The sequence below is a fragment of the Klebsiella sp. genome (assembly GCF_027492335.1).
Taxonomy (GTDB): domain Bacteria; phylum Pseudomonadota; class Gammaproteobacteria; order Enterobacterales; family Enterobacteriaceae; genus Klebsiella; species Klebsiella huaxiensis.
In genome coordinates this window covers 113,405-169,932 of record NZ_JAPUEW010000047.1, presented here as the reverse complement: position 1 = coordinate 169,932, position 56,528 = coordinate 113,405, and the positions used below count along the sequence as shown (strand labels likewise).

Sequence of the window (56,528 nt, the reverse complement as noted above, 5' to 3'; positions counted from 1 at the left end):
ATCGCGTACAGCGAGCGGTTCTGATAGCGTACTTCGCCCTGCTGCGGTGTCAGGCGGGCGGAAATCGCCTGCAGCAGGGTTGTTTTCCCGGAGCCGGACTCGCCGACGATACCCAGCACTTCGCCCGGCCATAGCTCAAACGATACATCGCTGAAGCCTTTGCCCGGCGCGTAAAGGTGGGTCAGGTTATTGACCGCCAGTAACGGATGACTCATTTTTTCTGCGCCTCGCTCTGTTGGCGGCAATAGTCGGTATCGGAGCAGACAAACATTCGTTTGCCGCTGTCGTCGAGCACCACTTCATCAAGATAGCTATGGCGCGACCCGCAGATGGCGCATGGTTCGTCCCATTCCTGGACGGTAAACGGATGATCGTCGAAATCGAGGCTTTCCACCGGGGTATAGGGTGGCACCGCGTAGATGCGTTTTTCGCGCCCGGCACCAAACAGCTGTAGCGCGGGCATCATATGCATCTTCGGATTATCGAATTTAGGAATCGGCGATGGATCCATCACGTAACGTCCATTCACCTTTACGGGATAGGCGTAGGTGGTGGCGATATGGCCGAAACGGGCGATATCCTCGTACAGCTTTACCTGCATCACGCCGTACTCCTCCAGCGCGTGCATGGTGCGGGTTTCGGTTTCGCGTGGTTCGATAAAGCGCAGCGGTTCCGGGATCGGCACCTGGAAGATCAGGATCTGATCTTCGACCAGCGGCGTTTCCGGGATCCGGTGACGAGTCTGGATCAGCGTGGCGTCTTCGGTGCATTCGGTGGTGGCGACGCCGGTGACGCGCTGGAAAAACTGGCGAATCGACACCGCGTTGGTGGTGTCGTCGGCACCCTGATCGATGACCTTCAGCACGTCGTTTTCACCAATCACGCTGGCGGTAAGCTGAATGCCGCCAGTTCCCCAACCGTAGGGCATCGGCATCTCGCGACCGCCGAAGGGCACCTGGTAGCCGGGGATCGCCACCGCTTTCAGGATGGCGCGGCGGATCATGCGTTTGGTTTGCTCGTCGAGGTAGGCAAAGTTGTAGCCGGTCAATGCATTAGCCACGTTGATTCTCCCGTTGCAGGCGTTTAAGCAGCGCCAGTTCGGCCTGGAAATCGACATAGTGGGGAAGTTTTAAGTGCGAAACGAAACCGGCCGCTTCGACGTTATCGGCATGAGCCAGCACAAACTCTTCGTCCTGGGCCGGGCCGGCCACCTCTTCACCGTACTCCGGTGCCTGGAGCGCGCGGTCCACCAGCGCCATCGCCATCGCTTTGCGCTCGCTCATGCCAAACGTCAGGCCGTAGCCGCGGGTAAAGTGCGGCGGCTCATCCTGCGGGTCAACAAAGCCGTTAACCATTTCGCATTCGGTCATCAGCAGTTCGCCGATATTGACAGTGAATCCCAGCTCTTCGGGGGTGATTTCTACCGCGACGTAGCCGCTGCGAATTTCACCGGCAAACGGGTGATTGCGCCCGTAGCCGCGCTGGGTGGAGTAGGCCAGCGCCAGCAGATAACCCTCGTCGCCGCGCACCAGCTGCTGTAAACGTGAAGAGCGGGAGCAGGGATAAACTGGCGGATTACGGGTGATGTCATCGGGCTGCGCGTTGCTATCTTGCTCGGCCTTTGTCAGTTCTTGCTGGACCAGAAGATTAAAGACGTGCGGCGTCGGTTCCTGTGGCGTGCTGTTGGTTGCCAGTGGCGGCGTTTCACCGTTGGCCAACAGGGTAAAATCGAGCAGGCGATGGGTGTAATCGTAGGTCGGGCCGAGCATCTGGCCGCCGGGGATATCTTTATAGACCGCCGAGATACGACGCTCAAGGCGCATGCTGGCGGTATTGACAGGCTCGCTGACCGCCAGCCTTTGCAGCGTGGTACGGTAAGCGCGCAGCAGAAAAATCGCTTCAACGTTATCGCCGCTGGCCTGCTTTAGCGCCAGCGCCGCCAGCTCCCGGTCGGCGATGCCACCTTCGGTCATCACCCGGTCCACCGCCAGGTTGAGCTGCTGGCTAATTTGCTCAACGCTGATTTCAGGAAGCCGTCCATCGCCTCGACGTTTATGTTCCTGCAGGGCGTGAGCGGCGACGATCGCCTTCTCACCGCCTTTGACGGCTACGTACATTAGCAGACCTCGACATGGGTGGTGCGCGGGATAGCCAACAGGCGTTCGCCGCAGGTCAGGATCAGGTCGATGCCCAGCGGGAACGGGTGCGGGCGCTCGGTCAACTCTTCAATAATGCATTCCGGCAGCTGCGGGGCGATCATCCGCTCTTCGGCGATGCCCGCGCCGGTCAGACGCAGCATACGACCGCCGCTAAGGCTGGCAAGCTGGACAATCAGCGTCACGCCAGTTTCCGGAGCGACGACGGTCCCGGCTGAGAGCACGTTCAACTGTTCGGCGCTGATGCTGTCATTGGCGACGGCGAAGGTCGCCTGCTGGGGCTGTTCAACCAGCGGCGCGCCGGTATGAAATCGCAGATTCTGCCCGACAAGGTCGTTATGCAGCGCGGGAGCCAGCCAGACCGGCGTGTCGTGATCGACCAGCGTCAGCAGCAGGCTGGTGGAGGCGATATTCAGCGGCTGCCAGCCGTGCTGGAGCTGTTGCAGGGAGACGATCATTCCCGGCTCGCTCATTGCTTTCAGCAGACGGCGGAAACTGTGTTGGGCGTCCTGCACCGGTAGGGTAAAGGCGGTTTGTAATGTCATGCGTTATCTCCGCGAACCAGAGTAAAGAAGTCGACCCGGCTGGCGTTGACTTCGGCGCGTCGGGCTTCAATGCGCGCGCTACGTTGTTCTTCCAGCGGGGTTATCAGGGTTTCCATCAGGGTGTGAAAATGGTGTGGCGACTGCATCAGGGCATCGATAGCCGCACAGCGTTCGGCGTGCGGACGGTCGCGGCCAAGGATCCAGCTATAGCCGAGCGTTCCGTCGGCCAGGCGAATCGCGGCGCGAGTTAATGTGGTATCACCAGCAAAGAAACGATCGCCGATGCCGCCCATGCGCGCCTGTAGCTGCACCAGGCCGGTTTCCGGGGTACGAATCAGCTCATACTGCGGCGCGAGGTTTAGCGTTTGCATCCGCGCGGCAAGCTCTTGTGGTTCACTGTGGGCCAGCACGGACATCCAGTGCTGGCGGGTAGCGGTATCAAAGTGCATTCAGTGCTCCATCGTGAATTCAATCATGTCGGCGCGGGTCAGGCTGACGGAGTATTCCGTTGCGCTCTGCTCGGCCTGGCGATGATTTAGCGTGCGCACGCACAGCAGCGGCGCCATATTGGGAATGCCGAGGATGTTGCTCTCTTTCGCCTGCGCGCGTCGGGCGCTGATTTTGGTGCGTACGCGGGTCAGTTCGATATCAAGCTGTTCGCGCAGCAGGTCATGGAGAGAGCCGTGGGTAAAGGTTTGCAGCACCGGCCACAGGCGCAGGTCGGTAAAGTAGTGGTCTATCAGACACAGGGCGACGCCGTTAACGCGGCGCAAGGTGCGCAGGTGAATAATGTTATCGCCTTCGTTAATGGCAAAGGCTTCGGCCACGTGACTGCTGGCCGGGCGCAGGACCGACAGCAGCTTCTCGCTGGTCGGATGGCTGCCCTGTTCGAGAAGGTTCTGGCTAAAGCGCGCCTGGGCATTGAGCGGGTAATCTATCGGGCGCATCAGCACCAGTACGCCGACGCCCTGACGGCGCTGGACCCAGCCGCGTTCCACTAGCTGATCGATAGCCCGGCGCAGGGTATGGCGGTTGACTTCGAAGCGGGTCGCCAGCTGCTGCTCTGCGGGAAGATAGTCGCCGCAGCGGTAGTGGTGGCGAAGCTCTTGCTCAAGTTTGGCGGCAATTTCCTGATATCGTGTCGGGTAACTGGTCGGATGTCTGGATAAGTACATGTCAATCGAGCCTCACTAAGGACAAGAAGGTTTTTCCCTCTGAGCGTGGGCCGATCCTGACGGATTATTGTTACATCTCGGTTAAAACATGATGACCGGAGGATGAAGAGTGGGTGCCAGTGGGATGACAAGACGAGGGGATATCTGCGCGCTGACCCTCACTCCGGCCCTCTCCCAGAGGGAGAAAAGCAGGCCCGGAGTCGGCTGTTTGTAGAACGGCTGAGTAATAAAAAAACAGCGCCAGACGGTCCCCTCTCCCTTTTGGGGAGAGGGTTAGGGTGAGGGGGTACGTAAGCTTTAAGGCTCTTTCACCACGTTGACCATCCACGGGACGCCGAAGCGGTCGGTCACTTTACCGAAACCGTGAGCCCAGAAGGTTTCCTGCCAGACCATCTCTATCTGTCCGCCATCGGCGAGGCCGTCAAACCAGCGTTTACCTTCCTCAATATCTTTTGGATCCAGCACGAGGGTAAACCCGGCGTAGCGCTCCGTTTTGCTGGAGGGACTGTCGCTGAGCATCAGGACACTATCCGCAATGCGAAGGCTGGCGTGCGCGATACCGTCGGCAGCCAGGTGCTGGCCGGAAGAGCAACCGTCCTCGGCATTTTGTATATCCTGCGGCATTTCGCCGTAAGTGATTTGGTGGATGAGCTCAGCACCCAATGCCTGCTGGTAGAACGCGATGGCTGCAGCGCAGTTGCCGCTAAAAGCGATATAGGGACTTAAGGGCATAACCATTACCTCAGGTAACGAATATCCCATTAAGCGTAGAAGGGGATTGCAAAATTAAGCCAGGCGGCAACGACGATCGTGGGAGACTGTAGCCCTGGTAAGCGCAGCGTGACCGGGGAATAAGGGCCACTTTTCAGATTTTTTTACCGGGAAATATATTTCCCCCCGACGATGTACGCCGGGGGAATTAAATCAGTTCTTTTTAACAAATTCGGATTTTAGCTTCATCGGACCAAAACCATCAATTTTGCAGTCAATATTATGATCGCCTTCAACCAGGCGGATATTCTTCACTTTAGTACCGATTTTTAGCATCGAAGAGCTGCCTTTAACCTTCAGATCTTTGACTACGGTAACGCTGTCGCCGTCGGCCAGTAAATTACCGTTGGCATCTTTGACAATCAGCGCGTCGTTATCGTCAGCAGGCTCGGCATTGTTCCATTCGTGGGCGCATTCCGGGCAGATAAACATGCCGCTGTCTTCATAAGTGTATTCAGAATGGCATTTTGGGCAGTGTGGCAGTGACATGACGTTCCTCGCGATTACTGGATAAAACAGGACGTTGGTCCATTAAATGGCGGCTGATAGCCGAAAGTGACGCTGATTATAGCGCAATCACGTACTTTTGTCGGGCCTTTTTTATGATGAATAGCAACGGAGAAAGAGAATATATATCACGAGAGTTCGCTGGGGTATTTCCATAAAATCCGCCAGATATTTCCGGAAGTATATCGCTAAGTTCCAATATTCATTGAACTTATTGGTTGTGGGCGACTCTGTTTAAGGGTGGGTAAATTTTTGTGAAGTTGATCCCATAATTAAACGCTGTTAGGGTAAAAAGGCGAGATCGCAAATTCACCATACTTATAGCGACTCCGTTTATTCATTTATGGCCAGAGCAGGCGTCAACAGGTTCGGTTGTACAGACTGTCAGCAGACAGTGCAGGCAAACCTGCTACGCTTGAAAGGTGGAGCACAGCAATGAATTGCTCCCAACGCATGACGCGAATGACCTTGTCATTCGGCGGAGATTCGTGCGCTCAAGGCGAGAGCAAAAGAGGAAAATTATGCTTAAAAGGAAAAAAGTAAAGCCAATCACTCTTCGGGATGTGACCATCATTGATGACAGCAAACTGAAGAAAGCGATTACCGCAGCGTCGCTGGGTAACGCGATGGAATGGTTCGATTTTGGGGTATATGGTTTTGTTGCGTATGCCTTAGGTAAAGTCTTTTTCCCCGGTGCAGACCCCAGCGTGCAGATGATTGCCGCACTCGGTACATTCTCGGTTCCATTCTTAATTCGTCCGCTAGGCGGCCTGTTCTTCGGGATGCTGGGCGATAAATATGGTCGACAAAAGATACTGGCGATAACCATCGTCATTATGTCGATAAGTACATTCTGTATCGGTCTTATTCCGTCGTATGCCACGATTGGTATTTGGGCGCCGATCCTGCTGCTGCTGTGTAAAATGGCACAGGGTTTCTCGGTTGGCGGGGAATATACCGGTGCATCTATCTTTGTTGCGGAATATTCGCCTGACCGTAAACGTGGCTTTATGGGCAGCTGGCTGGACTTCGGTTCGATCGCCGGTTTTGTGATGGGCGCGGGCGTGGTGGTGCTGATTTCCAGCGTGGTGGGCGAAGAGAACTTCCTCGACTGGGGCTGGCGTATTCCGTTCTTCCTGGCGCTGCCGCTAGGGATTATTGGTCTTTATCTGCGTCATGCGCTGGAAGAGACCCCGGCGTTCCAGCAACATGTTGATAAGATGGAGCAGGGCGATCGCGAAGGATTACAGGAAGGGCCGAAAGTCTCCTTTAAAGAGATTGCGACTAAACACTGGCGCAGCCTGCTGACCTGTATCGGTCTGGTGATTTCCACCAACGTGACCTACTACATGCTGCTGACCTACATGCCGAGCTACCTGTCGCATAACCTGCACTATTCAGAAGACCACGGGGTGCTGATTATTATCGCGATTATGGTCGGGATGCTGTTTGTGCAGCCGGTTATCGGGATGCTCAGCGACCGCTTTGGCCGTCGTCCGTTTATTCTGATTGGTAGCGTTGCGCTGTTCGCGCTGTCGATTCCGGCCTTTATCATGATCAACAGTAACGTTCTCGGCCTGATTTTCGCCGGTCTGCTACTGCTGGCGGTGATCCTGAACTGCTTTATTGGCGTCATGGCCTCGTCGCTGCCGGCGATGTTCCCGACCCATATTCGCTTTAGCGCCCTTGCCAGCGCCTTTAACATCTCGGTGCTGATTGCCGGTCTGACGCCAACTCTGGCGGCGTGGCTGGTGGAAAGTACGCAGAACCTGATGATGCCAGCCTACTATCTGATGGTGATTGCGGTTATCGGTCTGATTACCGGCCTGTCGATGAAAGAGACCGCGAATCGCCCGCTGAAAGGGGCAACGCCTGCGGCGTCCGATATCCAGGAAGCGAAGGAAATCCTCGGCGAGCACTACGATAACATCGAGCATAAAATCGAAGATATCGATCAGGAGATCGCCGACCTGCAGGAAAAACGTTCTCGTCTGGTGGATCAGCATCCGCGCATCAACGACTAATCCGTTTTGCTGTTAATCAATGCCGCCGTGGGCTTCCCCCGGCGGCATTTTTTATACCTCTGCGGGCGGCAGGCTGTGGCGACGCTGCTGGCTCAGCTTACGGTACTGCTGCGGCGGCATGCCGACATACTTGTTAAAGGTGCTGTAGAAGCGGCTGCTGGAGCGGAAACCGGCGGTAAGGGCGATATCCAGGATAGTTTTATCGGTGTCGCTGAGCAGGGCGCGGACGTGATTAATGCGCATCGCGGTAATGTACTGCTTCATGGTCTGCTGCATCACCCGCTGAAAAATCCCCATGGCGTAGTTGGCATTCAGCTTCACGTGCTCGGCAACGTCGTCGACGGTGAGCGCCTGATCGTAATGGGCGGCGATATATTCCAGCATCTGGCTGACGTAAAATTGAGCGTGGCGCGACACGCTGTTCTTGTGGGTACGCGAGGTTTTGTTTACCAGAATTGGCTGCCAGCCGGAGAGGCTCAGGCGTTTGAGCATCAGGGCAATTTCATCGATCGCTAGCTGGCGGATCTGTTCATTGTCGCTGTTCAGCTCCTGCTGCCAGCGCTGGATTTCAAACACACTCAACTGCTGGGCGGCCAGCGATTTCACCACCATCCCGTGAGTGACGTGGTTGATAAGCTCCCGGTCCAGCGGCCAGGACAAAAACAGATGCATCGGCAGGTTAAAGATAGCCATCTGCTTGCAGTCGCCGGGGCGCGTCAGACGATGAGGCGTACAGGCCCAAAATAGCGTGATATAGCCCTGCTTAATGCGTACCACTTCATCGTTGATCAGATATTCCACATCGCCATCGAAGGGAACGTTCACCTCCACCTGACCGTGCCAGTGGCTGGCGGTCATCGCATAAGGCGTGCGCAGTTCGATATCCATTCGCTGGTATTCCGAGTAGAGCGCCAGCGGGCTGCGGGGTTGATGCTCATCGCTACTGCTCATATAGGAGTCGGCAGGCTGCGCCGCGTGGGATTTATCGATCATGATGTGGATTCCTGAATCATCATACTTGCCGATTTTTGCGCCAGTGAGCCCTCATCTTAGTCGAAATAACGGCCCGTTTTCTCTTCTTTTCCGCCCATTTATTCCCAAAAACTCATATTTTATGCTTGCAGATAGTCGATCTGAGTTTCCGGGAATGCTCCGGCGGGAAGAGGGCAGCGCGGCAAAGGCCCGGCATGCCACTCTGTCACCGTTCAATGACCTTATGGAGAGAGCCCTATGTCTGCCCCAAAAATTACCTTTATCGGTGCCGGTTCGACGGTGTTTGTCAAAAATATTCTCGGTGATGTTTTTCAGCGCCCGGCGCTGAAATCCGCGCATATCGCCCTGATGGATCTGGATGCGACTCGCCTGGAAGAGTCACATATTGTGGTACGTAAGCTGATGGATTCACTCGGGGCTGATGGGGAAATTAGCTGCCACCGCGACCAGAAAGCGGCGCTACAGGATGCGGATTTCGTGGTGGTAGCCTTCCAGATTGGCGGCTATCAGCCCTGTACGGTGACCGATTTTGAAGTCTGTAAGCTGCATGGTCTGGAACAAACCATTGCTGATACCCTTGGCCCGGGCGGGATCATGCGCGCGCTGCGCACGATTCCACACTTGTGGCGCATCTGCGACGATATGACCGAAGTCTGCCCGAACGCCACGATGCTTAACTACGTCAACCCGATGGCGATGAACACCTGGGCGATGTATGCCCGCTATCCACATATTAAGCAGGTTGGACTGTGCCATTCGGTGCAGGGGACGGCGGAGGAGCTGGCTCACGATCTGGACCTTGACCCAGCGGATTTACGCTACCGCTGCGCGGGCATTAACCATATGGCTTTTTACCTGTCGCTGGAGAAAAAGCTTAGTGACGGCAGCTACGTCAGTATTTATCCGGAGATGTTACAGGCATTTGCCGAAGGCCGCGCGCCGAAGCATCGTGAGGATTCGCGCTGCCAGAACATCGTCCGCTATGAGATGTTCAAAAAGCTGGGCTACTTTGTCACCGAATCCTCCGAGCACTTCGCGGAATACACCCCGTGGTTTATCAAACCAGGGCGTGAGGACCTTATCGAGCGTTATCAGATACCGCTGGACGAGTATCCGAAACGCTGTGTAGAGCAGGTGGCAAACTGGCACAAAGAGCTGGAGCTGTATAAAACCAGCGAGCGTATTGAGGTTAAACCCTCACGCGAATACGCCAGCACCATTATGAATGCCATCTGGACCGGCGAGCCGAGCGTGATTTACGGCAACGTGCGTAACGATGGCCTGATAGATAACCTGCCGCAGGGATGCTGCGTGGAAGTGGCTTGTCTGGTGGACTCTAACGGCATTCAGCCGACCAAAGCGGGCAAGCTGCCTGCCCATCTGGCGGCCATGATGCAAACCAACATCAACGTACAGACTCTGCTGACCGAGGCGATCCTCACGGAGAACCGCGATTACGTCTATTATGCGACCATGATGGACCCGCATACGGCGGCGGTGCTGGGTATTGAAGAGATCTATGCGCTGGTGGATGATCTGATCGACAGCCATGGCGACTGGCTGCCGAAGTGGGTGCAGGGTTAATAAGATATTGCGCGGTATTTGTGCCGGATGGCGGCTTTGCGTTTTCCTCCCAGTTTGCGCTGCGCAACAGGTTCACCGTCGTTTTGCGGACCGGTAGCCCGGACAGATGCGCAGCATCGCCTCCGGGAAAGTATGCCATCCTGCGCTATGCTCCCGGGGGCGGCGCCAGGCGCCTGCCCGGGCTACGGGTTTACCGCCGTCTGCGGACAGGCTTAACTATGCGTCAGAAAGCGCGCCAGTCGATGCTGAAGAATTTGATTCTCGCGGCTCAGGCGCGCGTTTTCATCCAGCAGCGTCAGCGCCACGGCGATACCCGGCCAATCCAGCTCCAGCTCTTGGCGCAGGCGCACGGCGCGGTGAACGAGCGTCACCGCGCTATCATCAAACAGCCAGTTTTCCCGCTGTGGCTGGCGCGGTTCAATCATGCCAAGACCGACAATTTCGTTTAGCTCCTCTTCGGAAACGCCGGTGTGGAGACAAAACTCGGTAATCGTGAACGTCACTGTTATCTTAGCCATCAGGCTTTCCCCCATGTCTTGCGCGGCTCGAAGCTGGATTGCGCATCGGCCAGCTGCTGCCAGAGTTCGCGGCTCTTCTCATCTGGTTTTGGCGGCATAACGATTTTAATCACCGCATACAGATCGCCGGTGGTGGTTTTGCTGACCAGCCCTTTGCCTTTCACGCGCAGGCGCTGCCCGGCCTGACTGCCCGGTGGAATGGTTAGCAGAATGCTCTCTTTCAGCGTTGGAATGGTGACTTTGGTACCTAATGCGGCTTCCCACGGCGCCAGCGGCAGGACGATTTCAAGGTTGTGGCCGACGATATCAAACAGCGGGTGCGGGGCGATATGAATCACCAGCCACAGGTCGCCGTTTGGGCCACCATTTTCGCCGGGGGTGCCCTGGCCTTTCAGGCGGATGCGCTGGCCATCAACGACGCCCGAAGGAATTTTCACATTCAGCGTTTTCGGCGTTTCGCTCTCGACCATGCCAAAGATGTTATAAACCGGCAGTTTATAGCTGATGGTGCGCGTCTGCTCGGCCAACGTCTCTTCAAGGAATACCGCAACTTCTATCTCTAAATCGTGGCCGCGGACACCGTGCTGGCGGCGGCTTTGGTGTGCCTGCTGGCCAAACATCGAAGAGAAAATATCGTCAAAGTCCTGCTGACTGTAGCTTTGTTCATGGGACTGCTGATGTTGACGACCAAACTGCGGATCGTTGCGGTGCTGCCAGAGCTGGTCATACTCGGCGCGACGCTGGTCATCTTTGAGGACTTCCCAGGCTTCGGCGAGATCTTTGAATTTAGCTTCGGCCTCGGTTTCTTTGCTGACATCGGGGTGATATTTGCGTGCCAGACGGCGATAGGCGGTCTTGATGGTTTTCAGATCGTCCGTTGGCTGAACCCCTAAAATGGCATAATAATCCTTTAATTCCATGATGTTATCTCATTTATGCGCAATAGTACGGTTACAGATCCCTGGATCAGGTGTCTTTAATAAGCGTAGGGCAAATGAGCGCGGATGGGAGGGAAAAGTGGCGCAAACTTGACGCCGTCGGGATTGACGGCGTCGGAGCGGACGCTATTCGGCGGAGGGCCTGCGGTTTCTGCGTAGTCCTTCCAGCAGTACCAGAGCTGCGCCGATGGCACCGCCAATCAAAGGGAGAGCCGCGGGTGCGTTGGGGAACAGATGCACGATAGTCACGTCGGTCACCATCATCGAACCGGCAATCCAGCCAATCAGCGCGCCGCCCAGCATCACCACGGACGGGAAGCGGTTAAGGATCGCCAGGACCAGTTTACTGCCTGCGACGATAATCGGGATGCTGATCAGCACGCCCAATGCGACCAGCACCAGGTGGCCTTTCCCGGCGGCGGCAACCGCCAGTACGTTATCCAGCGACATAATCACATCGGCGACGGTAATGGTGACCGCGGTGCGCCACAGGCTGCTGGAGCTGCTGACTTCGCTCTCTTCTTCCTGATTCGTGACCAGCTTGATGCCAATCCACAGCAGCATCAGCGCACCGACTACTTTTAACCACGGTAACGAGAGCAAATAGATAGCCACTGCCAGCAGCAGCACGCGCGCCACTATCGCGCCGAAGGTGCCGATAATAATGGCTTTGGTTCGCTGATGTGGCGGCAGCTTACGGCAGGCCATCGCGATCACTACCGCGTTGTCGCCGCCCAATAACAGATCGATAGCAATAATTTGCAGCAGAATGACCGCCACGTCCCACTGACTGAAAAACTCGTTCATACCCAACTCATCTAACTAAAAAAGGATCCCACAGGGAAAAGCAGGGGGCGAAGCGTACTCCCGTTCGGTCGCGTTGACCACCGGGCGGAAAGCCGGCACGTATATGGTTATTGAAAAATATAGTTACCAATCATTGCCCTGTCTGGTGATGATTCGCCGGCAAAGGATGATATTTTGTGGGTAAAGACACACCTGCCGTTTACCTATCGCAAGGACTACCCACATGCCCGGCCATAAGAATTTACTGACACTCGCCTTTATTGGCGCCGCTCTGCTTCCGGTGATGGCGACCGCCGCTGATGCGCCTGCGGCGACGTTTACGCCCGAACAGGAAGCCCGTATTGGCAAAATTGCTGCCGATTATTTAGTTGCGCATCCTGAAGTGCTATTGCAGGCCAGCCAGAAGCTGCAACAGATTCAGGAGCAGCAGCAGGCCAGCGCGGCGACTCAGGCAGTACTGAAGAACGCTGTCGTACTGACTCAGGATAAAAATACGCCGACCTATGGCCCGAAAGAGGGCAAAGTGACGGTCATTGAGTTCTTTGATTATCAATGCGTTTACTGCAGTCGTCTGGCGCCGGTTATGGAGCAGGTGATCAAAGAGAACCCGCAGACTCGCTTCGCTTTCAAAGAGTGGCCTATTTTTGGCAGCCGTTGGGAAACCTCTCTGGAAGCGGCGAAAACCGGTCTGCAGATTTATCAGCAGAAGGGCGCAGAAGCCTATTTGACCTACCACAATGGGATTTATTCCACCGGGCATAACGAAGGCAAGCTGACGGCCGCCGACATCCAGCAGCAGGCGAAGAAAGTGAATTTCGACGCGAAGAAAGCGACGGATGTTGGAGCGGTGCTGGATGGCACGAATCAACTGGCGCAGGAAATCGGCCTGAGCGGCACGCCCGGGGTTATCGTGATGCCAACAACGGGTGCCACGGAAGCGACGATTACCGTGTTCCCAGGACTGGCGGATAAAGCCTCGCTGGATGCGGCGATTAAGAAAGCAGGCGGCTGATAATTAAAGCGCCCGCCGCCCGGTGGCTGGCGCTTGTTAGTTTTGTAGGCCGTGTAAGGCGTAAGCCGCCACTTGGCAGTGCTCCTCATGCACGGCAGCAGCGCTGCAACATCGACATAATCACCTGAAATAGCTCATCTTTAGCCTGTTGTTCTGTGATGACGCCGTTCACTACCGCGGTCGCTAGCCCGTCAGCGGAGCCGAGCATGGCAAGAATGGCGGCCTCGCTGAGATTATCGCTTCCACAAAGCGGTGAAAAGTATTGCCGGCATTTTGCGGTAAATGCGGTGATGCACTCTTGTTTGATCTTCTCCAGCTCAGGTGTCCCGGCCAGCGCGGCCATCACGCTCGGCATTTCCCGTCCCTGATGTAGCACGCACTCGATGTAAGCGTCGGCGATCGCTGAGGCCATTTTTTCTGCATCAGGCTCAGTGTTGCGTAATATCTCATCCATCTTCGCCGTCTGGCGTTGGTCGTACTCGGTATAAAGTGTGGCGAAAAGTCCCGAACGGCTGTCAAAATGATCGTAAACCACCGGTTTGGTGACGCCCGCCTGTGTCGCCAGGTAGCCCAACGTCAGGGCATCGGTTCCTTCTTCACGAATAATATGCCAGGCGACATCAACCAGCTGCTTGTGCCGTTCTTCTCGCGATAAACGCTGCCGTACGAGTGGTTCAGACATAGGGCATTCTCCCGTTGACAAGCTTATATACCAAAGGTAACTTACCATCGGTAGGTTACTGTTAGTATATAAGACTACGTCCGATATCGTCATATGGCAACTGGAGTCTCCGTCATGCATGCATTAATTGTGGTTTCTCACCCCCTTAACACTTCTTTGACGCATAGCGTCGCCACGGCGATTGCCCAAGGGATCGCTGAATCTAACCCGCATAATACTGCTGAACTCGCTGATTTAACGCAGGAAGGTTTTAACCCGGTTTTTGCTGCGCCGGATATCGCAGCTTTCCTGCAAACCGACGCCACGCCGGCAGATGTGATTGCTGAACAGGCCCGGATCGACAACGCCGACGCGCTGGTGCTGGTTTTCCCTATTTATTGGTGGTCGATGCCAGGTCTGCTAAAAGGATGGATCGATCGCGTGTTCTCAAACGGCTGGGCTTATGAGGAGACCGCCGATGGTAACGTAGTGAAGAAGCTGGGCCACCTGCGGGTGCATCTGGTTGCCTTAGGCGCAGCGAATCAGAAAACGTATGATAAGCATGGGTTCACGGATGCGTTTAATGCACAAATCTCCCATGGGATTTTTGACTATTGTGGAGCTACGGTAGTGAGTTCTCAGATGATGTTGTTACCGGAACTGGAAACGGCGGAAGCTCATCTGGAAGCGGGGCATCAGCTTGGAAGGACGATGTTTAGCTGAAAGCAGAAAAGCAAAAACCCAGCCATAGGCTGGGTTCTTTAAATAGTGGTGCCCGGACTCGGACTAACGCCGGAGGCGTTGAACAGCGCGCTTGTCGCGCTGGCCCCGAAGGGGTGAGCCGCTGTGCGGCGAATAATCGAACGTAGTTCGATGAAGAGTCCGGTTCTCAGAAAGCAAAAACCCAGCCATAGGCTGGGTTCTCTAAATAGTGGTGCCCGGACTCGGAATCGAACCAAGGACACGGGGATTTTCAATCCCCTGCTCTACCGACTGAGCTATCCGGGCAACGGGGCGCATTAAACCGTAATCCGTACGATCCGTCAATCAAATTTCTCGATTTATCTACCGGTTGCTTAACTTTACGGCAATTCTGCGCCCGAAGGCGCTTTTTTGCTTAAAATCACATCATGCCGTTATCACCTTCGCGAGTTTTCCAGCCGCTGGTTACCGAGATAGCGCGGCGCAGCCCGGATATGTTGTAGTCGCCAACGATGTCTTCGTCATCGCGCGGCGAGCTGATGGTGATTTCCGCATCAACGCCGTGACGGTATGCACCGTGGTGGCTAAAGATGGTACCGATAAAACATTTTTCGTTCAGCCAAACCGGAATGTAAGCCACGGTTTCATAAATATAATTAGATGCCACGCCGCTGTAGTAGCTGTCCGCATCGTCGGCTGATGTACCTGGGGGGATAGGGCAAATCGGCGCGTCGCTGTCGCTCTGTGGCTTATCCTTCAGCAGGCTGCTCTGCATCACTTCCAGCGACTTCAGCAGATCTGACTTTTCCCCGTCGCTCAGTGCAGGCGTCAGCGGCTGGTCTTTCTCCGGCGAGCTGATGTCGTCGAGGGTGTAGCGATAGCGAATTGTCACCGCCGGGGTGCTGCTGGAGGGGCTAAAAGGGCGCAATAGATAGAGGTTATCTTCGCCAAACTGGCCGTTGTACCAAAGCGCGTAAACCTGGCCGTTAATTCTTACCCAGTGGCTCCACTGGTTCGCTCCGCGGCCGTTCAGGGAATAGAGCGCGCCAGGAACGCCTGCGTCAAAGTCATCGCCGTTGCCGCTGTCGTCGTTATTGACCGCATCAAAAGCATCATCCCCGCGTTTTAATACGCCGGTGTAGCTAAAGAGGCCCGTGCCGCCGACGTAGCTGTCGATGATTAAATCGCGTCTGCCGTCGCCGTCGAGGTCCACCAGCGTAAAGCTGACTTTGCCGTTTTCGGAGTCGGCGCTGATATCGGACTGGAGAAATGCCTGCCACTCATCATCACTAATATCGGCGGAGGGCTTCGTCGTCGAGACCAGAGAGTCATCCGCATAGGCCAGCGTAAAATGGCTGACATGACCGCTGAGGGGAAACTGTTCGGCGATTTTATTTAGATCCAACTCCGGGTTGGCCTGCTGCTCTTTTAATACGGCGTTGTATAGCGCCTTCAGTGCGCTGTTATCGGCATCTTTCTGCTGTTTGGGGATAACCTGGCTGACGAAGGTAGGTAGCATCCACGCGCCGCCGGGGGCGATTTCACGGCAGTCGCCAGTAGTGTATTTCAGGCTCTGGACAAACGTTTTGCCATCCCAGACGCGCTCTTCTCCGCTAATACAGTCGGCGATACCGCGGCCTTTGTGGAAAAAGGTGATAACGCCATCGGCATAGCTGGAGGCGTCGGTGGTTACCAGTTGAGGCTGGGTCAGCAGCGTTTTATCCACGGCCCATACGGCGTAGCCGTCGTTATAGGCCGCGCGCCAGCATAGTGTCTTGATCAGCGTGTGGCTTTTATCCAGCGGGGTGGCGGTGAGCTGGCGCTCCGATGCCGGAATATCAGCGTTCTGCCAGTCATCGCAATGGCTGTTGAGCAAAGGGACCAGCTGTGGGAGAAGTTTTTGCCGCTGCTTTGCCGTTAGCGTCGTGGTTGCTGCATTGTGAATGACAGGCGCGGCGATAATTTCCGGCGCAGGCGTTGCCGCCAGGATGTTGTCATCTCCTGCATCGCCTTTACGCAGCAGCGCATCGGCGGTGCCCAGGCGCTGCTGGAACTCATCCATTTTCAGAAATACGGCGCTGCTGCCTGTGCTGGAGAGCTGCTTGCGCTCGTCGTTAAGCGCCAGCTCAATTTTGCCGTTGTGCTCCAGGGCCTGAATCAGAGCCGCTGTCTGGGTATCGTCAAAGCGAAAATGGCTCTCGTCGTTGGCATCAAGCGCGCCGTTATCCTGACCGTCGATGAATAAATTCACCGTCGCATCGGGCGGAATATCGTGCTCGGTCTGGGCGAAGGTGGCGAGGGCGATGACGTGCTGTGCCTCGCCCGCGTTGCGTGTCAGCAAGACGCTGACTTCACCCATTGTCGTGCCATAGCCCGCAGCCCGACAGGTACCGGTGTTGTCACAGGCAAGTTCCCAGTCTTTGTGCGCGAAAGAAAAACCTTGCGGGGAAGCTGCCAGAAGCGGTGTCGAACACAGCCCCATGATGGCAACCCAAAGAAGAGAACGCATATAAAACCCTGTCAGCATATCCGTGAGGGGGAAATTATATGCGTGATGTATCGGTTAAGATATCGGAATCAGGTTAGAGCCCCGCCCATTCGGCACTGAGCAAAACGCAAAATGTCTTCCGCCAGGCGACGTGCGGTATCGACATCGGCCTGACTGCGTTTGATCAACAGGCGGCTCAGGCAGCCTTCGATAATAAGTTCCATCTGCTTCGCGACCATTGCCGGATCGTCAACTTCGAGCTGGCTAAGCAATTCATGAGTGTAGGCCAGCGAAGCCTGCTTTTGCTGCTCAGCAAGCTGATGGATCGGATGCTGGGCGTCCGGATAGAACGTACAGGCAGCAATAAACAGGCAGCCTGGATAGCGATGATTGCTCACGCATGTGGTCAGCGCAGCATAACGCGCCAGCAGTTTCTGCTCCGCGCTTAGCGAGTCGTCCAGCAATAGCTGACGACGCCAGACGTCGACCTGATGGCTGAGATAGCGTAGCGCGTCATACAGCAGGGCTTCGCGGTCGGGCCAGAAACGCTTGAGGTCATCGAGCGGGTAAGCCACGCGCTCGGCGACCATTTCCAGCGTGGTGTTCGCGATACCCTCGATTTCGAGGATTTGGATGGCTTCACCCAGGACATCTTCACGTTGCACGGTCTTCTCCTCCATTTTTCCTCCTAAAGTGTCGCTCACGGTTGTCGATCGCGCAAATGGGCGCTGAATGCCGCAGCATCCATAAAACCCGTAACGCGCTGTGCGGGCTGTTCCTCTCCCTGTTCGTTGAAGAACAGAATCGTGGGTAGGCCGAGCACCTGCAGGTGCTTCAGCAGAGCCGCGTCTTCAGCGCTGTTCTTTGTGACATCCACTTGCAACAGAACGGTATCTTTTAGGGCCTGCTGTACGTCAGGCGAACTAAAGGTGTATTTCTCGAACTCTTTGCAGGCCACGCACCAGTCGGCGTACAGATCGAGCATCACCGGTTTGCCTTTAGCCTGCGTCAACGCCTGGTTGAGTTCGGCGATATTATTGATGCGGGTAAATTCCAGATGCGTCTGCTGTTGGGCGACTGCTGTGGCGAAAGCCCAGTCCTGTAACGGACGTGCGCTGACCAGCGCGGCGCCAAGCATCACAATCTGCACAATGCGCAGCCATGGACGGGTGGCGCCAAGAGAGGTAATAAACGCCCAGCTAAAAAAGGCGACGCCAAGCAGTGACCAAAGCCGCAGGCCCCAGAGATCGCCGATGATACGTTCCAGTAAAAATACCGGCAGGGCGAGGATCACAAAACCAAAGGCGGTCTTGACGTGAGCCATCCACGGGCCGCTTTTTGGCAGCAGGCGGTTGCCGAATACGGTCACCAGGATCAACGGTAGCCCCATACCGAGCGCGTAGAGATACAGCGTTCCGCCGCCCAGCCACAGATTACCGCTCTGGGCGATATACAGCAAAATGGCGCTCAGCGGGGCTGTCGTGCAAGGCGAGCAGATGAGTCCGGCAATCGCCCCCATCGCAAATACGCCGCCCGACGAACCGCCCTGACGCCTGTTGCTCATCAGCGTCAGACGCGTTTGCAGCGACGAAGGCAATTGCAGCGTAAACAGACCAAACATCGACAGCGCCAGCAGGATAAACACTACCGACAGGCCGATTAGCACATAAGGATGTTGTAGCGCCGCCTGGAACTGTAAACCCGCAGCGGCGACCACCAGTCCCAGCGCAGTATAGGTTAACGCCATCCCCTGAACGTAAATAAACGCCAGCAGCAGGGCGCGGGCGGTGGAAAGCCGCTGCTTACCACCCAGCACGATGCTGGAAATCAGCGGGTACATCGGCAGCACGCAGGGGGTAAACGCGATGCCGATACCAATTAACAGCGCCCATAGCGCGGTAAAGGGAAGGTCGGAGTCTTTGTTATCTGGGGCCGGGGAAGAAAGATCAGACGGCGACTCTACCGGTAGCGCCGGGCGCGTTTCCAGTGGCAGAGGTGGGTTGAGCTTCGGGGCTACGGCATCGCTGCTGGAGAGTGCGAGCGCCTTGCCGAGCGGCACGATTTTAGTTTCTGGCGGATAGCAAAAACCGGCATCCGCACAGCCCTGATAAGTCACGGTAAGGGTCGCGCCTGCGGCTGCGTGAGTGAGGGTTACCGGTATGCTCAGGCGCTGGCGGTAAATTTCACTTTTGCCGTAGAACTCATCCTCATGCCATTCGCCTGACGGCAGAGAGGGTTCGGTAAACGTCGCATCGGCGGACGTCAGTTTGATCTGTTTGCGATAGAGATAGTAACCATCCTTGATTTGCCAGGTCAGATTTAAGTCGTGTTGGTTCTGCTGAAAATCAAAGGCGAAAGCCTGATCAGCAGAAACAAAGTTCGAACGGCCAGGTGTGTCGAACAGTCCGGCAATGGCTGATGTGCTGCAAAGCAGCAGGATCAGCGTAATGATGCGTTGAGCCATGAGAGGTAATCGTTGTCTCCGTGAATGACGGGCAGAACCAGAAGTTCAGGGGTTTGATACGGATGATGGGACTTCAGGCAGTCCAGCAACGCCTGCTGGTGGGCGAGATCGGTTTTCAGCAGCATTTGCACTTCATACTCCTGCTCCAGCTTCCCTTCCCAATAGTAGAGCGAAGTCGCTCCCGGCAGGAGAGTAGCGCAGGCGGCGAGTTTTTCCGCCAGCACTTTGGCCGCCAGATCCTGGGCGGTTGCTTCATCCGGCGCGGTACAGAGTACAACAACAGCATCAGGCGTAGTCATCGTGAACCTCGTATCAGCGAAAAGAGGCACTATAGCACGCAAGGTAAAGGGATTAACGAAACGGGCCAGGATCTGGCCCGAATTTGAAGAGATTTACAGCAGAATGCCACCAAAAATAAACCCGAGGATCACGCACAGCGTAATGGCGATCACGCCGGGGATCAGGAAGGCATGGTTAAAGACGTATTTGCCAATGCGGGTCGAGCCGGTGTCATCCATTTCGACTGCTGCCAACAGAGTCGGGTAGGTTGGCAGGACGAACAGCGCGGAGACGGCGGCAAACGAGGCGATGGCGGTCAGCGGCGTCACGCCCAGCATCAGCGCAGCGGGCATCAGCGCCTTGGTGGTGGCTGCCTGGGAGTAAAGCAGCGTCGCGGCGAAGAATAACACCACTGCCAGCAGCCACGGATAGTTGTGCAGCAGGTCGCCCGCGACGGTCTGGATATCGCTAATGTGCGCTTTGACGAAGGTATCCCCCAGCCAGGCGACGCCGAGAACGCAGACGCAGGCGCTCATCCCGGATTTAAACGTGCTGGCGTTGAGCACTTCACCGGTATCGATTTTGCAGGTGATGCTAATCAGCGTGGCGATGGTCAGCATAAACACCACAATCGCTTCATTACGCGGCAGGACCGGGTTTTGAATCAGGCCAACGGTGTCGCTGATAGCGGTGGCGTAGAACATCACCGCCACGATACCGACCAGGAACAGCAATACGGAGCGTCTGGCGTGTGGCTTAAGCTCAAACACCTGACTACCGCGCAGTTTGACTTCCCCTTTTGCCAGACGCTCCTGGTAGACAGGATCATCTTTGAGCTCACAGCCGAGGAAGTTACATACGATGGCGGTGAGCATGACGGCAACCAGGGTTACCGGAATACAGATCGCCAGCAGGGTCAGGTAGCTCACACCCAGCGGTTCTAGGATCCCGGCAAAGAACACCACTGCCGCGGAAATCGGCGAGGCGGTAATCGCAATCTGCGAGGCTACCACGGCGATGGAGAGCGGGCGTGAGGGACGGATGCCCTGTTCTTTCGCCACTTCGGTGATAACCGGCAGAGTGGAGAACGCGGTATGCCCGGTTCCCGCCAGCACGGTCATAAACCAGGTGACCAGCGGGGCGAGAAAGGTGATGTATTTAGGATGACGCCGGAGCATTCGTTCGGCGAGGCTGACCAGATAGTCCATCCCCCCGGCGACCTGCATAGCTGCGATAGCGGCGATGACCGCCATAATAATTTCGATGACGTCGAAGGGGATCGCGCCGGGTTGAATTTGAAAGACGAGGGTCAGGACGAGGACGCCCAGGCCACCGGCAAAACCGATGCCGATGCCCCCGAGTCTGGCTCCCAGATAAATAGCCAGCAGGACAATAACGAGTTCTGCACTAAACATATATGCCTTCCTTGTTTTATTAACAAGTTGATATTGGATTGTTGTAATTTGGTGGAGCTGTAAGAACAAAAAAGGCATGTCATCGCTGACATGCCCGTGGTTAGTTTAATCTGAAAGTTTACTGTTCGCTTTCATCGGTGTATCGCTTCGCTTTATAGGCCGGATGCATTAGGTTCTGCGCAGAGAAGATGTCATCCAGCTCGGCTGCGGTCAGCAGCCCGCGCTCAAGCACCACGTCCCTGACGCTCTTGCCCGTTTCGGCGCAAATTTTGCCGACGATATCGCCATTGTGGTGGCCGATATACGGGTTGAGATAGGTGACGATGCCAATCGAGTTATAGACGTAGCTTTCACATACCGCTTTGTTGGCGGTGATGCCGCTGACGCATTTCTCCAGCAGGTTGTAGCAGGCGTTGGTCAGAATATGGATAGATTCAAACATCGCCTGACCAATTACCGGCTCCATGACGTTCAGCTGTAGCTGACCGGCTTCGGAAGCCATAGTGACGGTGGTGTCGTTGCCGATAACTTTGAAACAGACCTGGTTGACGACCTCCGGGACTACCGGGTTCACCTTGGCTGGCATGATAGAAGAACCGGCCTGCAGTTCGGGCAGGTTGATTTCGTTCAGGCCAGCGCGCGGGCCTGAAGAGAGCAGGCGCAGGTCGTTACAGATTTTGGACATTTTGACCGCCAGACGCTTCAGGGAGCTGTGTACCATCACGTAGGCACCGCAGTCTGAAGTGGCTTCAATCAGATCTTCCGCCGGTACAACCGGCAGGCCGCTGACTTCTGCCAGCTTTTGGACTGCCAGTTGTTGATAACCATCCGGGGTGTTCAGGCGGGTACCGATGGCGGTCGCGCCGAGGTTCACTTCCAGTAGCAGTTCAGCAGTGCGCAGAATGCATTTGGTTTCTTCGTTTAGTAGAACGCTAAATGCATGAAATTCCTGGCCGAGGGTCATCGGTACCGCATCCTGCAGTTGAGTACGGCCCATTTTCAGAATGTCCTGGAACTCGACGGCTTTATGCTGGAAACCTTCGCCAAGCTGGTTGATGGCGTCGATCAGTTTGAGGATTGAGGCGTAGACCGCGATGCGGAAACCGGTCGGGTAGGCATCGTTGGTAGACTGGCATTTGTTAACGTGATCGTTAGGGTTGAGGTACTGGTATTCACCTTTCTGGTGACCCATCAGCTCAAGACCGATGTTCGCCAGCACTTCGTTGGTGTTCATGTTAACGGAGGTACCTGCGCCGCCCTGGAATACGTCAACCGGGAACTGGTCCATGCATTTACCGTTATTCAGCACCTCGTCGCATGCGGCGATAATCGAGTTCGCTACGCTCTTGGGGATCGTTTGAAGTTCCTTGTTAGCCAGCGCCGCGGCCTTCTTCACCATCACCATACCCCGGACAAATTCAGGGATGTCGCTGATTTTGCTGTTGCTGATGTAGAAGTTTTCAATCGCTCTCAGAGTATGAACGCCGTAGTAGGCGTCAGCTGGAACTTCCCTGGTACCCAACAGATCTTCTTCGATACGAATGTTGTTTAACATGTGAACCTTCTTTTCAAGCTGCTATATGAATTCACCCAATACGCAGAATTTATGAGATCTCGCGCATTTTCTAGCCGCAGATTATTTCTTTAACCGGCCCGGTGCCCACGATCATATGCTGATGATAGCGAATATCAGTCATCCTGATCACTTATTATGTAGTGAATTCTATAAGAATTATTAATTTGTGAAATGAATCACCGCTTTTCCATTCTTGAAAAAAATAAGCTTTTTTTACGATTGAAAAATGGTGCTTTGGCCCAACATCTTACTAATGCGAATAGCACATCTATGACTACGGGCGCCGACATCAGCGTCTGTTAATGAAGGAGACGCCGGTGCGTTGGATTCCGTTAATTGCCGTTTTTTTATACGTTTACATTGAGATATCGATCTTTATCCAGGTCGCCCACGTGCTTGGGGTGCTGCTGACGCTGATTCTGGTGATCTTTAGCTCGGTGGTGGGGATATCGCTGGTGAAAAACCAGGGCTTTAAAAACCTCATGCTGATGCAGCAGAAAATGGCGGCAGGGGAGAGTCCGGCTGCTGAGATGATCAAAAGCGTATCGCTGATTATTGCGGGTTTGCTGCTGCTGTTGCCGGGGTTCTTTACTGACTTCCTGGGCCTGCTGCTGCTGTTGCCGCCGGTACAGAAACACTTGACATTGAAGCTGATGCCGCACCTGCGCTTTAGCCGGATGCCGGGCGGTGGATTTAGCGCCGGGACGGGCGGCGGTGATACTTTTGAAGGTGAGTATCAGCGTAAAGACGATGAGCGCGACCGTCTGGATCATAAAGACGATCGCCGCGACTAAGATTCCTCAGGCCGGGCAGCCCCGGCCTATAGTATCCTCTCAGCTAATCTGCGCTTTGGTAAAAACAGCCACAGCACCGCCAGCATGATAAATGCATACAGACTCTTCCAGCCAACCATCGCCAGCAGCAGCAGACACAGCACGCTGCCAATCGCCGCCAGTACGCGATAACGCCCCTGAAGTAACCGACAGCCCGCCAGCATGCACAGCAGATAGATCATTATGAAAATGCCGTTGGCGTAGACGATCAGGGCATCGAGATTGATATTAAGTGCATAAATGCACAGAGCGCTGATCACACAACAGCCCAGCACCGCATTCAATGCATTGCGCGGAATTTGCCGTGGCGACAGCCGGGCCAGATAGCTATCTGGCTTGTATTGCGCTTGTGACCAGACCAGGCGGGCAAAGCTCTGAATATAGATATTGAGGCTGGCGAAGCAGGCGAGGTAGCCAATGACGCAGGCAATCCACAGCGCCTGGACGCCGAACAGGCGCACGACGATATTGGGCAACGACGCGGCGGCGGCCATCTCTTCGCCAAAGGCATGAAAATGCAGAACCAGCACGGTACAGGCCCAGTAGACGGAGCCCGCGAGCAATAAGCCAATCATCAGCGCGCGGGGAAAATCACGTTCCGGTTGCTTAAATTCAGATGCCAGATGAGCGAAAGCCTCGAGGCCGACAAAACACCAGAACATCACCGAAAGCGCAGAGAAAAGCTGTGAACTGTCGATATCAGCAGCGGCAGGAAAGGGGATCTGCGTTGGGTTGATTCCGCCACGCCACCAGATGGCGACGATTAACGCGACAATGAGGACGGCAACCAGCGTTTGTAGATTGGCGCTGGAGCTGGCTCCGCGTGAGCCGACCCACCAGATAATCGCCAGCGTTCCCAGCTCGGCCAGCAGCAACTGGCTATCATGCCAGCCAAAAATCGCCTGACCGAAGCCGGTGGCAATATGCAGTGCGGCAGGCAGTCCTACCGGTATCACCGATAAAAATAGCCAGCCGGTAACGCGAGCCAGGTGCGGGCCAAAGGCCATATCAACAAAATGCGCGACGCCGCCTGCGCTGGGAAAATGGCGACCAAGGATGGCAAAGACGATAGCTATCGGGAACACCAGAAGGATCAGCGCCGGCCAGGCCCACAGGCTATTATCACCGGCGACCAGCGCGGCCAGTGCCGGGACGGCAAAGACGCCGGTTCCCAGTAATGATGTAGAGAGTAATCCGACTCCCTGTGCAAGCCCCAACTCCTGTTTTAAACCACTCATGATTCAACCTTGCGCCTGGCAAAAAATGGATGGTATCACAATCGCTTTTGCTTATGACGGCTGGCTGCAGCCGCATTTTTGTGTGCGTAAGAGCACGACGGCAAATTTTTTTTTAGTTTTCCCCTTGAAGCGAGAAATCCCCATCCCCATCTCTCAGGGCACTAGCCGGAAAACAGTGTGCGGACCGGCGTCATCCATAACTGATAATGACTTTCTCAAAGGAGAGCTATCAAATGAGTATTCGTCCGTTACATGATCGTGTGATCGTCAAACGTAAAGAAGTTGAAACCAAATCTGCTGGCGGCATCGTTCTGACCGGTTCTGCGGCAGCCAAATCAACTCGTGGCGAAATCATCGCTGTCGGTAAGGGCCGCATCCTGGAAAACGGAACCGTGCAGCCGCTGGACGTTAAAGTTGGCGATATCGTGATTTTCAACGATGGCTACGGCGTGAAATCTGAGAAGATCGACAATGAAGAAGTGTTGATCATGTCCGAAAGCGACATCCTGGCAATTGTTGAAGCGTAATCCGCGAACGACACTGAACATACGAATTTAAGGGAAAGATTAAAATGGCAGCTAAAGACGTAAAATTCGGTAACGACGCTCGTGTGAAAATGCTGCGCGGCGTAAACGTACTGGCAGACGCAGTTAAAGTAACCTTGGGCCCGAAAGGCCGTAACGTGGTTCTGGACAAATCCTTCGGTGCGCCGACCATCACTAAAGATGGCGTTTCTGTAGCACGTGAAATCGAGCTGGAAGACAAGTTCGAAAACATGGGCGCACAGATGGTGAAAGAAGTTGCCTCTAAAGCGAACGACGCTGCTGGCGACGGTACCACCACCGCAACCGTACTGGCGCAGGCTATCATCGCTGAAGGCCTGAAAGCCGTTGCTGCGGGCATGAACCCGATGGATCTGAAACGTGGTATCGACAAAGCTGTCGTTGCTGCTGTTGAAGAACTGAAAACGCTGTCCGTACCGTGCTCCGATTCTAAAGCTATTGCTCAGGTTGGTACCATCTCCGCTAACTCCGACGAAACCGTAGGCAAACTGATCGCAGAAGCGATGGATAAAGTCGGTAAAGAAGGCGTGATCACCGTTGAAGACGGTACCGGTCTGGAAGATGAACTGGACGTAGTTGAAGGTATGCAGTTTGACCGTGGCTACCTGTCCCCGTACTTCATCAACAAGCCGGAAACCGGTGCTGTTGAGCTGGAAAGCCCGTTCATCCTGCTGGCGGATAAAAAAATCTCCAACATCCGCGAAATGCTGCCAGTTCTGGAAGCAGTAGCAAAAGCGGGTAAACCGCTGGTTATCATTGCTGAAGATGTTGAAGGCGAAGCACTGGCGACTCTGGTGGTTAACACCATGCGCGGCATCGTGAAAGTGGCAGCGGTTAAAGCACCGGGCTTCGGCGACCGTCGTAAAGCTATGCTGCAGGACATCGCAACTCTGACTGGCGGTACCGTTATCTCTGAAGAGATCGGTATGGAGCTGGAAAAAGCGACTCTGGAAGACCTGGGTCAGGCGAAACGTGTTGTTATCAACAAAGACACAACCACCATCATTGATGGCGTGGGTGAAGAAGCTGCGATCCAGGGCCGCGTTGCTCAGATCCGTAAGCAGATTGAAGAAGCAACTTCTGACTACGACCGTGAAAAACTGCAGGAGCGCGTAGCGAAACTGGCAGGCGGCGTTGCGGTAATCAAAGTCGGCGCAGCGACTGAAGTTGAAATGAAAGAGAAGAAAGCACGCGTTGATGACGCCCTGCACGCGACCCGTGCTGCGGTTGAAGAAGGCGTGGTTGCCGGTGGTGGCGTTGCGCTGGTTCGCGTTGCCGCTAAACTGGCTGGCCTGACTGCTCAGAACGAAGATCAGAACGTCGGTATCAAAGTTGCGCTGCGCGCAATGGAAGCACCGCTGCGTCAGATCGTTTCCAACGCGGGTGAAGAGCCGTCTGTTGTTGCGAACAACGTGAAAGCTGGAGAAGGTAACTACGGTTACAACGCAGCGACCGAAGAATACGGCAACATGATCGACTTCGGTATCCTTGACCCAACTAAAGTGACTCGTTCTGCTCTGCAGTATGCAGCATCCGTTGCTGGTCTGATGATCACTACCGAGTGCATGGTCACCGACCTGCCGAAAAGCGACGCACCTGATTTAGGTGCTGCTGGCGGTATGGGTGGCATGGGCGGTATGGGCGGCATGATGTAATCGTGCGCTATACCCCTTAGAAACACGGAAACCCTCGGGCAGAAATGCTCGGGGGTTTTTCTTTTTGTCGTCTTTTTAGTATAAGGTTGTACATCCGGGCCAGTGCGTCCAGCTCATTGATCGTGGGGAATAACATGCAGGTAAAATATTTAGCAGGGATTGTCGGCGCAGCATTATTGTTAGCAGGCTGTAGCTCTAGCAACGAATTGACCTCTGGTGGCCAGAACGTCCGCTTTGTAGAAGATAAACCGGGTTCAGAATGTCAGCTGTTAGGAACCGCGACCGGGACGCAGAGCAACTGGCTGTCCGGGCAGAATGGCGACGAAGGCGGCTCTATGCGCGGCGCGGCAAATGCCCTGCGTAATCAGGCGGCAGCAATGGGGGGTAACGTGATTTACGGCGTCAGTAGCCCGACACAGAACCTGTTGTCCAGCTTTGTCCCGACCGATAGTCAAATGAACGGTCAGGTTTATAAGTGTCCGAATTGAGAAAATAGCGGTCCTTCATCAGGAGGGGCCGCTTAAATAGCTTAACTGTTAAGTGTGGCTTGTGTTTCAAGGCAAAAGGTATATAGAGGTCTCAGACATTCGTCTAGTGTTAATTCTTGCTCCTGTTGTGCCAGCAGTATTCGGCAGAAGGTTTGGCAGAGAGTATATTGTTCCATAACAGCTTTGAGCGCTGGAACCACCGTTGTTAAGCGTGTGATAATATTCTCTGTTTCTTTCGTATCTGGTAATGAGTTTACTTTAATTATTGTTCCTGCGAGAATCCGCTTTCCCTGTTCTGTATCAAAACAATAGAGCACTTCAAGGTAATTTGAAAACAGCTTTTGTTTCCATTTTTCATGGTCAATATGACGATACTGTAAATTATCCATGTTTGATAAATCAACGGAATAAATCAGCAGAAAATCAAGCAACGAGTTGATAAACTGCTGCATCTCTTTATCTTCAACAACCGTCAGCGCTTGTTGAATAGCAAGGATGATAAATTCTACCTGTGAGTCATCGATCTTCAGGGAGATAATATGCTCGTTTTGCAGTATTGTGATGAGGGTAAACTGTTCATCCTTGATTTTAGGGGCAAGAGAGGTAACTATACGCCCAATATCAGGTTGTTGAACTTCAGTGAGAATAACTTCAGGAACATGTAGTAAGAGTGATTCACTGACGGCCTGCAGTTGGGCTTTGTAAATTTCACCACGTTCACCTAGACGCTGAATCACATTTAACATGCGGCTACGCAGGAGAACCAGAAAGTCGACAAGCGTATCTGGCTTCATGTAAATAATTTCGGTTTGCTCATCATTAGTTTTAAATTTAAAGGTCATGAGAGCAAAACGATTATCAACTTTTATTGGCGCCGTATTCATTCCTTTCATTTTAGATACCATCAGATATTCCTTTTCTGTTTAAGCGGGTAAAACTGCTGAGTTGAATCTTGACAAATCAATTACGCGATCTGCAGATGCAATTGTTGAGGGGCGGTGAGCAACAATTATTCGCGTAATACTTAAATCCGAAATTGATTGGTTAATAGTCGCTTCATTACTCAAGTCCAGATGACTGGTCGCTTCATCCATAAATAAAATACCTGGCTTACGGTACAATGCTCGGGCAATTAATAGGCGTTGTTTCTGTCCCCCTGAGACGCCAGTTCCCAGTTCACCGATCAGAGTTTCATATGCCATTGGCATATTCATAATTTCATCGTGAATGTTGCTATGGCGAGCACACTCTATTATGAATTCCTCGTCGGCATTATCGTCAAAACCGCTAATATTTTCAGCAATAGAACCTGAAAACAATCGGTCTTCTTGAAGTACACAAGCAGTACTTAAACGATAGTTGTTTAAACCAATTTTATTAATATCGAGATTATCTACCGTTACATCTCCTCCTGTGGGTGAAAGTAAACCACACATGACCTTTAACAAGGTAGTTTTACCTACGCCTGAAGGACCAACCAGGGCGATAGATTCGCCCGGTTCAACGGTGATATTTAAGTTAGAGAAAATAGGCTGTGAAAAGGGATCATATTGGTAACTGAGATTCCTTACTTCTAGTTTTACTCCTTTATTCTCTTCAAATACGCGGCGTAAAGGCATTTCGTTTTCTGGTTCAGAAAATGCAATTTCAGAAAGCCTTTCGTTGTGTAAAGACAACATACGGAGCTGCATTATCAAGTCAACCAGACTGGATGCCCGCTGTGAGAATTGTCCGCGATAGGCGTTGAATGCCATGAACATCCCAAGTGTCATACTATTGTCGATGACAGCTAAAGCGCCCAGCCATAAGATAACAACCTGATCGATGGATGAGATTAGGGTATTGATACCGCCAAACATCATGTCAAAACGCGTTTGTTTAATTCCCGCATTGCAGGCATCAATATTGATATTAAGCCAGTGCTGAGAGCGGCGTTCTTTTAAATTAAGCGCTTTAACCGTTGCGATACCATATAGTGACTCCATAAAATGGGAGTTAGATCGAGCACCTTTAATTACCTGCTCTTCGGATACCCGGCGATAGAAACGATAAGTGGCTAATCGCATAATGGCGTAACACATTGTAAAACCCACCACAATCCAGACGAGCCAACCACCATATAGAGTGAGCATGATCAAAAGCCCAATGGTCATAATGGAATCTATTATCCCAGAGACAATACTGTTCGTAAAAGTTGAACGAATGGTATCCAGTGATCCAAATCGTGACTGAATATCTCCAAGGTGTCGTTTCTCAAAAAAGGATAACGGTAGACTGACTAAATGGTCAAAGAGGGTCGTTTTCCATTGAATACTTGTCAGTGTATTTAGTGTTAGCGAAGTCCAGCCGCGTAGCATACTGAGAAAAGTACGGAATAGGGTAAAGGAAACCAAACCAATACAAATTACCGCCAGCAGACTTTGGTCATGAGCCATAATGACATGATCTGTCACCATTTGAGTGCCAATGGGAAGTAGCAAACCGATTGCTTCAATAACGACAGAGTAAGCGAATAGCTTCACCAGGGCGCTTTTTAAACCGACAATATTGCGCATTAAATCCAGCAAGCGTAAGCGAGATTTTGCTTTTTCTTGTTGAAAGTTTTGATCGGGCCAAAGCTCAAGGGCAATGCCAGTAAAGTAGTTGGACATCTCCTGCATACCAATGACGCGCTTACCGAGTGCGGGGTCGTGGACAATGAAACTGGATTTGCGCACTTTGGTTAACACTACATAGTGGTTCATTCCCCAGTGAATGATACAGGGTAGTTTGAGTTGGTTAATTTCATCAATATCCAACGACAATGCACGGTTTTTTAAACCTGCGCGATCTGCCGTTTGGCTTAATGATAAAAGTGTTACTCCTTGAGCAGGACTACCGAAACGCTGGCGAAAGTTGAACAGATCGATATCAAGTCCGTAAAAACCTGAAATCATCGCCAGGCAAGCAATTCCACACTCAGCCGCTTCAGACTGTAAAATAACCGGCGTACTTTTCATTAATGAAAAATTTAGTTTTGCCGTAATATTTTCAAATAATGTCTTACTCATTTATTGGGCCACTCACGCTCTGGGTAATTTTATAAACAGGAGTAAACATCCACATATAAAGCGGGCGTTTTTCAAGAAAAACGATCGCTTGTGCTTTTAATCCATTTGAAAGCGCAAGTGTTTTCCCATTATAGCTAAATGTCTTATCTTTAATTGCAACAATGGTTTTATAAAGCGCAAGCTCTTGTTGGTTTGGCCCTGCAGCAACATTAGTATACTCTGACATTTCTTGACGTGATGCGGGCACAGATGATACCGATGTAATGACCCCAGGAAATTGCCCAAACTTATCAGAGGGAAACGCATCATAGCGTATATTGACCGTATCTCCTGGTTTGACGTATGGAATACTATTATTCGGTAGCCATAGTATTAGGTAGTATTCAACGTTCCCGGTTGGTTTTATTTGGGCGAGGCTACTACCTTTGTCAACCATTTGTCCGGTAGTGACGGAAACGGACTCGATTCTTCCATCCGTTGTTGCTTTGATAATAAGGTTACCATTAGCATTTGATTCCAGACGTTGATTTTTATAATCATTAATCTGATTCTTTTGATTGGAGACTTGATTATCAAAATCAGCCGCTTTTGTCAAAATATCACTCCTCAACTGTGTAAGTTGAGATTCTAACTGCATTTTTTGGCTGACTAATGACTGATAGGTGCTTTGTTGTTGAAAATACAATGAATGCTGATAGTTGTACTGGTCTTTTGTGATCAGTCCTTGTTTGAGATAGGTATCATAATTGAGTAAGTTGTCCCTCATTTTCTTTAACCCAGCACTCGCATTTTTCAGCATTTCATTTGTTTCTTTCAGAGAAGAATTGTATTGCTGCAACTGGATATTTAATGCTTCCAGAGTTTCTTTTTTATTTTTTTCTATTTTTGTAATTATTTCTTCACCGTTAGCAATTTTATCAGTGATGACAGCGGTCATCGTATCATTCACATTACCATTGATGGTTGAACGGGAAACATCCAGTTCATAAAGAGGCGTTCCTTTAGTAACGATATCGCCTGTTTCAACGTGTTTTTTTACGACAAAACCCTGCTGTGGCGAAAAAACGTTGATGGAGTGAGGCAATGTAATCACTTCGCCGCGCACGTCAATACGCTGTGTGTAGTTACAGAAAATGAGGGTAAAAATAAGGACGCATAAAAATATCAGAGACAGTAAGCCGATCAGCCATGCGGGAATACCCGCGAGCAATAGAGCTTTCCCCTTCCAGTGATTTTTTTTATATTCAATCGCTTCCTTGCGATAAAGTTTTTTTGACATTTCTATTCGCTATTAATAGTGAGTGGTATTGAAAATTATATGCCTTCAGAAAAATAATATTTTGTAACTATGTTTAAAAATTATAATTAAAATTTTAGGTATTATGAATGTACGGGGAAAATACCCCGTACACATTGCTAAAATGGTTCAATCGGAATCAGGAAGTAAGTTTCCAGCCGCCGATCGTACCATCGAACATCGCCTGGATGCCACTGTCAATGTATTCCATACTTTTATCTGCGCCTACGTATGCCCCAACAATAACACCAGTCACAGCGCCCTGAATGGCACCCCAGATAGAGCCAATACCGATAGTGATGACGCCAAAGCCCAGTAATCCGCCACCGCTACCATTACCGGTTACACCACCCTGCAGACCACCAAGACCAGAAGTACCTAAGCCCAGAAGAACTGCACCAATTGCAGAATCAACAATACCTTTGCCCAAAGACTGGGTTCCAGCGATCATATCTTTAATACCGGCACCAGATACATCCTTCATTTCAATAACTGTTAACTCTTTCATTGTTTTTCCTTATGTGAAAAAGATTAAAATTTATTAGAACAATACATCTTAACATCTTAATGAACTAAGAGATAAAGTTCCCAAAGTCATAATAGCCTCGGGGGGAATATATATTCCTTTAAAAGAAAATCTCTTAATTTCGAGGTCGGATACTATCGGAAAAAGAAAATATGACAATGTTTTTATGTGTTATATATTGTGAATTTTAACGATTCAACTACTTAAGCAATTATTTCATTGTGAATTGTGTTCTTAAGTGAAAATTTCCAATGTTTACATGGGTTCAGAATGTGTTTATTTAGATTTAGAACCTATCCTAATAGAGATTGTCAAAACTCCATAAAAGATCATTGACGAGTATTATACAGCAAACAATAACTGGCAGATAAGTGATGAACTCTGGGAGAAAATGCGTCCTCCTATTCCTGAGCATAGAACCCATCATCCGCTGGGCAGACACCGTAAGCGTGTTGATAACCGTGCCGCTTTTCTTTGTGCTCAGAACGGGTTGCCAGTTGAATGCGCTGAATGCTACAGGGATATGTTCTAAAATGAGAATATGACGAATTAAGATGTAAGTAATATTTTATTGTTGATTTAATATTAAAATAACGTTAATCATATTTACATATGAGATGGAATGCCAAAGCGCCATCAGTATTAGAATTCATGATGGCACCTTGCTATACACTACAAAAATAATAATAAAAATTTATCTTTCCTGCAATACCATTTCAAAATCGACTTTGATCTCTCCTGTCGCCCCTACAGATACAGGATTTGCTATTTTAAAATAATCAGCATTAAGTGTGACTGATTTAGTTGATGCTGTTGTTGTAAAGTAGTAACTGGTAACCGTAATATCATTGAATTTAATGGGGGTTGTGCCCTGCTTAATAATGATTCCAACATTAGAAGCACCATTGCCTATGGAGTTCAATAAAACACCGTCCTTAGATAATGAATTCTCTGAAATAGGGTTAAACCAATAAAGATAATTTTTGCCAACTTCGTCTGTTGGGCAAGTAATATCAAGAGTGAAATTTTTTGATTTCCCAGCGGCCTGACCGACTGAAACCGAGCTAAATTCAGATATACCTATATTTTGTAACGTTACAATATTCCCACTCTGAGGTTTCACCTCACAAGTTGACTCCTTAAAGGTCAGATTGCTCAAGTTAATATTTATGCGGTATAATTCTGCACTATTCGACGCACCTGGAGCGGCAGTCATCGGCTTGCTTCCTGCCATATAACGAACAGTAATATTACCAGGCAATGACGTTTTTGTGATAGGGCCCGTTTTTACCAACCAGACGTATACCTGCTCTGATTTATCAGAAGAAACACTGTTACCCGCCAGAGGATCGTCTATAACAGCCGGAATGAACCGACCATTTGGCTTAGTTACATCTGATATTTGAAATCCAATACCAGGAATACCCGTATCATAAACAGGTTTGCCACCTATTTTTCGTATTGCCGATTCATCGACATGAGGATTTGTTCTCACAACATAATCATCGCCTGCTGCACAAGTGAATGTTTTAGGTGAAATATTACCACGCCTTGCGGTGGCCAAAATCGTTCCAACTGGTACTGTTGTGTCAGCTAACACTTTATCGAAAGAAACCGTTATCGCACCACCGCCCGTCGAACCATAAGAACAGGCTGCATATGCAGATTGTAAACTAATACCAAATAAACTAATCAATAAGAATAAACGTTTCATCTATTTATGATCCCTGTTAACGGCATTCCACTGTAGCTTGTGCGATACTACCAGTTGCTGAACCCAAATTGTAAGTACCCTTACATTGTTGTCCGGCTTTAGTTCCCCATTTAGCATAAATTTCGCCGACGTCCTTGAGACCAGATATATAAACCATTCCCCCATCCGAGACAATATTGGCCTGAGATGTTGGGTTAAGGTCTGAAGTTACCGTTGCTCCGTAAGGAACATTTTGACCTGAGGACATTTTAAGTACCAGGAATGCACGACGACCGATACTGCCCTCATAGTTTGCCCGTACGATAGCCCCACGAGTTGGAACCACCTTTTTCGTTGTATTTGGTAACTCCATATCTTCACCTAATGTAGTGGTATCCAATGTAATATTGGTACGATAGTATGGTGAAACAAATGGAAGTATTGCATAACCACGGGAATCTGTTTTTATTGACGGATCTGCTTCAAGGCGAACATAACTCAAACCCGGTGCTTTGATCAACGCAGCAGTATCGGACATCTCTTGACCTAATGTTATCCCATTTGCATGAAGTAACATACCACCACTGAGTCCATAGTTTACTTGCTGACTGTGTTTGCTATAACTATAGCCAGCATTTATCCGGCCTAATGAACCTCTATAGTCCGCATTCATATTGCCACTTGCATCTTCCCGATTACTATAACCTTGCTGAACGTTCCAGTCGAGGCTATTGTTTTCCAGCGCCGAACCAGAGAGAGAAACATATTGATCTGTTGAACCTGGGTTACTATTGGTTATGCCATAGCTTGCATAAGTACTTGGTAGCCATTCACTCAGTGGTATAGAAACATTAAATGTAAATATATGATCATCTTCTGCCACTCGACCAGAATTGTTATTTCTCCAGGTATAACGGCTATAACTATAGCCAGCATAGTAGGTAAAACGACGGAATCCACCATTGTAGCCAATATTAAATGAGCTATTGCGGCGGTCGGAATCCCAATAATCTTCAAATATACCGGATATACTTAGGCTCCCCAGACCTTGACCTAATCCTTGGTTCACTGACACGTTGGTTCTGTTACGGACGGACCAACGTGAATAACTGTAGCGATTATCGCCATAGGTATCTAAAACTTCTGTGAGTGTATTAAAACCGCTGGTTGAATAACGATAACCAGCTACCGATATATTTGTACCTGTCGCAAGGATATTTTTACCATAGCGGATACGCCACGATTGTCCGTTTGTTTTTTCGGCATCCTGCATTTTTGACCAGGATTGAGTTACGTCAGTTGATATTGCTCCCACATCACCCATGTTTTGGCCAATACCAAAAGCGAGTGCCTGATATTTTGAAGCTATCTGCATCCCGCTGTACAATGTTGTGTTATTCAACACACCGTAACTTATTGTTGCCTGTGTAAATGGCGTTTCATCTGTGCTATTGTCATAAGGGCGATATTTTCCGCTGGTTAATTCATACTCCATCTGACCTTCTCTGAGCATAAGCGGTAACGCGGCAAAGGCAACGACGAAATTTTGACGATTGCCATCAGCTTCTTCAACTGTTACGTACAGATCGCCATTGCCACCTGTTGCATAAAGATCAGTAATTTCAAAAGCGCCTGGAGCGACAAAGGTCTGATAAATTTGGTAACCGTTCTGCTTGATCACTACGCGAGCATTAGTTCTGGCAATCCCTCGGACGACAGGAGCAAAACCACGTAGGCTTTCAGGAATCATGTCAGTATCAGTGGATAGTTGCAGCCCTGTGAATGGGACGCTATCAAAAATACTGGAAAGTGAGGAACTCTCACCCATAATTAACACGCTTTTCAAGGGGACAATACTTCTCTGAGCGTAAAGATACACAGAGTCCCAACTACTATCATCCCCTCCGTTCTTATTCCAGGTGCTAAGATTACGTAGACGCCATGGCCCGATGTTCAGGCCTGTCTGTAAATTGAGGTTATAATATTCACTTTTATCATCAAAATCTTTCGAACCACTGAACTGATAATTTGCTAATAAGGCATTAATACCATTGTCAAATTCTTCAGGTGGTACATAACCCTGAGCCAAGTTTGATAAAGCGGCTTGAGGAATTGACATCAAAAGTTGCTGTGTATTAAAGTTGAAATCAGAAGTGAAATCCGGTATTCCACTCGTATCAGTGCATCCATTGGAATCTTCTGTTAGTTTCGGGAATGCGTTAATACGTAACCCATAGCTAGCTAACTTTTTAATGCTTAGGCAAGGTGTCAAGCCACCACTTTTCTTTTCAACAAAAAGGACATTTGTTGTTTCCAAAAGTTCATTATTCAATATAACATCGACACGGTAATCACCTGGTGCTTGAGCATCCTTGCTGGCATATATTGATAAATCTGGTATAGATAGAGGATCCTGACCAACTGATTTAATAAAAGCAGGGTCAAAAAAATCACGAGCCATTACACTGCTGCAGTAACTTAGCGTTAGTACAGGGATGAGGAATACCAACGTAAACGGCGTGCCAGATAAAATAGCAGTTCTTTTTTTTATTAATTTATACATTTTTTTTACCCAAACCAGTCAGTAACTAAATCAGAGTGATGACGTGTAGGTAGAACCTGTGCCTCCGCTTTCGGTTGCTACTTTCCATGTAATCTCTGTACCATTAACACCTATAGGCAAAGAAAACTCTTTGGTTGTATAAGCACTAATATGTGGAGTTTCGCCAATAACATCTTTATTACCTATTTTTACTGATTTAAAATAGATAAAAAAAGGTGTTGGATTTTTTAGCACGATTTTATTGTTTACTCTTCGCCATTCCAGCTTCTCCGCCTCTGTATTAATAGATAGATCTTGAATGGTTTTGGGACGATAAATCAAACGCATACGATGACGAACAGCTAACTGAACTTTATTTTTGTCCTCATCAAGATCGCTACTTGGTGGAATATACATAACGCTGAAGAAATAAAGCGTGTCTCGATCTTGTGGGGCATTCGCAATATTTGCATTCGCCAAAATACGCAATGTGTTTTTTTGTTTACCTTCCAAGCGAAAAAGAGGGGGAGTCACCAAGAAGTGTGAATCTTTTTGTCCATCAGGAACTTCTACCCAAGATTTTATCAAGTATGGGATATTATCTTTGTTTTCTACGTGCGCACTAATTTCGCGCGCACCTTCTTTATAAAGATAGCGTGTTGAGTCAACGACTACACCACTATAAGCTGCGAAGCTGGTTGCTAAAAAAAAGGCCGCTGCTAACTTGAATGATGACTGCAACATAATTTACTCTCACAAATAAGCGGGACTTACCGTTGGCAAGTCCCGTTGATTATTAGTAACTTATAGTAAAGGTAGCTACGCCTTTAACATTACCTTCCGATACAGTACCCCCAGTACGGACGTATGCTGCTTTAAAGCGCATCCAAACTGGGTTTCCGGAGTAAGTAATTGTCTGAGCAGCAGTTGCACCAGTGAGGTCCACACGACTCCAGTTGGTGTTTACAACAGTTACAGAAGAGTCTTGGGCCGGACTAGACGCGGTGTTCGTCAGAACATCAGTCATGCTGCTGATGTGGTCACCAGTGACAGTAATTGCCAGAGGCCCGTTATAAGCGGCACCACCCAAAGTACAATCCTTGATCTCGTATTCAATGTCTTTGGCCAATGGTTGATACGGAGTATTTAAATTTGCACCTTGTAATACACTAGCTTTAATATCATTCAGAGTCAGAGTACCACCTGCAATCAGAGGCGCAGGGGTAACGTCACAGGAATTATTAGCATCTGTTACTTTACCAAGAATAGTCAGGTTTGCACTGTTTCCTGCCGCAAAAGCCTGTGCACTCAGAACTGCAGATGCTGCGACCATCACAGCTACGATTGTTTTTTTCATTTGTTTAATCCATTTATAGATACTAAAGTCCTGAATAGATGTCAGACTTGGCTGTTAAATTAGATATATAGATAATAACTAATACCTATCTAACCAGACGCCTGAGTACTATCACATTCATTTTCCTTTCTCCTGCCGTTCGTTGTTGTGCGTACGTTCGTATGCGATGAGTCTAACAGGCAAGAGCGATAACGAATCTAAGGTAAAAACGGATAAACTGCATGTGAATTCTTCTTGAATTTAAAACTTGTTTTATTGAGGTTGGTATATTCATATATTGATTGATATGATAATAATGATTATGGATGAGAGGTATAGTAAGAAGATCTGTCTTCCATTCGCATTTAATATCATGGTAATCTTAACTTCGATCCGGCAATGGAGCTGGTTCTTTAAACTTGAAATTATCTAATCTGGTTCATTTATAGGGATGTATCCTGATTTCTAAAGATGAAATTGAATTTGGTTCATCTATATTTCATATGACTTAATGAAGGCGGAAAGGGACTATGATATTCAATGAATATATCATTAATGATGAAGTTATTTTTAATGTAAATGTAAACGAGTTGCAACCTCTGGGTGAGAACGGCGAAGGTGTGAGCTTAAACGCGCCTACTGCACGCTGTCTCCAGCTTTTATTGGAAAGTAATGGAAAAATTATATCCAGAGAGGAGTTTCTGGATACGGTATGGAAAACCAGAGGTGTTGTTGTATCTCAAAACACCTTTTATCAAAATATATCCTTACTAAGAAAATCGTTACTTAAGGCGGGACTATCGCAAGATATTATAGTGACGGTAAGGCAGCGTGGGTTTGCTCTCGCTTCAGGATCGCATATCGCGTCGTTCTTCAGAGCGGAAGAGGAAAACTCGGAAAACAATTCAAATATTCAAGTAATAAATAATGCCTCTTCGCCCCCGATAGAGAGAAATAAAATCAAAAATTTGCTTACTCAGGAGGATAAAATGAAAAGTGTTGATGCTGCGTTTAAGTTACCTAAGTGGCTCCTACCTTTGCTATTGTTAATGACAGCGGCTAACATACTTTCTCTCTTTTTGTAAGTAATAACTAATGAATAAGCTTATGACTTCCTTTTATATTTACCCCTAATATACCACTGGGTTCACTTTCTGGTAGTTATGTGAATTTTATTAAATATCTGTATATTAGATCAGGTATGAACTGATTAATTGACAGTCTGCCGAGCGATGCTCGGCAGAAAATGTAACTAGCACTGCCTTAAACCTAAATCGAGTGGCGTTTTACTAGGCTCCCCACCGATTTCCCGCGCTAGCCTCGGCACCAAATATCCAGAAACCAGAGTTAGTAGCTCTCGTATGACCGCCCGGGCCTCTTCATCATCAACCATAAAGTGTGCGGCGCCCTGGACTCTATCCAGAACGTGTAGGTAATAAGGCATGACTCCAACATCGAACAACGCGTTACTCAGGTCTGCCAGAGTCTGCGCATTATCGTTTACGCCGCGTAGCAGTACGCTTTGGTTCAACAACGTGACGCCAGCCATGCGAAGCCGCTTCATCGCTGCGTGAAATTCTGCATCTATTTCGTTGGCGTGGTTGATATGGTTCACTAACAGTACCTGTAACGATGATGTAGAAATACGTGCAACTAGCGCATCGGTAATACGTGCTGGGATGACAATGGGCAAGCGACTGTGAATACGCAGGCGCTTGATATGTGAAATAGCTTCCAACTGTGTGAATAACCAGTCAAGTTCATGATCTTTCGCCATCAGCGGGTCGCCACCGGAAAAAATGATCTCATCAAGCTCTGGATGGGCCGCAATGTACTCCAGCGCCGTTTGCCAGTTTCGTTTATTGCCCTGATTTTCAGCGTACGGGAAGTGACGACGAAAACAATAGCGACAATTTACCGCGCAGCCGCCTTTAACCAGCAGGAGCGCACGGTTGCTGTATTTATGCAGCAGACCCGGCACCACGCTGTGTTGTTCTTCCAGCGGATCGGTGGAAAATCCAGGAGCAGCAATAAATTCTTCTTGTGAGGTAAGTACCTGACGAAGAAGAGGATCGTTAGGGTTTCCTGGCTCCATGCGGGCAATAAATGCTCGTGGAACACGTAGCGCAAACAGGCGCTTTGCATCACGGCCTGCCAATAGATTCGCATCTGCGTCTACATTTAAAAGATGCAGTAGTTCATCAGGATTGGTCACAACATCTGCAAGTTGCGCTAACCAATCTTCTCTGGATGGGGTATTTAGGGTTACAATATGCGCCATTTTGTGGCTTAGCTACCAATTAACAAAATTTCAGAGGGCCTTATGGCGACTTACTATAGCAACGATTTTCGTGCCGGTCTTAAAATCATGATGGATGGCGAACCTTATGCAGTTGAAGCCAGTGAATTCGTTAAACCAGGGAAAGGCCAGGCTTTTGCGCGCGTTAAGCTGCGTCGCCTGCTGACTGGCACCCGCGTTGAGAAAACCTTCAAGTCAACTGACTCTGCTGAAGGCGCTGATGTTGTCGATATGAACCTGACTTATCTGTACAACGACGGTGAGTTCTATCATTTCATGAACAACTCTACTTTCGAACAGCTGGCCGCGGACTCAAAAGCAGTTGGTGATAGCGCTAAATGGCTGCTGGATCAGGCCGAGTGCATCGTGACCCTGTGGAATGGTCAGCCTATTTCCGTAACCCCACCAAACTTTGTTGAGCTGGAAATCGTTGAAACTGACCCAGGTCTGAAAGGTGACACCGCAGGTACTGGTGGTAAACCAGCGACCCTGACCACTGGTGCAGTCGTTAAAGTTCCTCTGTTCGTGCAGATTGGCGAAGTCATCAAAGTGGATACTCGTTCCGGCGAATACGTATCCCGCGTGAAGTAATTCATGCGATGAGATGGTTGGCGCAGCGCGACGCTGCGCCCTCTACGAATCGACATAGCTGGTAGGGAAGATGAATTGTGCGATCAAATTTTTGGTACCGCTAGTTCTTGGTAGCTCGCTGTTGGCTGGATGCAATACGGCTCGCGGTGTTGGCAAAGATATTCAGAGTTTAGGACGCGCGATTTCTCACGCTGCTGGTTAATTTGATTTCATCAGGCAATTCTCATTCATATCCCCGCAATCTCTTTACTTCACACTTATAATCTCTTTTTCTCTTAAAAAACGTTGAGCTTCCTTTATCCCGGGCCAGGTTGTCTATGCTTATAGGGCACGATAACTAAAACTGGTGAATAAGGATGACATTATGGTGAAAAAAGCGATTGCAGCGTTCTTTACGGTTTTGGCTCTCTCTTCTGTATTGACCGCATGCAACACTACGCGCGGTGTGGGTCAGGACATTTCAGAAGGCGGTAGCGCGATTTCAGGTGCTGCAACCAAAGCTCAGCAATAGACCATGACGGTACGGCCAGCGGTCGTACCGTTCTTCCTCGACTCATCCTTGTTGTGTATAATCTCTGCGAGTTATCATCCACCTTACGGGACGACCCGTGAGTGTTTCACATCTGGGGACGGCCCCATCAAGGAGCCATATGTCCTGGATAGTGTTGCTTATCGCTGGTCTGCTGGAAGTCGTGTGGGCCGTCGGCCTGAAATATACCCACGGTTTTAGCCGTCTGGTACCAAGCGTGATTACCATTGTTGCGATGGTTGTCAGCATGGCGATGCTGTCATGGGCGATGAAAACGCTGCCAGTAGGTACCGCTTATGCCGTATGGACCGGAATTGGCGCGGTCGGCGCAGCGGTTACAGGAATTATTCTCTTGGGGGAATCTGCCAGTCCGATGCGCATTGCCAGCCTGGCGTGTATCGTGATTGGTATTATTGGCCTGAAAATCAGCGCCCATTAATAATGCTGATTGACCCATAAGAGCTTACTCACGTCGAATCCCTGCTGGGTAGCGATATCCAGCATTTGCTGTTTCACTTCCGGCGGGATTTTCGGCGAGCGTGCCAGCAGCCACAAATAGTCGCGGTCTGGCCCGCAAACCAGCGCATAGCGATAATCCTTGTCCAGCGCAATCACGTTATAGCCGCCATAGAAGGGGCCGAAAAACGAGACTTTCAGCGCGGCGCGCGTGGGCTCCCCGATAAAGTAGGCAACACCATCGCTTTTCTGCCACATCCCCCGGTCGGGATTGTATCCCTTATTCACCACGTTCAGCCCGCCGTCATCGCGCAGGCTATAGGTCGCGGTGACCTTTTCTAAACCGCTTTCAAAACTATGATCAAAGCGTGCAATTTCATACCAGGTGCCAAGATAGCGTTGCGTATCGAATGGACTGACTACGGTTACGCCCGGAGGAGGCGTCGGTGTGCTACAGGCGACAAGCAAAAATGAAGCGGCAACAACAGCAATAACAGGTAGTAGACGCATAATATTTCCTCGCCAGTTTTAAGCTAAGTGTAGATTCAGGCAGGAAAAATGCGGTGGAATTTTCTTGAGAAGAGAGCCCGGTAACATAATGCTACCGGGCTTACTGGAGCCGATGTCGATACGGCTCCGGCTATTGGTTTAGATGAACAATATACCGACCAGCGTGACGACGGTCAGAATCGCCGCCAGGCCATAGAAGACCCACTTACCGTTGGGTACATGAATTTTCAAATCATGCATTGCATGGTGGATACGGTGGAGGCCGCACCACAGCGGCAGGACAATCATCAGAAAAATGAATGCGCGGCCAATAAAGCTGTGGGCAAAACCCAGCACGCGTTCGTAGCTGAAGGCATCTGCGGGCGCGAGACCGAGCGGTAGCATTATGCCTACCAGCAGCACGATCACAGGGGCGATAATCGCTCCCCACATGCCGCCTGCACCAAACAGTCCCCAGAATACCGGTTCATCAGAACGTTTTGGTTTGGGATTGATCATTCCAGCCTCCTTACCAGAACAGGGCGACAAACAGAATCACCACGGTGGCGACCGCAGTGACTACCCAAAGCCCTTTAATAATTGGCTCTGGCCCCATTTTCTCGCCTTTGAAGATAATATTGGCAGCTTTCGGTGCCAGCTCAAACCAGGTTTTGGTATGCAGCAGCGCGGCTGCAAGCGTGATCAGGTTCAGGATCACGACAATCGGGTTTTGCAGAAAACCGATATAACCCGCCCAGCTCTCCGCACCATGCTTCAGTGCGAACAGTCCGTAAATCAGCACAATGCTGAACCAGACCGTGGGAACCGCCGTGCCTTCACGCAGCATATAGAAGCGATAAAACGGCAGTTTTTTCCACCAGGTGGACGTCATCGGCCGCACGTAGGGTTTGCGTTTAGTCGTCATACTGCACTCCTTAGCGTGGTTTCAGGGTGGCGATAAGAAAGTCTTTCGAGCTTTCTACTTTGCCCTGCTGGATCGCGGCCGCCGGGTCGACGTGTTTAGGGCAGACTTCGGAGCAGTAGCCCACGAAAGTGCATGTCCAGACGCCATTCTGGCCGTTAAGCTGCGCCATACGTTCCTTTTTACCGTGGTCACGGCTATCTTCGTTGTAACGATGAGCGAGGGTGATCGCCGCCGGGCCGATAAACTCCGGGTTAAGACCAAACTGCGGGCAAGCAGCGTAGCACAGACCGCAGTTGATGCAGCCGGAGAACTGGTGGTACTTCGCCATTTGCGCCGGAGTCTGCTTGTTTGGACCCTGGTCAGGTGTGCGCGGGTTGCCAATGATGTACGGCTTAATGGCCTCCAGGCTTTCAATAAAGTGGGTCATATCGACCACCAAATCGCGCTCAATCGGGAAGTTGGCCAGCGCCTCAACTTTAATGCCTTTGGTGTACTCGCGCAGGAAGGTTTTACAGGCCAGTTTTGGCACTTTGTTCACCATCATGCCGCAGGAGCCGCAAATCGCCATACGGCAGGACCAGCGATAGCTCAGGTCTGGCGCAAGGTTGTCTTTGATGTAGCCCAGGGCATCAAGCAGTGAGGTTTGCTCATCGTAGGGCACTTCATAAAAAGCGCTGTGCGGTGCGACGTCCACTTCCGGGTTGTAACGCACCACTTCGACTTTCATGTTTTTCATCTCAGCCATTCGTCGTCTCCTTCTTCTCAGCTGCTTCCGCTTCAGCGCCGTACACGCGTTTTGCTGGCGGCAGAGTAGTGATTTTTACATCACTGTACTCAAGGCTCGTGTTGCCGTCCGCATCGCGGAAAGCGAGCGTATGCTTGAGGAAATTGACGTCGTCACGCTCGGTACAGCCCTCATCTAAACGCTGATGCGCGCCGCGGGACTCTTTACGAGCGATGGCTGAGTGCGCCATGCATTCAGCGACGTTCAGGCCATGACCCAACTCAATGGTATAAAGCAGGTCGGTATTGAACACGCTGGAAGTGTCAGTGACGCGTACACGCTTGAAGCGTTCTTGCAGTTCGGCCAGCTTATCGATGGTTTTCTGCATTAGCTCTGGCGTACGGTAGATGCCGCAGCCTTCCTCCATCGACAGACCCATTTCGTCACGGATCTTCGCCCAGTTCTCGTTACCTTCCTGATTCACAAGATCTTTCAGGCGTTTTTCGATATCGACGACCTGCGCGTCCAGCGCCGCGCTATTAACTTCTCCAGCTTCAGCGGCGCGCTTGATGGCCTGCTCACCTGCCATACGGCCAAAGACCACCAGCTCTGCCAGCGAGTTGGAGCCCAGACGGTTCGCGCCGTGCAAGCCCACAGAAGAACACTCGCCGACGGCGAACAGTCCTTTGATTCGCGTCTCACACTGCTGATCGGTTTCGATGCCGCCCATGGTGTAGTGCGCAGTTGGACGCACTGGGATCGGCTCTTTCACCGGGTCTACGCCGACGTAGGCTTTCGACAGTTCACAAATGAACGGTAATCGTTCAAGCAGCTTTTTCTCACCCAAATGGCGCAGATCAAGATAAACCACATCGCCACGCGAGGTTGGAATGGTGTTGCCTTTACGCCATTCGTGCCAGAAAGCCTGGGAGACTTTGTCGCGTGGGCCAAGCTCCATGTATTTGTTTTTCGGTTCGCCCAACGGCGTTTCCGGTCCCATACCGTAATCCTGGAGATAGCGGTATCCGTCCTTGTTGACCAGAATGCCGCCTTCACCGCGACAGCCTTCGGTCATCAGGATGCCTGAACCCGGCAGGCCGGTCGGATGATATTGCACGAACTCCATGTCACGCAGCGGTACGCCGTGGCTTAGCGCCATACCCATACCATCGCCAGTGACGATACCACCGTTGGTATTGTAGCGATAAACGCGTCCTGCACCGCCGGTCGCCAGCACTACTGCGTTGGCGCGGATCTGCACCAGCGTGCCTTCCATCATATTCATCGCGACCAAACCACGCGCCTGACCATCATCGACCAGAATATCGAGGACGAAATGTTCATCGAAGCGTTGAATTTGCGGGAACTGAAGGGAAGTCTGGAACAAGGTGTGCAGTATATGGAAACCGGTTTTATCAGCAGCGAACCAGGTGCGTTCGATTTTCATGCCGCCGAAGCGTCGGACGTTGACGCTGCCGTCCGGGCGACGGCTCCAGGGGCATCCCCACTGTTCTAGCTGGGTCATTTCCTTCGGGCATTGGTGGACGAAGTAGTCAACGACATCCTGTTCGCACAACCAGTCGCCACCGGCAACGGTGTCGTGAAAATGGTACTCAAAGCTATCATGGTCCTGCGCGACGGCAGCGGAACCCCCTTCAGCGGCCACGGTATGGCTACGCATAGGATAGACTTTAGAAATTAGAGCGATTTTAGCATTTGGATTAGCTTGCGCGGCGGCAATTGCGGCGCGAAGACCTGCTCCGCCAGCGCCAATTATGGCAAGATCGGCTTGAAAAGTTTGCACGACATTCCTCCAGTTTTTGTTTATTTCGCCGCCGGGCTGGCGAAAATGTATCACTGCTCCTTTATGGGTAAGGAGTATAGCCGTAGGGTCAACAGGGAAAATTGACGTGTTCGATTTTTTTATCGATCTGTGCGGTGGTTTATTCATTTCTTTTATGCATTTCGGTTAACAACAAATATAACGATATGTAGTGGATTCGCGAATTCGCACAAAATTTGTTTCACCTGCCAGTTACGAGTAGACTTCGTGCCCTTGTTTCAAATCGGAGAAAGTACCATGAGCGAAACGGCAACCTGGCAGCCGAGCGCGTCCATTCCAAATCTGTTAAAACGTGCAGCGGTGATGACGGCAATTCGTCGTTTCTTTACCGACCGCGGCGTGTTGGAGGTGGAGACGCCCTGCATGAGTCAGGCGACGGTGACGGATATTCACATGGTCCCGTTTGAAACGCGTTTTGTTGGTCCCGGGCACTCTCAAGGGCTGAATTTGTACCTGATGACCAGTCCGGAATACCACATGAAGCGCCTGCTGGCCGCCGGTTGCGGCCCGGTGTTTCAGTTATGCCGTAGTTTTCGCAATGAAGAGATGGGGCGTCACCATAATCCTGAATTCACGATGTTGGAGTGGTATCGTCCATGCTATGACATGTACCGGTTGATTAACGAAGTCGACGATCTCTTGCAGCAGGTGCTGGACTGCCAGCCAGCGGAGAGCCTTTCTTATCAACAAGCTTTCCAGCGTCACCTGGAAATCGACCCGCTGTCGGCGGATAAAACGCAACTTCGTGAAGTGGCGGCGAAGCTGGATCTGAGCAATATTGCCGATACTGAAGAGGACCGGGATACGCTGCTCCAACTGCTCTTTGTCATGGGCGTTGAGCCGCATATTGGTAAAGATCGTCCGACCTTTATCTATCACTTCCCGGCAAGCCAGGCCTCGTTAGCGCAAATTAGCACCGAAGATCACCGCGTGGCGGAGCGTTTCGAGGTCTATTACAAGGGCATAGAGCTGGCAAACGGCTTTCACGAACTGACGGACGCGCGCGAACAACAACAGCGTTTTGAGCAGGATAACCGTAAGCGTGCGGCTCGTGGCTTGCCACAGCAGCCGATCGATCGCAACCTGCTGGCTGCCCTGGAGGCAGGACTGCCAGATTGCTCAGGCGTCGCGCTGGGTGTTGACCGCGTAGTGATGTTGGCGCTAGGTGCTGAAAGCATCGGCGATGTTATCTCCTTTACCGTCGACCGCGCCTGATTGTCCCCTTCGCTTCCCTTTTCACCATGAAGAGGGAAGCAGCCATATTCGGTGCGGATAGAACGCAGTCCTGGACCATTGCCGGGCTTACCTCCACGCAAACGGTCGGTATTCTTGCCGCGTGCTGGATGATGTTGGCGACTGCTGTTGTCGTGCTGGTGGTGAGTGGTGACTTTTGCGAATTTCTTTACCGTGATTCAACCGGTGATGGGCGCAGGGGACTGGAGCAGCGCGCTGTGGATGGTCGTGGGCCGATTTTCTTTTCGCTGCTGGCGCTGGGGATTTATGAGAATTACCGCCGACGTACGGCAGTATCGTTTGTGGTTTCCGCAGGCTAAGGCGCTGGCCTTGCCCATTGTCGGGCAAGGCCATTCTTACAGACCGCCAGGCGCGCGGCTGGATTTCCCTGCTGATGTCAGCGCTCTGCTGCTCTTTCTGCCATCGATACTCTCCAGACGCATCTGGAACGGAGGGAACGGCATGTCGATACCATGTTCGCGGAAGCCCGCCAGAATCAGCTGATGCATCTCGTGACGCAACGGCATGCGGTGGCCCATTTCGGCGGCGAAAATACGCAGCTCGAAAATCTGGATCCCCTGCTGTAGGTCAACAAGGAAGGCTTCCGGTGCTGGGGTGTCGATGACTAACGAGCAGCGGTGCGCAGCGGTCAACAGGATCTGCGCGACCTCTTCAGTATTAGCGTCCACCGGCGCGGGAACGGTTAACACCACGCGCGTGACCGAATCAGACAGCGACCAGTTGATGAACTGTTCGGTAATGAACGCCTTGTTCGGCACAATAATCTCTTTGCGGTCCCAGTCGCTGATAGTGGTGGCGCGGGTATTAATGCGCGTCACGCTCCCAGTGAGATCGCGGATAGTCACCGTATCGCCAATACGTATCGGTTTTTCGAACAGGATAATCAGGCCGGAGATAAAGTTGGCGAAAATCTCTTGTAAGCCAAAACCGAGGCCGACACCGAGGGCGGCGATGAGCCACTGTAGTTTCGACCACTCAATCCCAATCATCGAGAAGCCGACCAGGCCGCCAATCAGCATCAGCAGATACTTGGTAATTGTGGTGATGGCGTAACCAGTACCCGGCGTCAGTTCCAGGTGCTGAAGAATTGCTAGTTCCAGCAATGCGGGCAGGTTACGCACCAACTGCGTGGTGATAATCAGCACCAGAATGGCAATAAGCACCGCACCGAGAGTAATCGGCTCCAGGCTCTCAACACCCTGCACCGTAGAGGTCACGTCCCACAGAGAGATATTTTCCAGGAAACCGAATGCGGAGTGGATTTCCGACCACAGGACGATGACCGACACCAGTGCGATCAGCATCAGCAGGGAGCGTACAAGGCGTAAAGACTGGGTACTGATGGCGTCGAGATCGATTTCGCTGACCTCGGCTTCCATTGAGCCTTCCGGGCTGCTGGTGTGCTGCACTTCTTCTTCGCCACGGGCACGTTGGGCGAGGATCTCCGCCCGTCGATGCTTCGCGCGATCGAACGCCAGGCGGCGGCGCTGAATTAGCATCCAGCGGCGGATGATGTGATAAACCACCAACAACAGGAACCAAATGGCGACTGAAGTTTCCAGCCTGGCGAGTAGCGCCTGTGAGGTAGCGAGATAGCCAACCGCAGCCGCCAGCATCGCGATCAGCGGCGCGCCGAGCAGCATATTCCATAGCAGCCGGTTCACCATATTTTCGCCGCTGCCTTCTTTATCGAGATACAGCGGTATTCCGGCGCGTTTCAGGCTCAGAGTGACCATCGCCAGCGCACCGCAAATCAGCATAAAGCAGAGGCGGCCGAGAGAGGCGGAAAACTCGCGATCGTTGAGGTTATCAAAGGTGATGAGCGCCATAATCAGCGGCACAATCAATCCGATACTCATCAGGTAGTAGCGCATTGCTTTGCTGACGCGGCTGCGCGGCCAGCCGAAGTGGGCGATAAACAGGCCGTTTGGGCGGGCGAAGGTGGCGCAAATCATTACCACCCACAGCAATGGCACCGTAGCGGTGACGCTATCGCCAATAGCTACCGCCAGCGGGAAAGGCCAGGCCGCCTGCAGGCCGTAGCCCAGCGTCATCCACAATACCGGCAGCGGCGAGGCCACCAGTATCGACCAGAAAACAGTGCGCAGCGTGAGCCAGAAGTGGTCCTGTGTGACCTTGCCGACCCGCGCACTGGAGCGCTCAAGGAAGCTAGTGAAGTGACGGCGTGAGCTGATACTAAACCCGACCAGGATGAGCGCACCGAACAGCGGCAGTATCGTCTCTTTGCTGGTCAGCATCATCATGCTGGCTTTGCCGAGCTGGCTCATGGTGTCGAGTGAGATCAGGCGGCGTAAATCCTGAACTATCTCCAGCGGCCATGAAAAACCAATCGGGCTGACGTCGGAGGTCCAGAACAGATAGCGATGGGTGGCTTCGTTTATCTCTTTAAGCGCATCCTCTAGCTGGCCGTTAGCCACTTTCAGCTTGGTCAGTTCGAGCATGAGCGTATCGCCACCGCGCAGCAATGAGTTAAGTAGCTCAGTTTGCGTGCGCATCTGGGCTTGCAGAATGCGGTTTTGCTCGTTGGTTAGCGGTTCACCGTCTACCTGACGAATCTGCTTCAGCTGCGGCTGTTTTCCGAGCTGATCTTCATAGCGTAAGCGCTGAACACGCAGCTGCGCCATTTCTGTATCTAACTGTTGCGGGCGTGGTATTTCCGGTAGTCGTGCAACCTGGGCGCGCAAGGCTTCACCGAGCAAATTAGAAGAGCCCAGCCATTGAGACTGCTCGCGCAGGGTGTTCAACGCCTGGCGTACCTGCAGGGTTTGATTGGTGGCCTGACGCTGCTGTGAGGCGATCAGATCCATGCGCTGGGCCTGCTGATTCAACGCCTGCGAAAGCTCGCGGTTAACCTTGAATTGGGTCACGATATCCGGCGGCAGGTTTTCGCTGTTTTCCGCCAGCAGTTCGGTGCTTTCCAGCGCTTTTTCCGCTTCGCGCTGCCGTTGGTTGTTAAGCTGATTGCGTAGCGCCTGTAGCCAGGCATCGAGCTGCTCACTCTGTTTCTGCGCCAGCTCGGAGCGCATCCGAGAAAGCTCCTGGCGGTTATTAGCGGAAAGCTGTGCCAGGTCCAGTTCATCAACCAGCGCTTTCAGACGTGCAGATTCCGCTTGTAGTCCGAGATTCTGCGCTTGTGCCAGCGGCGTATTGCTGTTTTGCGCACCAACCCGGCGTTCAACATCGTTTAATTGACGGCGAGCGTCGGTCTGCTGCTGCGGTAACTGGTTGAGTGAATCGGCGATATCACGGGCGCGATCCTGCTCCTGCTGCGCCTTACGACTGGCTTCCAGCAGCTGACTGCTGACCTGGAGAATCTCCTGGTTCAGGGCATCAGAGGAGAGAGTGGTTGAAACCTCGCGCGGCTCATCGCTCAGATTATTGAGCTGCGCGCGCAGGTTTTGCGACAGCTTGGGGAAGTTATCGATAACGTCCTGGTACTGACGAGCGCGCTCAAGGGAGGCATTACGTTCCTCAAGCGCGTTCAGGGCAGATTGCAGAACCTCAACGGTTTCAGGCTGGGCGGGTTTTGCCGCCTTCGCCTGCTCCAGTTCCTGCGCTATCTGTTTTGCATCCGGGGCGGTTGCTGCGTACGCCCCAAAACTGAGGCTCAAGGCCAACAGGAAAGTGTATATCAGGCGCACGGTGTAACCTTTTTCTCTCAGGAATTAACCTTCGTCTTGTTTATCGCTAACCAGCGGGCTGGCTGCGTGTTCGGCGCGGACTTCTTCTTCCGACGGCGGTGCAGGCTCAACGGGAGTGACGGCTTCAGGTGCGATCGCCAGCGGCTGACCAATTTTGGTCACCGACAGGCTTTGTAATTGCTCAACCAGCTTCACCTGGCCTGGGGCAAACAGGTTAATCACCGTGGAGCCAAGCTTGAAGCGACCCATCTCCTGGCCTTTAAGCAGTGCGACAGATCCTTCGTTGTCACCGGCAGGCCAGGTCCAGCGTTTGATGATACCTTCGCGGGGCGGAGTCACGGTCCCGGACCAGACGGTTTCGATACTGCCGACGATAGTGGCACCCACCAGAATTTGCGCCATTGGGCCAAACTCAGTGTCAAACAGACAGATGACGCGCTCGTTGCGGGCAAAAAGATTTGGCACGTTTTGTGCGGTCAGATGGTTTACTGAGAACAGATCGCCTGGCACATAGATCATCTCGCGCAGAATACCGTTACACGGCATGTGAACGCGGTGGTAATCGCGCGGTGAAAGATAAGTGGTGACAAAGCTCCCGTTACGGAACAGGGCAGCCATCTGATAGTTACCGGCCAGCAGAGCTTCAAGGCTGTAGTTGTGGCCTTTGGCCTGCAGAATTTTATCTTCTTCAATGGCACCCAACTGGCTGATTACGCCATCAGCAGGCATCACCAGGACGCTCGGGTCGGTGTTTAATGGGCGCACATCATCGCGCAGCGGGCGAACGAAGAAGTCGTTAAAGGTGCGATAGTTGGCGGTATCAGGCTTTTGTGCCTCTTTCATATCGACCTTGTAGTATTTCACGAACAGATCGATGACCAGTTTTGTCAGCCAACCTGCTCGCTTGCGTGCACCCCAGCCTGCGAGGCGGGTGAGCCACAGTTTAGGCAGAATGTATTGCAGCGAAAGTTTAAGATCGTTTAACAAGGTAGCCTCCAGGCCATTATTTGTCGTTCCTGACCACCCGCATTAGCGAGGGTCTGAAAAAAGGGGGCGATTCTAACGATGCTCAGCTTAAATGTCAGTCATCGGTTGATGAAAAGCTTTTACGCGTTTTTACCTGTACCTGCGCCATGCTTTCCAAAATGCGGTGATAGTTTTCAAACCGGCTCTCTGCAATTGCGCCTTTCTCTACCGCTTCGCGAATTGCGCAGCCTGGGTCGGTATCGTGTTTGCAGTCGCGATATTTGCAGCGGCCTAAATAGTCATGGAATTCGACAAAGCCGTGGGTGATTTGTTCCGCGTCGAGATGCCAGAGGCCGAACTCGCGTACGCCCGGGGAATCAATCACATCGCCGCCGTGCGGGAAGTGGTAAAGGCGCGCGGCAGTGGTGGTGTGCTGGCCCAGTCCCGAGTTGTCAGAGACATCATTGGTGAGGATTTCTTCCTGCAGGCCCAGGAGAGCATTCAGTAAACTGGATTTTCCCACCCCGGACTGCCCGGCAAAGATGCTGATTCGGTCAGTGAGCGCTTCTTCAAGCGGCTTCAGACCATCCTGAGTACGGCTGGAGACCATCAGTACGCGGTAACCTATCTTGCGGTAAACATCCATTTGCTCGTTGACGAAGGCCATGGCGTCTTCATCCAACAGATCTGTCTTATTGAGCACAATCAGCGGCTCAACGTTCAGCGTTTCGCAGGCGACGAGATAACGGTCGATAATATTCGGTGATAGCTCAGGCAAAATTGCTGAAACAATGACTATCTGATTGATATTGGCGGCGATGGGTTTCACTCCGTCGTAGAAATCCGGGCGCGTCAGCACTGAGGTTCGTTCATGCACCGCTTCAACGATACCTTTTACGTTAACCCCTGCAGCTGCGCTTTTGCCTGGACGCCAGACGACGCGATCGCCAGTGACCAGCGAACGGATGGTGCGACGAATATTGCAGCGATGGACGCTACCGTCGGCGGATTCGACATCGGCATGCATACCAAAGCGGCTAATGACGATACCTTCGGATTTCTCGCCGAACAGATTGTCATCAAAATCAGCCTTCTCCGAAGTCGTTTTCAGGCGGCGCTGGTGGTTGGCCTTCACGCGGCGCTCTTGGCCTTTGGAGAGTTTATTTTTACTCAATCGAACTGGCTCCTGGTCGCCCTGTATGGGCAAAACCTCTATGATACACGCTATTTTAGATCAATATAGTTACGTAAGAAGGGTGGAAAATAACATGAGTGCAGATGAAAACAACCTGATTTGGATCGATCTTGAAATGACGGGACTGGATCCGGAGCGCGATCGCATCATTGAAATCGCCACCCTGGTGACCGACGCGAACCTGAACATCCTGGCGGAAGGGCCGACGATCGCAGTGCATCAGTCTGATGCGCAGCTGGCGTTGATGGATGAGTGGAACGTACGCACCCATACCGGTAGCGGGCTGGTGGAGCGCGTGAAAGCGAGCACTGAGGGCGATCGTGAAGCGGAACTGGCGACTATTGAATTCCTCAAACAGTGGGTGCCTGCGGGCAAATCACCGATTTGCGGTAACAGCATCGGCCAGGATCGTCGCTTTTTATTTAAATATATGCCGGAACTGGAAGCTTACTTCCACTATCGTTATCTGGACGTCAGCACGCTAAAAGAGCTGGCGCGTCGCTGGAAACCGGAAATTCTAGACGGCTTTAAGAAACAAGGGACCCATCAGGCGATGGACGATATCCGTGAGTCGGTGGCGGAACTGGCTTACTACCGTGAGCACTTTATTCAGCTCTGATATCTGTGCCGGGGCCGGAAACGCCCCGGCAATACTTTCTGCTATTTAAACCACTTCTGCTCCATTTCCAGGAATTCTGGCGACGCTTTAACGACGTCCAGTGCGGCATTGAGGTTATTCAGCAGCTCCGGGTCATCTTTGCGCACTGCAATGGCGAACTGCTTGCCGTAGTAGGCGGGATCCGTTGCGCGTTCATCCATGATGCCGTAATCAGGGTTATCCTGCTGCCATTTAGTTAGCGTTTCCTGATCGCCGATCACTCCGCTAATCACGCCTTCTTTCAGCGCGTTTAAGGCACTTTCGTCGCTCTCAAAAGGTACGGCATGTACGGCTTTTTGTTTGTCACGCAGGTAATGTTGATGAATAGTGCCTTTCACGACGCCGAGTTTTTTGTCTTTCAGATCGGTAAACGTGTGGGCTGCGTCCCTCGCTGTTACCACCACGCCGGATAGCTCCTGACGATAGGGATGGCTGAAAGCGACCTGCTTTTCTCGCATGGGAATCACTTCAATACCGGCAATAACGGCGTCGAATTTCTTAAAGCGCAGCGCCGGGATGAGCGTATCGAAGCTTTGGGGGGTAAATTTGCATTCAACCTGCATCTGCTTGCACAGCGCATTGGCCAGGTCGATATCGAAACCCGTGGGCTGATTTTTACCATTGACGGTTTCATACGGCGGATTGGCCGTCGTTGTCCCAAAATGTAGCGTTGTTGCCGATGCTGTTCCTGTAGCAAGCGTAGTCAGCAGCAGGACGGTAAGCGCTTTTTTCATTTTATTTCCCTGGTTGTCATCGTTGTTGACCGTCAGCGGGCGGTATCCGCCGATAAACTTGAGCGATTTTGCGCCTTTAGCGAAGCCGGAAAAAGTTATTTTGCTGCATGTGATGGTTATTTAGGCAATTTAAGAGTATGTCTGGTGGTAAAGTGGTCACTTGAACCAAAAACAAAAAAAATTGCTCTCAGGGGGGTTGCAGGTAAATCGAATTCTCGTATAATGCGCCTCCCGTGACGAAGCAGAAATGCAAATCACGACGCTATAGAAATATGGCCAGCAGTATGCGGGAATAGCTCAGTTGGTAGAGCACGACCTTGCCAAGGTCGGGGTCGCGAGTTCGAGTCTCGTTTCCCGCTCCAAAAATTTGAAAAGTATCATCCTAATCACAGGATTTCGAGTTGCGGCAAGGCAGCAACTGAACGAATCTTTAGAAGCTTACTTAAGTAAGTGACTAAAGTGAGTGAAGGCGGCTAACGCAGAAGCAGCTTGAAAGACGAAGATTAAGCGGGAATAGCTCAGTTGGTAGAGCACGACCTTGCCAAGGTCGGGGTCGCGAGTTCGAGTCTCGTTTCCCGCTCCAAAATTTGAAAGTCACCACACCCAAGCGGGAATAGCTCAGTTGGTAGAGCACGACCTTGCCAAGGTCGGGGTCGCGAGTTCGAGTCTCGTTTCCCGCTCCAAAATTTCTTCCGATATTCATTTTATCCACAGCGCAAAATCGCGCCGGGGATGATTTTCGTTGTACCCAGGAAAATACTGTGAACAGAGTTATCCACAGGTTAATCTTTTGCCATTAGTCGGAAAAATACTTCGTTATATAAATAGTATCTTCTTATTTTGTTGAAATATAAGAATAAAATTTCATTTCAAAGTGTTAATCCGATCACTTGACGAACGTCTGCATGTTGATACGCAATGTGTTTTTATTTTTATTCACACCCTGTGAATGAATCAGGCATCTCTTGGTAGCCCTTTTTCAACCACTCTGACCAGCCGCAGTTTCTTCGGCAACTGCACCTCAATCACGTTGGCATTTCTCTTCTCAATTTGCTGCGCAACCGCCCATTCAATGTGTTCGTCGAGAAGTGGGTGCTCACCTCGGCGGCTCTCCAGGGCCTGCAGATTAGCTTCATCCCAGGGGGCATTTCCCAATGCGACGGCGATATTACGTAGCCAGCGCAGATGACCAATACGGCGAATGGCCGATCCTTCCGTCACTTTTAAAAAATAAGGTTCGCTCCAGGCGAACAGCTCCAGTAGCGCAGGCGCATGGAGCGCTTTACGCGGACTGAAGTCATCTTCATCGGTTAACTGCGCAAAGCGGTTCCACGGGCAAATTAGCTGGCAGTCATCGCAGCCATAGATGCGGTTGCCGATCAGCGGGCGGAACTCTTCCGGGATTGCACCTTCTAGCTCGATGGTCAGATAGGAAATGCAGCGCCGGGCATCAACGGTATAAGGTTCAACGATGGCGCCGGTCGGGCAAATCGTCATGCAGGCAACACAACGCCCGCACTCTTCTTCGACGGGTTGGTCGATGGGCAGAGGGAGGTCAATAAGCAACTCACCGAGAAAGAAAAACGATCCAGCATCGCGACTGAGGATTAGTGAGTGCTTACCTGTCCAGCCAAGCCCCGCTTTTTCAGCTAAAGGGCGCTCAAGAATCGGCGCGGAATCGACAAAAGGTCTAAAATTGAGCGAAGCACACTGTCCCTGAATCATCTCGCCTAGTTTTTTCAGGCGGTTACGTAGCAGCTTATGATAGTCCCGCCCAAGAGCATAGCGGCTAACGTAACCCAGGATGGGATCTTTCAGGGTGCGGGCGAAAGCGGCGTTAGCGGGCAGATAGTTCATTCTCACGCTAATCACGCGTAACGTACCGGGCTGGAGTTCGTGAGGGCGTGCGCGCATCATTCCATGGCGCGCCATCCACTCCATTTCGCCGTGGTATTGTTTATCCAGCCACGCCTGCAGTTTAGGTTCACTGGCGCTCAGGTCGGTATCGGTAATACCGACCTGCTGGAACCCCAACTCTGTGCCCCATTGTTTAATTTGTTGCGCTAACTGATTGAGATCGAGGGGCTGTGACATGATGGACCATACAATGACGAAAAACACCGACAGTATACCACACATCATCTGGTCGGCGGATGCGCTACGACTAGCGGAAAAAGAGGCGGCAGATACCCTCGGGATGACGTTATTTGAGCTGATGCGCCGTGCGGGCGAGGCGGCTTTCCATCTCGCTCGTGAAAAATATCCTGATAGTCAGCACTGGCTGATTCTTTGCGGTCACGGTAATAACGGCGGTGATGGCTATGTGGTGGCTCGCCTCGCGCATGCGCGAGGGATTCAGGTTACGCT

General features: G+C 51.4%; 55 protein-coding genes, 4 tRNA genes and 2 pseudogenes (2 of these 61 running past the window's edge). 21 read left to right on the top strand and 40 right to left on the bottom strand.

Going from position 1 to position 56,528, the window contains the following annotated elements:
• From phnK to QVF11_RS14390, 8 genes are all read right to left on the bottom strand, one after another.
• Positions 1–215: the start of a phosphonate C-P lyase system protein PhnK gene (gene phnK, locus QVF11_RS14425; protein ID WP_287857877.1), read on the bottom strand. It extends 544 nt beyond the left edge of the window; 215 of the gene's 759 nt are visible here — the first part of the coding sequence; it begins with the start codon at positions 213–215; its stop codon lies off the left edge, out of view.
• Positions 212–1,060, bottom strand: a complete 849-nt coding sequence (locus QVF11_RS14420; protein ID WP_287857876.1) for an alpha-D-ribose 1-methylphosphonate 5-phosphate C-P-lyase PhnJ — start codon at positions 1,058–1,060, stop codon at positions 212–214. Before QVF11_RS14420 ends, phnK begins: the two co-directional genes overlap by 4 nt.
• On the bottom strand, positions 1,053–2,117 hold the full coding sequence (locus QVF11_RS14415) for a carbon-phosphorus lyase complex subunit (protein WP_112216302.1): 1,065 nt from the start codon (positions 2,115–2,117) through the stop codon (positions 1,053–1,055). The genes QVF11_RS14420 and QVF11_RS14415 overlap by 8 nt, the downstream gene beginning before the upstream one ends.
• Positions 2,117–2,701, bottom strand: a complete 585-nt coding sequence (gene phnH / locus QVF11_RS14410) for a phosphonate C-P lyase system protein PhnH (RefSeq protein ID WP_112216303.1) — start codon at positions 2,699–2,701, stop codon at positions 2,117–2,119. The genes QVF11_RS14415 and phnH overlap by 1 nt, the downstream gene beginning before the upstream one ends.
• Complete coding sequence (gene phnG / locus QVF11_RS14405) at positions 2,698–3,150, bottom strand: phosphonate C-P lyase system protein PhnG (RefSeq protein WP_112216304.1); 453 nt, start codon at positions 3,148–3,150, stop codon at positions 2,698–2,700. Before phnG ends, phnH begins: the two co-directional genes overlap by 4 nt.
• Positions 3,151–3,876 (bottom strand): phosphonate metabolism transcriptional regulator PhnF, encoded by a 726-nt coding sequence (gene phnF / locus QVF11_RS14400; RefSeq protein WP_112216305.1) that lies wholly within the window; start codon positions 3,874–3,876, stop codon positions 3,151–3,153.
• Between the two features lie 297 nt (positions 3,877–4,173).
• Complete coding sequence (gene yjdN, locus QVF11_RS14395; protein ID WP_287857871.1) at positions 4,174–4,608, bottom strand: VOC family metalloprotein YjdN; 435 nt, start codon at positions 4,606–4,608, stop codon at positions 4,174–4,176.
• 192 nt (positions 4,609–4,800) lie between these two features.
• Entirely contained in the window at positions 4,801–5,136 is a 336-nt protein-coding gene (locus QVF11_RS14390) for a zinc ribbon domain-containing protein YjdM (protein WP_139540880.1), read from the bottom strand.
• Between the two features lie 539 nt (positions 5,137–5,675).
• Between QVF11_RS14390 and proP the strand changes: the two genes are divergently transcribed.
• A complete protein-coding gene (gene proP / locus QVF11_RS14385) occupies positions 5,676–7,178 on the top strand; it encodes a glycine betaine/L-proline transporter ProP (protein ID WP_142981225.1) in 1,503 nt (500 codons plus the stop codon).
• Between the two features lie 51 nt (positions 7,179–7,229).
• On the opposite strand, the gene melR is transcribed toward proP, so the two are convergent.
• Positions 7,230–8,171, bottom strand: a complete 942-nt coding sequence (gene melR / locus QVF11_RS14380) for a transcriptional regulator MelR (protein WP_139540882.1) — start codon at positions 8,169–8,171, stop codon at positions 7,230–7,232.
• Positions 8,172–8,408: 237 nt separating this feature from the next.
• Between melR and melA the strand changes: the two genes are divergently transcribed.
• Positions 8,409–9,755, top strand: coding sequence for an alpha-glucosidase/alpha-galactosidase (gene melA, locus QVF11_RS14375; RefSeq protein ID WP_287857863.1), 1,347 nt, complete (start codon positions 8,409–8,411; stop codon positions 9,753–9,755).
• A gap of 212 nt (positions 9,756–9,967) precedes the next feature.
• On the opposite strand, the gene cbpM is transcribed toward melA, so the two are convergent.
• The 3 genes from cbpM to QVF11_RS14360 all read right to left on the bottom strand — a co-directional run bounded on the left by cbpM (position 9,968) and on the right by QVF11_RS14360 (position 12,018).
• Positions 9,968–10,273 (bottom strand): chaperone modulator CbpM, encoded by a 306-nt coding sequence (cbpM, locus tag QVF11_RS14370; RefSeq protein ID WP_110274519.1) that lies wholly within the window; start codon positions 10,271–10,273, stop codon positions 9,968–9,970.
• Positions 10,273–11,193: a curved DNA-binding protein gene (cbpA, locus tag QVF11_RS14365; RefSeq protein WP_110274518.1), complete on the bottom strand. Its 921-nt coding sequence runs from the start codon at positions 11,191–11,193 to the stop codon at positions 10,273–10,275. The genes cbpM and cbpA overlap by 1 nt, the downstream gene beginning before the upstream one ends.
• 144 nt (positions 11,194–11,337) lie before the next feature.
• Positions 11,338–12,018 carry a TerC family protein gene (locus tag QVF11_RS14360; RefSeq protein ID WP_112216310.1) on the bottom strand — a complete coding sequence of 227 codons (681 nt, stop codon included), beginning with the start codon at positions 12,016–12,018 and terminating at the stop codon, positions 11,338–11,340.
• A gap of 223 nt (positions 12,019–12,241) precedes the next feature.
• On the opposite strand from QVF11_RS14360, the gene QVF11_RS14355 reads away from it, so the two are divergent.
• Positions 12,242–13,030 (top strand): DsbA family protein, encoded by a 789-nt coding sequence (locus QVF11_RS14355; RefSeq protein WP_287857856.1) that lies wholly within the window; start codon positions 12,242–12,244, stop codon positions 13,028–13,030.
• Between the two features lie 85 nt (positions 13,031–13,115).
• Here the strand turns inward: QVF11_RS14355 and QVF11_RS14350 are convergent, their stop codons facing one another.
• Positions 13,116–13,712: a TetR/AcrR family transcriptional regulator gene (locus tag QVF11_RS14350; protein ID WP_112216312.1), complete on the bottom strand. Its 597-nt coding sequence runs from the start codon at positions 13,710–13,712 to the stop codon at positions 13,116–13,118.
• A gap of 114 nt (positions 13,713–13,826) precedes the next feature.
• Here QVF11_RS14350 and QVF11_RS14345 point away from each other — a divergent pair, with 114 nt between their 5' ends.
• A complete protein-coding gene (locus tag QVF11_RS14345) occupies positions 13,827–14,414 on the top strand; it encodes an NAD(P)H-dependent oxidoreductase (RefSeq protein WP_142514453.1) in 588 nt (195 codons plus the stop codon).
• A gap of 209 nt (positions 14,415–14,623) precedes the next feature.
• On the opposite strand, the gene QVF11_RS14340 is transcribed toward QVF11_RS14345, so the two are convergent.
• The 7 genes from QVF11_RS14340 to aspA form a co-directional block, all read right to left on the bottom strand.
• A tRNA-Phe gene (locus QVF11_RS14340) sits at positions 14,624–14,699 on the bottom strand.
• Between the two features lie 115 nt (positions 14,700–14,814).
• On the bottom strand, positions 14,815–16,902 hold the full coding sequence (locus QVF11_RS14335) for a DUF1176 domain-containing protein (protein ID WP_287857852.1): 2,088 nt from the start codon (positions 16,900–16,902) through the stop codon (positions 14,815–14,817).
• Between the two features lie 68 nt (positions 16,903–16,970).
• Positions 16,971–17,546, bottom strand: coding sequence for a transcriptional regulator (locus tag QVF11_RS14330; RefSeq protein ID WP_112216244.1), 576 nt, complete (start codon positions 17,544–17,546; stop codon positions 16,971–16,973).
• 35 nt (positions 17,547–17,581) lie between these two features.
• On the bottom strand, positions 17,582–19,345 hold the full coding sequence (locus tag QVF11_RS14325) for a protein-disulfide reductase DsbD (RefSeq protein WP_287857849.1): 1,764 nt from the start codon (positions 19,343–19,345) through the stop codon (positions 17,582–17,584).
• On the bottom strand, positions 19,321–19,644 hold the full coding sequence (gene cutA / locus QVF11_RS14320) for a divalent cation tolerance protein CutA (protein ID WP_112216238.1): 324 nt from the start codon (positions 19,642–19,644) through the stop codon (positions 19,321–19,323). The genes QVF11_RS14325 and cutA overlap by 25 nt, the downstream gene beginning before the upstream one ends.
• Before the next feature lie 93 nt (positions 19,645–19,737).
• Entirely contained in the window at positions 19,738–21,039 is a 1,302-nt protein-coding gene (locus QVF11_RS14315; RefSeq protein ID WP_110274511.1) for an anaerobic C4-dicarboxylate transporter, read from the bottom strand.
• Between the two features lie 118 nt (positions 21,040–21,157).
• On the bottom strand, positions 21,158–22,594 hold the full coding sequence (aspA, locus tag QVF11_RS14310) for an aspartate ammonia-lyase (RefSeq protein ID WP_110274510.1): 1,437 nt from the start codon (positions 22,592–22,594) through the stop codon (positions 21,158–21,160).
• Between the two features lie 338 nt (positions 22,595–22,932).
• Between aspA and QVF11_RS14305 the strand changes: the two genes are divergently transcribed.
• Positions 22,933–23,409 carry an FxsA family protein gene (locus QVF11_RS14305; RefSeq protein WP_004097899.1) on the top strand — a complete coding sequence of 159 codons (477 nt, stop codon included), beginning with the start codon at positions 22,933–22,935 and terminating at the stop codon, positions 23,407–23,409.
• A gap of 26 nt (positions 23,410–23,435) precedes the next feature.
• Here the strand turns inward: QVF11_RS14305 and yjeH are convergent, their stop codons facing one another.
• A complete protein-coding gene (yjeH, locus tag QVF11_RS14300; protein ID WP_112216237.1) occupies positions 23,436–24,686 on the bottom strand; it encodes an L-methionine/branched-chain amino acid transporter in 1,251 nt (416 codons plus the stop codon).
• A gap of 233 nt (positions 24,687–24,919) precedes the next feature.
• On the opposite strand from yjeH, the gene QVF11_RS14295 reads away from it, so the two are divergent.
• The 3 genes from QVF11_RS14295 (at position 24,920) to QVF11_RS14285 (ending at position 27,392) form a co-directional block, all read left to right on the top strand.
• On the top strand, positions 24,920–25,213 hold the full coding sequence (locus QVF11_RS14295) for a co-chaperone GroES (RefSeq protein ID WP_003855929.1): 294 nt from the start codon (positions 24,920–24,922) through the stop codon (positions 25,211–25,213).
• A 44-nt stretch (positions 25,214–25,257) separates the two neighbouring features.
• On the top strand, positions 25,258–26,904 hold the full coding sequence (groL, locus tag QVF11_RS14290; protein WP_004128001.1) for a chaperonin GroEL: 1,647 nt from the start codon (positions 25,258–25,260) through the stop codon (positions 26,902–26,904).
• Positions 26,905–27,038: 134 nt separating this feature from the next.
• Positions 27,039–27,392, top strand: coding sequence for a DUF4156 domain-containing protein (locus QVF11_RS14285; RefSeq protein WP_004871163.1), 354 nt, complete (start codon positions 27,039–27,041; stop codon positions 27,390–27,392).
• 41 nt (positions 27,393–27,433) lie between these two features.
• Here QVF11_RS14285 and yjeJ read toward each other — a convergent pair whose 3' ends face one another.
• The 4 genes from yjeJ to QVF11_RS14265 all read right to left on the bottom strand — a co-directional run bounded on the left by yjeJ (position 27,434) and on the right by QVF11_RS14265 (position 32,247).
• Entirely contained in the window at positions 27,434–28,297 is an 864-nt protein-coding gene (gene yjeJ / locus QVF11_RS14280; RefSeq protein WP_287857840.1) for a YjeJ family protein, read from the bottom strand.
• A gap of 18 nt (positions 28,298–28,315) precedes the next feature.
• Positions 28,316–30,442 carry a peptidase domain-containing ABC transporter gene (locus tag QVF11_RS14275; protein WP_287857838.1) on the bottom strand — a complete coding sequence of 709 codons (2,127 nt, stop codon included), beginning with the start codon at positions 30,440–30,442 and terminating at the stop codon, positions 28,316–28,318.
• Positions 30,435–31,721, bottom strand: coding sequence for an HlyD family secretion protein (locus QVF11_RS14270; RefSeq protein ID WP_287857836.1), 1,287 nt, complete (start codon positions 31,719–31,721; stop codon positions 30,435–30,437). Before QVF11_RS14270 ends, QVF11_RS14275 begins: the two co-directional genes overlap by 8 nt.
• 157 nt (positions 31,722–31,878) lie before the next feature.
• Positions 31,879–32,247 carry a hypothetical protein gene (locus QVF11_RS14265; protein ID WP_287857834.1) on the bottom strand — a complete coding sequence of 123 codons (369 nt, stop codon included), beginning with the start codon at positions 32,245–32,247 and terminating at the stop codon, positions 31,879–31,881.
• A 409-nt stretch (positions 32,248–32,656) separates the two neighbouring features.
• On the opposite strand from QVF11_RS14265, the pseudogene QVF11_RS14260 reads away from it, so the two are divergent.
• Positions 32,657–32,795 (top strand): annotated as a pseudogene (locus tag QVF11_RS14260) (IS5/IS1182 family transposase); the annotation flags it as partial.
• 164 nt (positions 32,796–32,959) lie between these two features.
• Here QVF11_RS14260 and QVF11_RS14255 read toward each other — a convergent pair.
• The 4 genes from QVF11_RS14255 to QVF11_RS14240 form a co-directional block, all read right to left on the bottom strand.
• Positions 32,960–33,979, bottom strand: a complete 1,020-nt coding sequence (locus QVF11_RS14255; protein WP_287857832.1) for a fimbrial protein — start codon at positions 33,977–33,979, stop codon at positions 32,960–32,962.
• A gap of 16 nt (positions 33,980–33,995) precedes the next feature.
• Positions 33,996–36,419: a fimbria/pilus outer membrane usher protein gene (locus QVF11_RS14250; RefSeq protein ID WP_287857829.1), complete on the bottom strand. Its 2,424-nt coding sequence runs from the start codon at positions 36,417–36,419 to the stop codon at positions 33,996–33,998.
• Positions 36,420–36,551: 132 nt separating this feature from the next.
• A complete protein-coding gene (locus tag QVF11_RS14245) occupies positions 36,552–37,244 on the bottom strand; it encodes a fimbrial biogenesis chaperone (protein WP_287857827.1) in 693 nt (230 codons plus the stop codon).
• Between the two features lie 52 nt (positions 37,245–37,296).
• Positions 37,297–37,857, bottom strand: coding sequence for a fimbrial protein (locus QVF11_RS14240; RefSeq protein ID WP_287857824.1), 561 nt, complete (start codon positions 37,855–37,857; stop codon positions 37,297–37,299).
• A 509-nt stretch (positions 37,858–38,366) separates the two neighbouring features.
• On the opposite strand from QVF11_RS14240, the gene QVF11_RS14235 reads away from it, so the two are divergent.
• Complete coding sequence (locus tag QVF11_RS14235; protein ID WP_287857822.1) at positions 38,367–38,921, top strand: winged helix-turn-helix domain-containing protein; 555 nt, start codon at positions 38,367–38,369, stop codon at positions 38,919–38,921.
• Between the two features lie 167 nt (positions 38,922–39,088).
• Here the strand turns inward: QVF11_RS14235 and epmB are convergent, their stop codons facing one another.
• On the bottom strand, positions 39,089–40,117 hold the full coding sequence (epmB, locus tag QVF11_RS14230) for an EF-P beta-lysylation protein EpmB (RefSeq protein ID WP_287857819.1): 1,029 nt from the start codon (positions 40,115–40,117) through the stop codon (positions 39,089–39,091).
• Positions 40,118–40,159: 42 nt separating this feature from the next.
• On the opposite strand from epmB, the gene efp reads away from it, so the two are divergent.
• The 4 genes from efp to sugE all read left to right on the top strand — a co-directional run bounded on the left by efp (position 40,160) and on the right by sugE (position 41,694).
• On the top strand, positions 40,160–40,726 hold the full coding sequence (gene efp / locus QVF11_RS14225; protein WP_110274494.1) for an elongation factor P: 567 nt from the start codon (positions 40,160–40,162) through the stop codon (positions 40,724–40,726).
• Between the two features lie 70 nt (positions 40,727–40,796).
• A complete protein-coding gene (locus QVF11_RS14220; RefSeq protein ID WP_287857816.1) occupies positions 40,797–40,928 on the top strand; it encodes an entericidin A/B family lipoprotein in 132 nt (43 codons plus the stop codon).
• Between the two features lie 162 nt (positions 40,929–41,090).
• On the top strand, positions 41,091–41,237 hold the full coding sequence (ecnB, locus tag QVF11_RS14215) for a lipoprotein toxin entericidin B (protein ID WP_004097935.1): 147 nt from the start codon (positions 41,091–41,093) through the stop codon (positions 41,235–41,237).
• A 139-nt stretch (positions 41,238–41,376) separates the two neighbouring features.
• Positions 41,377–41,694, top strand: coding sequence for a quaternary ammonium compound efflux SMR transporter SugE (sugE, locus tag QVF11_RS14210; protein ID WP_287857812.1), 318 nt, complete (start codon positions 41,377–41,379; stop codon positions 41,692–41,694).
• On the opposite strand, the gene QVF11_RS14205 is transcribed toward sugE, so the two are convergent.
• The 5 genes from QVF11_RS14205 to frdA all read right to left on the bottom strand — a co-directional run bounded on the left by QVF11_RS14205 (position 41,691) and on the right by frdA (position 45,653).
• Positions 41,691–42,221 carry a lipocalin family protein gene (locus QVF11_RS14205; protein ID WP_139540923.1) on the bottom strand — a complete coding sequence of 177 codons (531 nt, stop codon included), beginning with the start codon at positions 42,219–42,221 and terminating at the stop codon, positions 41,691–41,693. The two genes, sugE and QVF11_RS14205, sit on opposite strands and share 4 nt — an antisense overlap.
• Before the next feature lie 138 nt (positions 42,222–42,359).
• The gene (gene frdD / locus QVF11_RS14200) at positions 42,360–42,719 is read right to left on the bottom strand and encodes a fumarate reductase subunit FrdD (protein WP_139540924.1); all 360 of its coding nucleotides are present in this window, start codon (positions 42,717–42,719) and stop codon (positions 42,360–42,362) included.
• 10 nt (positions 42,720–42,729) lie between these two features.
• Positions 42,730–43,125 carry a fumarate reductase subunit FrdC gene (gene frdC, locus QVF11_RS14195; RefSeq protein WP_139540925.1) on the bottom strand — a complete coding sequence of 132 codons (396 nt, stop codon included), beginning with the start codon at positions 43,123–43,125 and terminating at the stop codon, positions 42,730–42,732.
• Between the two features lie 10 nt (positions 43,126–43,135).
• Positions 43,136–43,870 (bottom strand): succinate dehydrogenase/fumarate reductase iron-sulfur subunit, encoded by a 735-nt coding sequence (locus QVF11_RS14190; RefSeq protein WP_139540926.1) that lies wholly within the window; start codon positions 43,868–43,870, stop codon positions 43,136–43,138.
• A complete protein-coding gene (gene frdA, locus QVF11_RS14185; RefSeq protein WP_287857806.1) occupies positions 43,863–45,653 on the bottom strand; it encodes a fumarate reductase (quinol) flavoprotein subunit in 1,791 nt (596 codons plus the stop codon). Before frdA ends, QVF11_RS14190 begins: the two co-directional genes overlap by 8 nt.
• Before the next feature lie 276 nt (positions 45,654–45,929).
• Here frdA and epmA point away from each other — a divergent pair, with 276 nt between their 5' ends.
• Both epmA and QVF11_RS14175 read left to right on the top strand, forming a co-directional pair.
• Complete coding sequence (gene epmA / locus QVF11_RS14180; protein ID WP_142514463.1) at positions 45,930–46,907, top strand: elongation factor P--(R)-beta-lysine ligase; 978 nt, start codon at positions 45,930–45,932, stop codon at positions 46,905–46,907.
• 165 nt (positions 46,908–47,072) lie between these two features.
• Positions 47,073–47,245, top strand: a pseudogene (locus tag QVF11_RS14175) (glutamate/gamma-aminobutyrate family transporter YjeM); the annotation flags it as partial.
• A gap of 36 nt (positions 47,246–47,281) precedes the next feature.
• Here the strand turns inward: QVF11_RS14175 and mscM are convergent.
• From mscM to rsgA, 3 genes are all read right to left on the bottom strand, one after another.
• Positions 47,282–50,608, bottom strand: a complete 3,327-nt coding sequence (gene mscM, locus QVF11_RS14170; RefSeq protein ID WP_287857804.1) for a miniconductance mechanosensitive channel MscM — start codon at positions 50,606–50,608, stop codon at positions 47,282–47,284.
• Positions 50,609–50,632: 24 nt separating this feature from the next.
• Positions 50,633–51,595, bottom strand: coding sequence for an archaetidylserine decarboxylase (asd, locus tag QVF11_RS14165; RefSeq protein WP_142514464.1), 963 nt, complete (start codon positions 51,593–51,595; stop codon positions 50,633–50,635).
• Positions 51,596–51,689: 94 nt separating this feature from the next.
• A complete protein-coding gene (rsgA, locus tag QVF11_RS14160; RefSeq protein ID WP_142514465.1) occupies positions 51,690–52,748 on the bottom strand; it encodes a small ribosomal subunit biogenesis GTPase RsgA in 1,059 nt (352 codons plus the stop codon).
• A 94-nt stretch (positions 52,749–52,842) separates the two neighbouring features.
• Between rsgA and orn the strand changes: the two genes are divergently transcribed.
• Positions 52,843–53,388 carry an oligoribonuclease gene (orn, locus tag QVF11_RS14155; protein WP_112216216.1) on the top strand — a complete coding sequence of 182 codons (546 nt, stop codon included), beginning with the start codon at positions 52,843–52,845 and terminating at the stop codon, positions 53,386–53,388.
• 41 nt (positions 53,389–53,429) lie between these two features.
• Here the strand turns inward: orn and QVF11_RS14150 are convergent, their stop codons facing one another.
• Positions 53,430–54,161, bottom strand: coding sequence for an arginine ABC transporter substrate-binding protein (locus QVF11_RS14150; RefSeq protein ID WP_142514466.1), 732 nt, complete (start codon positions 54,159–54,161; stop codon positions 53,430–53,432).
• Between the two features lie 286 nt (positions 54,162–54,447).
• On the opposite strand from QVF11_RS14150, the gene QVF11_RS14145 reads away from it, so the two are divergent.
• The 3 genes from QVF11_RS14145 to QVF11_RS14135 all read left to right on the top strand — a co-directional run bounded on the left by QVF11_RS14145 (position 54,448) and on the right by QVF11_RS14135 (position 54,844).
• Positions 54,448–54,523, top strand: a tRNA-Gly gene (locus tag QVF11_RS14145).
• Positions 54,524–54,668: 145 nt separating this feature from the next.
• Positions 54,669–54,744 (top strand) — tRNA-Gly (locus tag QVF11_RS14140).
• Positions 54,745–54,768: 24 nt separating this feature from the next.
• Positions 54,769–54,844: transfer RNA gene (locus tag QVF11_RS14135), tRNA-Gly, on the top strand.
• A gap of 271 nt (positions 54,845–55,115) precedes the next feature.
• Here QVF11_RS14135 and queG read toward each other — a convergent pair.
• Positions 55,116–56,255, bottom strand: a complete 1,140-nt coding sequence (gene queG, locus QVF11_RS14130) for a tRNA epoxyqueuosine(34) reductase QueG (protein WP_142514467.1) — start codon at positions 56,253–56,255, stop codon at positions 55,116–55,118.
• 13 nt (positions 56,256–56,268) lie between these two features.
• Between queG and nnr the strand changes: the two genes are divergently transcribed.
• A protein-coding gene (gene nnr / locus QVF11_RS14125; protein WP_287857798.1) for a bifunctional ADP-dependent NAD(P)H-hydrate dehydratase/NAD(P)H-hydrate epimerase crosses the window boundary here: on the top strand, positions 56,269–56,528 show its start. 1,252 nt of this gene lie beyond the right edge of the window; 260 of the gene's 1,512 nt are visible here — the first part of the coding sequence; the start codon lies at positions 56,269–56,271; its stop codon lies off the right edge, out of view.

Excerpts from the sequence above, each read along its gene's own strand:
- melA (WP_287857863.1), top strand. The coding sequence starts at position 8,409 with ATGTCTGCCCCAAAAATTACCTTTATCGGTGCCGGTTCGACGGTGTTT.
- aspA (WP_110274510.1), bottom strand. The coding sequence starts at position 22,594 with ATGTTAAACAACATTCGTATCGAAGAAGATCTGTTGGGTACCAGGGAA.
- cbpA (WP_110274518.1), bottom strand. The coding sequence starts at position 11,193 with ATGGAATTAAAGGATTATTATGCCATTTTAGGGGTTCAGCCAACGGAC.
- groL (WP_004128001.1), top strand. The coding sequence starts at position 25,258 with ATGGCAGCTAAAGACGTAAAATTCGGTAACGACGCTCGTGTGAAAATG.
- QVF11_RS14335 (WP_287857852.1), bottom strand. The coding sequence starts at position 16,902 with ATGCGTTCTCTTCTTTGGGTTGCCATCATGGGGCTGTGTTCGACACCG.
- QVF11_RS14350 (WP_112216312.1), bottom strand. The coding sequence starts at position 13,712 with ATGTCTGAACCACTCGTACGGCAGCGTTTATCGCGAGAAGAACGGCAC.
- QVF11_RS14190 (WP_139540926.1), bottom strand. The coding sequence starts at position 43,870 with ATGGCTGAGATGAAAAACATGAAAGTCGAAGTGGTGCGTTACAACCCG.
- QVF11_RS14315 (WP_110274511.1), bottom strand. The coding sequence starts at position 21,039 with ATGTTTAGTGCAGAACTCGTTATTGTCCTGCTGGCTATTTATCTGGGA.
- ecnB (WP_004097935.1), top strand. The coding sequence starts at position 41,091 with ATGGTGAAAAAAGCGATTGCAGCGTTCTTTACGGTTTTGGCTCTCTCT.
- QVF11_RS14325 (WP_287857849.1), bottom strand. The coding sequence starts at position 19,345 with ATGGCTCAACGCATCATTACGCTGATCCTGCTGCTTTGCAGCACATCA.
- cbpM (WP_110274519.1), bottom strand. The coding sequence starts at position 10,273 with ATGGCTAAGATAACAGTGACGTTCACGATTACCGAGTTTTGTCTCCAC.
- proP (WP_142981225.1), top strand. The coding sequence starts at position 5,676 with ATGCTTAAAAGGAAAAAAGTAAAGCCAATCACTCTTCGGGATGTGACC.
- efp (WP_110274494.1), top strand. The coding sequence starts at position 40,160 with ATGGCGACTTACTATAGCAACGATTTTCGTGCCGGTCTTAAAATCATG.
- sugE (WP_287857812.1), top strand. The coding sequence starts at position 41,377 with ATGTCCTGGATAGTGTTGCTTATCGCTGGTCTGCTGGAAGTCGTGTGG.
- QVF11_RS14205 (WP_139540923.1), bottom strand. The coding sequence starts at position 42,221 with ATGCGTCTACTACCTGTTATTGCTGTTGTTGCCGCTTCATTTTTGCTT.
- QVF11_RS14265 (WP_287857834.1), bottom strand. The coding sequence starts at position 32,247 with ATGAAAGAGTTAACAGTTATTGAAATGAAGGATGTATCTGGTGCCGGT.
- QVF11_RS14240 (WP_287857824.1), bottom strand. The coding sequence starts at position 37,857 with ATGAAAAAAACAATCGTAGCTGTGATGGTCGCAGCATCTGCAGTTCTG.
- queG (WP_142514467.1), bottom strand. The coding sequence starts at position 56,255 with ATGTCACAGCCCCTCGATCTCAATCAGTTAGCGCAACAAATTAAACAA.
- QVF11_RS14235 (WP_287857822.1), top strand. The coding sequence starts at position 38,367 with ATGATATTCAATGAATATATCATTAATGATGAAGTTATTTTTAATGTA.
- QVF11_RS14275 (WP_287857838.1), bottom strand. The coding sequence starts at position 30,442 with ATGAGTAAGACATTATTTGAAAATATTACGGCAAAACTAAATTTTTCA.
- phnH (WP_112216303.1), bottom strand. The coding sequence starts at position 2,701 with ATGACATTACAAACCGCCTTTACCCTACCGGTGCAGGACGCCCAACAC.
- QVF11_RS14285 (WP_004871163.1), top strand. The coding sequence starts at position 27,039 with ATGCAGGTAAAATATTTAGCAGGGATTGTCGGCGCAGCATTATTGTTA.
- QVF11_RS14345 (WP_142514453.1), top strand. The coding sequence starts at position 13,827 with ATGCATGCATTAATTGTGGTTTCTCACCCCCTTAACACTTCTTTGACG.
- melR (WP_139540882.1), bottom strand. The coding sequence starts at position 8,171 with ATGATCGATAAATCCCACGCGGCGCAGCCTGCCGACTCCTATATGAGC.
- cutA (WP_112216238.1), bottom strand. The coding sequence starts at position 19,644 with ATGACTACGCCTGATGCTGTTGTTGTACTCTGTACCGCGCCGGATGAA.
- QVF11_RS14150 (WP_142514466.1), bottom strand. The coding sequence starts at position 54,161 with ATGAAAAAAGCGCTTACCGTCCTGCTGCTGACTACGCTTGCTACAGGA.
- phnG (WP_112216304.1), bottom strand. The coding sequence starts at position 3,150 with ATGCACTTTGATACCGCTACCCGCCAGCACTGGATGTCCGTGCTGGCC.
- yjdN (WP_287857871.1), bottom strand. The coding sequence starts at position 4,608 with ATGCCCTTAAGTCCCTATATCGCTTTTAGCGGCAACTGCGCTGCAGCC.
- epmA (WP_142514463.1), top strand. The coding sequence starts at position 45,930 with ATGAGCGAAACGGCAACCTGGCAGCCGAGCGCGTCCATTCCAAATCTG.
- frdC (WP_139540925.1), bottom strand. The coding sequence starts at position 43,125 with ATGACGACTAAACGCAAACCCTACGTGCGGCCGATGACGTCCACCTGG.
- QVF11_RS14390 (WP_139540880.1), bottom strand. The coding sequence starts at position 5,136 with ATGTCACTGCCACACTGCCCAAAATGCCATTCTGAATACACTTATGAA.
- QVF11_RS14355 (WP_287857856.1), top strand. The coding sequence starts at position 12,242 with ATGCCCGGCCATAAGAATTTACTGACACTCGCCTTTATTGGCGCCGCT.
- QVF11_RS14415 (WP_112216302.1), bottom strand. The coding sequence starts at position 2,117 with ATGTACGTAGCCGTCAAAGGCGGTGAGAAGGCGATCGTCGCCGCTCAC.
- frdD (WP_139540924.1), bottom strand. The coding sequence starts at position 42,719 with ATGATCAATCCCAAACCAAAACGTTCTGATGAACCGGTATTCTGGGGA.
- yjeH (WP_112216237.1), bottom strand. The coding sequence starts at position 24,686 with ATGAGTGGTTTAAAACAGGAGTTGGGGCTTGCACAGGGAGTCGGATTA.
- QVF11_RS14255 (WP_287857832.1), bottom strand. The coding sequence starts at position 33,979 with ATGAAACGTTTATTCTTATTGATTAGTTTATTTGGTATTAGTTTACAA.
- orn (WP_112216216.1), top strand. The coding sequence starts at position 52,843 with ATGAGTGCAGATGAAAACAACCTGATTTGGATCGATCTTGAAATGACG.
- epmB (WP_287857819.1), bottom strand. The coding sequence starts at position 40,117 with ATGGCGCATATTGTAACCCTAAATACCCCATCCAGAGAAGATTGGTTA.
- phnF (WP_112216305.1), bottom strand. The coding sequence starts at position 3,876 with ATGTACTTATCCAGACATCCGACCAGTTACCCGACACGATATCAGGAA.
- yjeJ (WP_287857840.1), bottom strand. The coding sequence starts at position 28,297 with ATGGTATCTAAAATGAAAGGAATGAATACGGCGCCAATAAAAGTTGAT.
- QVF11_RS14250 (WP_287857829.1), bottom strand. The coding sequence starts at position 36,419 with ATGGCTCGTGATTTTTTTGACCCTGCTTTTATTAAATCAGTTGGTCAG.
- QVF11_RS14220 (WP_287857816.1), top strand. The coding sequence starts at position 40,797 with ATGAATTGTGCGATCAAATTTTTGGTACCGCTAGTTCTTGGTAGCTCG.
- QVF11_RS14270 (WP_287857836.1), bottom strand. The coding sequence starts at position 31,721 with ATGTCAAAAAAACTTTATCGCAAGGAAGCGATTGAATATAAAAAAAAT.
- QVF11_RS14295 (WP_003855929.1), top strand. The coding sequence starts at position 24,920 with ATGAGTATTCGTCCGTTACATGATCGTGTGATCGTCAAACGTAAAGAA.
- QVF11_RS14245 (WP_287857827.1), bottom strand. The coding sequence starts at position 37,244 with ATGTTGCAGTCATCATTCAAGTTAGCAGCGGCCTTTTTTTTAGCAACC.
- QVF11_RS14360 (WP_112216310.1), bottom strand. The coding sequence starts at position 12,018 with ATGAACGAGTTTTTCAGTCAGTGGGACGTGGCGGTCATTCTGCTGCAA.